The 56,613-nt window shown below is 63.4% G+C and carries 52 protein-coding genes and 1 pseudogene (1 of these 53 only partly in view); 36 read left to right on the top strand and 17 right to left on the bottom strand.

All coding sequences use genetic code 11. The annotated features are described in order from the left end of the window. Positions 1–1,878, bottom strand: the 5' portion of a protein-coding gene (gene alaS, locus F7R19_RS21970) for an alanine--tRNA ligase (protein ID WP_150982007.1). The gene continues 747 nt to the left of window position 1, outside the view; the window shows 1,878 of its 2,625 coding nt (coding positions 1–1,878); the start codon lies at positions 1,876–1,878; its stop codon lies beyond the left edge, outside the window. A gap of 305 nt (positions 1,879–2,183) precedes the next feature. On the opposite strand from alaS, the gene F7R19_RS21965 reads away from it, so the two are divergent. The 3 genes from F7R19_RS21965 (at position 2,184) to F7R19_RS21955 (ending at position 5,033) form a co-directional block, all read left to right on the top strand. After that, positions 2,184–3,404, top strand: a complete 1,221-nt coding sequence (locus F7R19_RS21965; RefSeq protein WP_061956845.1) for a CaiB/BaiF CoA transferase family protein — start codon at positions 2,184–2,186, stop codon at positions 3,402–3,404. 97 nt (positions 3,405–3,501) lie between these two features. Continuing rightward, positions 3,502–3,957 (top strand): DUF2214 family protein, encoded by a 456-nt coding sequence (locus F7R19_RS21960; RefSeq protein ID WP_061956844.1) that lies wholly within the window; start codon positions 3,502–3,504, stop codon positions 3,955–3,957. A 74-nt stretch (positions 3,958–4,031) separates the two neighbouring features. Next, the gene (locus F7R19_RS21955; RefSeq protein ID WP_150982016.1) at positions 4,032–5,033 is read left to right on the top strand and encodes a tripartite tricarboxylate transporter substrate binding protein; all 1,002 of its coding nucleotides are present in this window, start codon (positions 4,032–4,034) and stop codon (positions 5,031–5,033) included. Here F7R19_RS21955 and F7R19_RS21950 read toward each other — a convergent pair. Beyond that, positions 5,005–6,813: a potassium/proton antiporter gene (locus F7R19_RS21950; protein ID WP_061956843.1), complete on the bottom strand. Its 1,809-nt coding sequence runs from the start codon at positions 6,811–6,813 to the stop codon at positions 5,005–5,007. The two genes, F7R19_RS21955 and F7R19_RS21950, sit on opposite strands and share 29 nt — an antisense overlap. Positions 6,814–7,222: 409 nt before the next feature. On the opposite strand from F7R19_RS21950, the gene F7R19_RS21945 reads away from it, so the two are divergent. After that, positions 7,223–7,684: a tripartite tricarboxylate transporter TctB family protein gene (locus tag F7R19_RS21945; protein ID WP_061956842.1), complete on the top strand. Its 462-nt coding sequence runs from the start codon at positions 7,223–7,225 to the stop codon at positions 7,682–7,684. Between the two features lie 13 nt (positions 7,685–7,697). Continuing rightward, complete coding sequence (locus tag F7R19_RS21940; protein ID WP_061956841.1) at positions 7,698–9,200, top strand: tripartite tricarboxylate transporter permease; 1,503 nt, start codon at positions 7,698–7,700, stop codon at positions 9,198–9,200. 76 nt (positions 9,201–9,276) lie between these two features. On the opposite strand, the gene F7R19_RS21935 is transcribed toward F7R19_RS21940, so the two are convergent. Then, complete coding sequence (locus F7R19_RS21935) at positions 9,277–10,161, bottom strand: LysR substrate-binding domain-containing protein (RefSeq protein ID WP_061956840.1); 885 nt, start codon at positions 10,159–10,161, stop codon at positions 9,277–9,279. Positions 10,162–10,309: 148 nt separating this feature from the next. Here F7R19_RS21935 and F7R19_RS21930 point away from each other — a divergent pair, with 148 nt between their 5' ends. Together F7R19_RS21930 and ggt are read left to right on the top strand one after the other, a co-directional pair. Beyond that, positions 10,310–11,287, top strand: coding sequence for a Bug family tripartite tricarboxylate transporter substrate binding protein (locus F7R19_RS21930; RefSeq protein WP_061956839.1), 978 nt, complete (start codon positions 10,310–10,312; stop codon positions 11,285–11,287). Positions 11,288–11,421: 134 nt separating this feature from the next. Continuing rightward, entirely contained in the window at positions 11,422–13,047 is a 1,626-nt protein-coding gene (ggt, locus tag F7R19_RS21925) for a gamma-glutamyltransferase (protein ID WP_061956838.1), read from the top strand. A gap of 114 nt (positions 13,048–13,161) precedes the next feature. Here the strand turns inward: ggt and gltS are convergent, their stop codons facing one another. Then, the gene (gene gltS, locus F7R19_RS21920) at positions 13,162–14,358 is read right to left on the bottom strand and encodes a sodium/glutamate symporter (protein WP_061956837.1); all 1,197 of its coding nucleotides are present in this window, start codon (positions 14,356–14,358) and stop codon (positions 13,162–13,164) included. A 172-nt stretch (positions 14,359–14,530) separates the two neighbouring features. Here gltS and F7R19_RS21915 point away from each other — a divergent pair, with 172 nt between their 5' ends. Then, positions 14,531–15,391 (top strand): PhzF family phenazine biosynthesis protein, encoded by an 861-nt coding sequence (locus F7R19_RS21915; protein ID WP_150982006.1) that lies wholly within the window; start codon positions 14,531–14,533, stop codon positions 15,389–15,391. 79 nt (positions 15,392–15,470) lie between these two features. Next, a complete protein-coding gene (locus F7R19_RS21910) occupies positions 15,471–16,088 on the top strand; it encodes a pyridoxamine 5'-phosphate oxidase family protein (RefSeq protein WP_150982005.1) in 618 nt (205 codons plus the stop codon). 6 nt (positions 16,089–16,094) lie between these two features. Here F7R19_RS21910 and F7R19_RS21905 read toward each other — a convergent pair whose 3' ends face one another. Beyond that, positions 16,095–17,564 carry a CoA transferase gene (locus F7R19_RS21905; protein WP_150982004.1) on the bottom strand — a complete coding sequence of 490 codons (1,470 nt, stop codon included), beginning with the start codon at positions 17,562–17,564 and terminating at the stop codon, positions 16,095–16,097. Between the two features lie 312 nt (positions 17,565–17,876). On the opposite strand from F7R19_RS21905, the gene F7R19_RS21900 reads away from it, so the two are divergent. From F7R19_RS21900 to F7R19_RS21870, 7 genes are all read left to right on the top strand, one after another. After that, a complete protein-coding gene (locus F7R19_RS21900; RefSeq protein WP_150982003.1) occupies positions 17,877–19,625 on the top strand; it encodes a glutamine--tRNA ligase/YqeY domain fusion protein in 1,749 nt (582 codons plus the stop codon). Between the two features lies 1 nt (position 19,626). Beyond that, a complete protein-coding gene (locus tag F7R19_RS21895; protein ID WP_150982002.1) occupies positions 19,627–19,857 on the top strand; it encodes an RNA-binding S4 domain-containing protein in 231 nt (76 codons plus the stop codon). Between the two features lie 73 nt (positions 19,858–19,930). After that, on the top strand, positions 19,931–20,317 hold the full coding sequence (locus F7R19_RS21890) for an MAPEG family protein (RefSeq protein WP_061956832.1): 387 nt from the start codon (positions 19,931–19,933) through the stop codon (positions 20,315–20,317). Positions 20,318–20,322: 5 nt separating this feature from the next. After that, complete coding sequence (locus F7R19_RS21885; RefSeq protein ID WP_061956831.1) at positions 20,323–20,934, top strand: YceI family protein; 612 nt, start codon at positions 20,323–20,325, stop codon at positions 20,932–20,934. 155 nt (positions 20,935–21,089) lie between these two features. Beyond that, a complete protein-coding gene (locus tag F7R19_RS21880; RefSeq protein WP_061956830.1) occupies positions 21,090–21,398 on the top strand; it encodes a hypothetical protein in 309 nt (102 codons plus the stop codon). Positions 21,399–21,523: 125 nt separating this feature from the next. Next, positions 21,524–22,072 carry a YaeQ family protein gene (locus F7R19_RS21875; protein ID WP_150982001.1) on the top strand — a complete coding sequence of 183 codons (549 nt, stop codon included), beginning with the start codon at positions 21,524–21,526 and terminating at the stop codon, positions 22,070–22,072. Positions 22,073–22,138: 66 nt separating this feature from the next. Further along, complete coding sequence (locus F7R19_RS21870; RefSeq protein ID WP_061956828.1) at positions 22,139–22,486, top strand: FKBP-type peptidyl-prolyl cis-trans isomerase; 348 nt, start codon at positions 22,139–22,141, stop codon at positions 22,484–22,486. Positions 22,487–22,553: 67 nt separating this feature from the next. Here F7R19_RS21870 and F7R19_RS21865 read toward each other — a convergent pair whose 3' ends face one another. Further along, positions 22,554–22,874, bottom strand: a complete 321-nt coding sequence (locus tag F7R19_RS21865; protein WP_061956827.1) for a hypothetical protein — start codon at positions 22,872–22,874, stop codon at positions 22,554–22,556. A gap of 176 nt (positions 22,875–23,050) precedes the next feature. On the opposite strand from F7R19_RS21865, the gene F7R19_RS21860 reads away from it, so the two are divergent. Continuing rightward, positions 23,051–23,848, top strand: coding sequence for a gamma-glutamylcyclotransferase (locus tag F7R19_RS21860; protein ID WP_061956826.1), 798 nt, complete (start codon positions 23,051–23,053; stop codon positions 23,846–23,848). Positions 23,849–23,869: 21 nt separating this feature from the next. Then, positions 23,870–24,676 (top strand): ankyrin repeat domain-containing protein, encoded by an 807-nt coding sequence (locus F7R19_RS21855; RefSeq protein ID WP_084003976.1) that lies wholly within the window; start codon positions 23,870–23,872, stop codon positions 24,674–24,676. A 180-nt stretch (positions 24,677–24,856) separates the two neighbouring features. On the opposite strand, the gene F7R19_RS21850 is transcribed toward F7R19_RS21855, so the two are convergent. After that, positions 24,857–26,566 (bottom strand): long-chain fatty acid--CoA ligase, encoded by a 1,710-nt coding sequence (locus F7R19_RS21850; protein WP_150982000.1) that lies wholly within the window; start codon positions 26,564–26,566, stop codon positions 24,857–24,859. Positions 26,567–26,786: 220 nt separating this feature from the next. Here F7R19_RS21850 and trxA point away from each other — a divergent pair, with 220 nt between their 5' ends. After that, a complete protein-coding gene (gene trxA / locus F7R19_RS21845; protein WP_150981999.1) occupies positions 26,787–27,626 on the top strand; it encodes a thioredoxin in 840 nt (279 codons plus the stop codon). A 62-nt stretch (positions 27,627–27,688) separates the two neighbouring features. On the opposite strand, the gene F7R19_RS21840 is transcribed toward trxA, so the two are convergent. Continuing rightward, positions 27,689–28,162, bottom strand: a complete 474-nt coding sequence (locus tag F7R19_RS21840) for a bacteriohemerythrin (protein ID WP_150981998.1) — start codon at positions 28,160–28,162, stop codon at positions 27,689–27,691. Between the two features lie 155 nt (positions 28,163–28,317). On the opposite strand from F7R19_RS21840, the gene F7R19_RS21835 reads away from it, so the two are divergent. Further along, complete coding sequence (locus F7R19_RS21835; protein ID WP_150981997.1) at positions 28,318–28,896, top strand: AAA family ATPase; 579 nt, start codon at positions 28,318–28,320, stop codon at positions 28,894–28,896. A 2-nt stretch (positions 28,897–28,898) separates the two neighbouring features. Here the strand turns inward: F7R19_RS21835 and tcdA are convergent, their stop codons facing one another. Then, positions 28,899–29,750 (bottom strand): tRNA cyclic N6-threonylcarbamoyladenosine(37) synthase TcdA, encoded by an 852-nt coding sequence (tcdA, locus tag F7R19_RS21830; RefSeq protein WP_223505815.1) that lies wholly within the window; start codon positions 29,748–29,750, stop codon positions 28,899–28,901. Positions 29,751–29,931: 181 nt separating this feature from the next. Between tcdA and F7R19_RS21825 the strand changes: the two genes are divergently transcribed. The 6 genes from F7R19_RS21825 to F7R19_RS21800 all read left to right on the top strand — a co-directional run bounded on the left by F7R19_RS21825 (position 29,932) and on the right by F7R19_RS21800 (position 37,983). Further along, on the top strand, positions 29,932–32,244 hold the full coding sequence (locus F7R19_RS21825) for an AsmA family protein (protein WP_150981996.1): 2,313 nt from the start codon (positions 29,932–29,934) through the stop codon (positions 32,242–32,244). A 392-nt stretch (positions 32,245–32,636) separates the two neighbouring features. Beyond that, the gene (locus F7R19_RS21820; RefSeq protein WP_061956820.1) at positions 32,637–33,848 is read left to right on the top strand and encodes an MFS transporter; all 1,212 of its coding nucleotides are present in this window, start codon (positions 32,637–32,639) and stop codon (positions 33,846–33,848) included. A gap of 115 nt (positions 33,849–33,963) precedes the next feature. Continuing rightward, positions 33,964–34,602, top strand: a complete 639-nt coding sequence (gene pdxH / locus F7R19_RS21815; RefSeq protein ID WP_150981995.1) for a pyridoxamine 5'-phosphate oxidase — start codon at positions 33,964–33,966, stop codon at positions 34,600–34,602. Positions 34,603–34,862: 260 nt separating this feature from the next. Then, positions 34,863–36,104, top strand: a complete 1,242-nt coding sequence (locus F7R19_RS21810; RefSeq protein WP_150981994.1) for an SAM-dependent methyltransferase — start codon at positions 34,863–34,865, stop codon at positions 36,102–36,104. A 17-nt stretch (positions 36,105–36,121) separates the two neighbouring features. Beyond that, positions 36,122–37,240, top strand: a complete 1,119-nt coding sequence (locus F7R19_RS21805; RefSeq protein WP_150981993.1) for a DUF72 domain-containing protein — start codon at positions 36,122–36,124, stop codon at positions 37,238–37,240. Between the two features lie 182 nt (positions 37,241–37,422). Next, positions 37,423–37,983, top strand: a complete 561-nt coding sequence (locus F7R19_RS21800) for a flavin reductase family protein (protein ID WP_061956816.1) — start codon at positions 37,423–37,425, stop codon at positions 37,981–37,983. A gap of 21 nt (positions 37,984–38,004) precedes the next feature. Here F7R19_RS21800 and F7R19_RS21795 read toward each other — a convergent pair whose 3' ends face one another. Next, entirely contained in the window at positions 38,005–38,487 is a 483-nt protein-coding gene (locus F7R19_RS21795; RefSeq protein ID WP_061956815.1) for an Lrp/AsnC family transcriptional regulator, read from the bottom strand. Between the two features lie 147 nt (positions 38,488–38,634). On the opposite strand from F7R19_RS21795, the gene kynB reads away from it, so the two are divergent. Genes kynB through kynA form a run of 3 tightly spaced genes read left to right on the top strand, consistent with a single transcriptional unit; the run spans position 38,635 to position 41,482 of the window. After that, positions 38,635–39,285 (top strand): arylformamidase, encoded by a 651-nt coding sequence (gene kynB, locus F7R19_RS21790; RefSeq protein WP_282959942.1) that lies wholly within the window; start codon positions 38,635–38,637, stop codon positions 39,283–39,285. A gap of 55 nt (positions 39,286–39,340) precedes the next feature. Beyond that, positions 39,341–40,597: a kynureninase gene (gene kynU / locus F7R19_RS21785; RefSeq protein ID WP_150981992.1), complete on the top strand. Its 1,257-nt coding sequence runs from the start codon at positions 39,341–39,343 to the stop codon at positions 40,595–40,597. A 12-nt stretch (positions 40,598–40,609) separates the two neighbouring features. After that, positions 40,610–41,482 (top strand): tryptophan 2,3-dioxygenase, encoded by an 873-nt coding sequence (gene kynA, locus F7R19_RS21780; RefSeq protein WP_150981991.1) that lies wholly within the window; start codon positions 40,610–40,612, stop codon positions 41,480–41,482. Between the two features lie 57 nt (positions 41,483–41,539). Here kynA and F7R19_RS21775 read toward each other — a convergent pair whose 3' ends face one another. Next, on the bottom strand, positions 41,540–42,361 hold the full coding sequence (locus F7R19_RS21775; protein WP_211922775.1) for an IclR family transcriptional regulator: 822 nt from the start codon (positions 42,359–42,361) through the stop codon (positions 41,540–41,542). Between the two features lie 196 nt (positions 42,362–42,557). Between F7R19_RS21775 and F7R19_RS21770 the strand changes: the two genes are divergently transcribed. Next, a complete protein-coding gene (locus F7R19_RS21770; RefSeq protein ID WP_061956810.1) occupies positions 42,558–43,751 on the top strand; it encodes an acyl-CoA dehydrogenase in 1,194 nt (397 codons plus the stop codon). A 160-nt stretch (positions 43,752–43,911) separates the two neighbouring features. Here the strand turns inward: F7R19_RS21770 and F7R19_RS21765 are convergent, their stop codons facing one another. Together F7R19_RS21765 and F7R19_RS21760 are read right to left on the bottom strand one after the other, a co-directional pair. Then, entirely contained in the window at positions 43,912–44,550 is a 639-nt protein-coding gene (locus F7R19_RS21765) for a peroxiredoxin (RefSeq protein WP_061956809.1), read from the bottom strand. 26 nt (positions 44,551–44,576) lie between these two features. Further along, positions 44,577–44,891, bottom strand: coding sequence for a hypothetical protein (locus tag F7R19_RS21760; RefSeq protein ID WP_150981990.1), 315 nt, complete (start codon positions 44,889–44,891; stop codon positions 44,577–44,579). Here F7R19_RS21760 and F7R19_RS21755 point away from each other — a divergent pair. The 3 genes from F7R19_RS21755 (at position 44,836) to F7R19_RS21745 (ending at position 46,182) form a co-directional block, all read left to right on the top strand. Next, on the top strand, positions 44,836–45,153 hold the full coding sequence (locus tag F7R19_RS21755) for a DUF883 family protein (protein ID WP_317851307.1): 318 nt from the start codon (positions 44,836–44,838) through the stop codon (positions 45,151–45,153). The genes F7R19_RS21760 and F7R19_RS21755 overlap by 56 nt on opposite strands. A gap of 148 nt (positions 45,154–45,301) precedes the next feature. Beyond that, positions 45,302–45,679 (top strand): phage holin family protein, encoded by a 378-nt coding sequence (locus F7R19_RS21750; RefSeq protein ID WP_061956808.1) that lies wholly within the window; start codon positions 45,302–45,304, stop codon positions 45,677–45,679. Further along, entirely contained in the window at positions 45,676–46,182 is a 507-nt protein-coding gene (locus tag F7R19_RS21745) for a DUF3318 domain-containing protein (protein WP_150981989.1), read from the top strand. The genes F7R19_RS21750 and F7R19_RS21745 overlap by 4 nt, the downstream gene beginning before the upstream one ends. Here F7R19_RS21745 and F7R19_RS21740 read toward each other — a convergent pair whose 3' ends face one another. After that, positions 46,183–48,207, bottom strand: coding sequence for a diguanylate cyclase domain-containing protein (locus tag F7R19_RS21740; protein WP_150981988.1), 2,025 nt, complete (start codon positions 48,205–48,207; stop codon positions 46,183–46,185). 37 nt (positions 48,208–48,244) lie between these two features. Between F7R19_RS21740 and F7R19_RS21735 the strand changes: the two genes are divergently transcribed. The 3 genes and pseudogenes from F7R19_RS21735 to F7R19_RS21725 all read left to right on the top strand — a co-directional run. Next, a complete protein-coding gene (locus F7R19_RS21735; protein WP_150981987.1) occupies positions 48,245–48,472 on the top strand; it encodes a hypothetical protein in 228 nt (75 codons plus the stop codon). Positions 48,473–50,269: 1,797 nt separating this feature from the next. After that, positions 50,270–52,528: a DotA/TraY family protein gene (locus F7R19_RS21730; protein WP_150981986.1), complete on the top strand. Its 2,259-nt coding sequence runs from the start codon at positions 50,270–50,272 to the stop codon at positions 52,526–52,528. 320 nt (positions 52,529–52,848) lie between these two features. Then, positions 52,849–53,184, top strand: a pseudogene (locus F7R19_RS21725) (helix-turn-helix domain-containing protein); the annotation flags it as partial. A 143-nt stretch (positions 53,185–53,327) separates the two neighbouring features. Here F7R19_RS21725 and F7R19_RS21720 read toward each other — a convergent pair. From F7R19_RS21720 to F7R19_RS21710, 3 genes are read right to left on the bottom strand one after another with little or no spacing between them, the layout of a single operon-like run. Next, a complete protein-coding gene (locus F7R19_RS21720) occupies positions 53,328–53,666 on the bottom strand; it encodes a hypothetical protein (RefSeq protein WP_150981985.1) in 339 nt (112 codons plus the stop codon). An 8-nt stretch (positions 53,667–53,674) separates the two neighbouring features. Then, positions 53,675–55,525, bottom strand: a complete 1,851-nt coding sequence (locus tag F7R19_RS21715) for a relaxase/mobilization nuclease domain-containing protein (protein ID WP_170292630.1) — start codon at positions 55,523–55,525, stop codon at positions 53,675–53,677. Further along, positions 55,522–55,863, bottom strand: a complete 342-nt coding sequence (locus tag F7R19_RS21710) for a plasmid mobilization protein (RefSeq protein ID WP_150981983.1) — start codon at positions 55,861–55,863, stop codon at positions 55,522–55,524. Before F7R19_RS21710 ends, F7R19_RS21715 begins: the two co-directional genes overlap by 4 nt. Between the last annotated feature and the right edge of the window lie 750 nt (positions 55,864–56,613).

Raw genomic sequence — 56,613 nt, 5'->3', positions numbered from 1 at the left:
GGTCGGCTCGTTGCGCAGGATCTCCGCATTGACGATTTCCTCGATCTGGCGGATCTGCGCGTCGGTCAGCGGTGCGCTGTGCGAGAAGTCGAAGCGCGTCTTGTCCGGATCGACCAGCGAGCCCTTCTGCTGCACGTGGCTGCCCAGCACTTCGCGCAATGCCTTGTGCATCAGGTGGGTGGCCGAGTGGTTGCGCACGGTGCGCGCGCGGCGCACGGCGTCAACCTGCGCCGCCACGGTGTCACCTACCTTGAGCACGCCGTTGGCCAGCGTGCCCTGGTGGCCGAACACGTCGGCCTGGATCTTGGTGGTATCGGCCACCGTGAACACGGCGGGGCCCGCCACCAGCGTGCCCTGATCGCCAACCTGACCGCCGGACTCGGCGTAGAACGGCGTGTTGTCGAGCACGACCACGCCGGTCTGGCCCGGCTGCATCGATTCCACCGCGGCGCCATCGACATACAGCGCGGTCACGCGCACGCCTTCCATGCTCAGCGCGTCGTAGCCGTGGAACACGGTCTTGTCGCCCGTGTATTCCAGGCCCGCGGCCATCTTGAACTTGCCGGCGGCGCGCGCCTGTTCGCGCTGGCGCGTCATCGCGGCGTCGAACGCCGCCTCGTCCACGGTGATTTCCTGCTCGCGCGCCACGTCCTGCGTCAGATCGAGCGGGAAGCCGAACGTGTCGTGCAGCTTGAACGCCAGTTCGCCATCGAGCACCTTGTTGCCCTTGGCCTTCAGGTCGGCCACGGCGGCGTCCAGGATCGACATGCCGTTTTCGATCGTTTCGAAGAAGCGTTCTTCCTCGGCCTTCAGCACCTCCACCACGCGGCCTTGGGCTTCGGCCAGTTCCGGATAGGCCTGGCCCATCTGTTCCACCAGATCAGCCACCAGCTTGTGGAAGAACGGCGTCTTCTGGCCAAGCTTGTAGCCATGGCGGATGGCACGGCGCACGATGCGGCGCAGCACATAGCCACGGCCCTCGTTGCCCGGAATCACGCCGTCGACGATCAGGAACGAGCACGCGCGGATATGGTCGGCGATGACCTTGAGCGAATTCTGGGTCAGGTCGGTAATGTGCGTCTCACGACCGGCGGCCTTGATCAGCGCCTGGAACAGGTCGATCTCGTAGTTGCTGTGCACGTGCTGCAGCACGGCGGCAATGCGCTCCAGACCCATGCCGGTATCCACGCACGGCTTGGGCAGGCGCGTCATGTTGCCCTGCTCGTCGCGATTGAACTGCATGAACACGAGGTTCCACACTTCGATGTAGCGGTCGCCGTCTTCCTCGGGCGATCCCGGCGGGCCGCCCCACACCTCGGGGCCGTGGTCGAAGAAAATTTCCGAGCACGGGCCGCACGGGCCGGTGTCCGCCATCTGCCAGAAGTTGTCCGAGGCGTAGCGCGCGCCCTTGTTGTCGCCGATGCGCACGATGCGCTCCGCGGGCACGCCCACTTCCTTGGCCCAGATGTCGTAGGCCTCGTCGTCTTCGGCGTAGACCGTCACCCACAGCTTGTCGGCGGGCAGCTGGTAGACCTTGGTCAGCAGTTCCCACGCGTAGTGGATCGCGTCGCGCTTGAAGTAATCGCCGAACGAGAAATTGCCCAGCATTTCAAAGAACGTGTGGTGGCGTGCCGTGTACCCCACATTCTCCAGATCGTTATGCTTGCCGCCGGCGCGGACCGAGCGCTGCGAAGACGTGGCGCGCGAGTACGGGCGCTTGTCGGTGCCCAGGAACACGTCCTTGAACTGCACCATGCCCGAATTGGTGAACAGCAGCGTCGGGTCGTTCGCCGGCACCAGGCTGGACGAGCGGACCACGGTATGGCCCTTCGACTCGAAGAACTGCAGGAACTTGCTGCGAATGTCGGAGACTTTCATGTTGTATCGGGCGCTTCCCGCGTCGTGGCAGGGCGCAGTCAGTCAGGTTGGATTTGCAAACCGTTGATTATACGGGTCAAGCCCTGTCACGGGGCAGTGGCTCGCCGCCTTGCTGTTGTATGGCTTGCCGCCCGGCGACGGGCGGGCGGGCCGATATGCCTCAATACGCCCCGACCCGCCAGCGATGGTCGCGCGCTGTCCGGTTATCGCCCACGGAACGGCCGGCCGCGCCCCGCGCGCGTGCATCGCCCGCCATGGCCGGTGATAGAGTGCTGGCTCCTCAGACCTTGCAGCCGTTGATCGCCATGGGAGCTTTAAGCCATCTTCGCGTCCTTGACCTGACCCGCGTTCTCGCCGGGCCATGGTGCGCCCAGAATCTTGCCGATTTCGGCGCCGACGTGATCAAGATCGAGCGCCCCGGCGCTGGCGACGACACGCGCATCTGGGGCCCGCCGTGGCTCAAGACGCCGGACGGCCGCGACACCGCCGAAGCCGCCTACTATCTGGCCGCAAACCGCAACAAGCGCTCGGTGACGTGCGACATCAGCACGCCCGAAGGCCAGCAGCTGGTGCGCGAGCTGGCCGCGCAGAGCGATGTCGTGCTGGAGAACTACAAGGTCGGCCAATTGAAGAAATACGGCCTAGATTACGACTCGCTCAAGGCCGTCAAGCCGGACCTGATCTATTGCTCCGTCACCGGCTTCGGCCAGACCGGCCCGTACGCACAGCGGCCGGGTTACGACTTCATCGTGCAGGGCATGGGCGGATTCATGAGCCTGACCGGCGAGCGCGACGATCTGCCCGGCGGCGGTCCGCAGAAGGCTGGCGTGGCGATTTCCGACCTGATGACCGGCCAGTACGCGACGATCGCCGTGCTGGCCGCGCTGGCCCATCGCGAGCGCACCGGCGAGGGCCAGTACATCGACATGGCGCTGCTCGACGTGCAGGTGGCGATGCTGGCCAACATGAATACGAACTACCTGGCCAGCGGCGTGGCGCCCAAGCGCTGGGGCAATGCTCACCCGAACATCGTGCCTTATCAGACGTTCCAGGCCGCCGATGGCTGGATCATCGTCGCGGTGGGCAACGACGGGCAGTTCCGCAAGTTCGTGACCGCCGGAGGCCGCCCCGAGCTGGCCGACGACGCGCGTTTCGCCACCAATCCGCAGCGCGTGGCGCACCGCGACGTGCTGGTGCCGATCCTGGCCGAGATGGTGGCGCCGCGCACGCGCGAGCAATGGATTCTCGATCTGGAGCGCGCCGGCGTGCCGTGCGGCCCGATCAACACGCTCGACGAGGTGTTCGAGAACGAGCAGGTGGTGTCGCGCGGCCTGCGCGTCGATCTGCCGCACCCGACGGCGGGCACGGTCAAGCTGGTGGGCAGCCCGATGCGGATGAGCGTGACGCCGCCCGAAGCGCTGCGCCATCCGCCGTTGCTGGGCGAGCACACCGATGTGGTGCTGGGCGAGACACTCGGCTACAGTGCCGAACACATCGCCGCCCTGCGCACCAAGGGTGTGGTCTGAATCCACGCAAGGCGCTCCGCGCGCCGCGCCGCCTGGTGAACCGGGCCGGCGCACAGGGCCGGTGATCATGGACGTTTCCCCCAACTGAGGAGAATTCATGCTGACCGATGCCCTGCTCGCGTTCCTGCACTTCACGGCCATCTTCGTGCTGGTCACGCTGATGACCGCCGAAGCGGTGGTTCTGCGCCCGGACATGACGCCGGCCACGGTACGCCGGCTGTCGCGCTATGACCTGTTCTATTTCCTCTCGGCGATGATCGTGCTGGCCACCGGCCTGCTGCGGCTGTTCTATGGGGCCAAGGGCGTGGATTTCCTGATCCACAATCCCTGGTTCCACGCCAAGATGACGGTGTTCGTATTGATTGCGCTGTGCTCGCTGCCGCCCACGCTCGCCATCGCCAAGTGGCGCAAGCAGGCAAACAAGCTGCCGGAATTCGTGCCCACGCCCGCCGAGATCAAGAAGGCGCGCCGCTGGGTCATGATAGAAGCCCATTTGTTTATCCTGCTGCCGCTATGCGCCGTGATGATGGCGCGCGGCATCGGCATGCGCTGATACCCGCGTCACAGAAAAGCCGGCGCGCAATGTACGCACCGGCTGACCGATTCCCGACCTTTTCCACGTTCGACATGTTCAAGACCCTGCTCACGGCCGCCATCACAGCCACCATGGCCTTCGCCGCGCCGGCGCACGCCGCCGCTCCCGCCAACTGGCCAGCCAAACCGATCCGCTTCGTGGTGCCATATCCGGCCGGCGGCCCGCTGGACACCGTGGCGCGCGCCATCGGCGAGAAGCTGCGCGACAGCCTGGGCCAGCCCGTGGTGGTCGAAAACAAGCCGGGCGCCGGCGGCAACCTGGGCGCCGACTACGTCGCCAAGCAACCGGCCGACGGCTACACGCTGGTGATGGGCGCGGTGGCTACGCACGCGATCAACCCGACGCTGTTTGCGAAGATGCCCTATGACCCGGTCAAGGACTTCGCGCCGATCACGCTGGTCGCCGACGTGCCGAACGTGCTCGTCATGCATCCGGGCAAGGCCGCGGAACTGCATATCAACAATGTGCGCGATCTGGTCGAATATGCGCGCAAGCATCCGGGCAAGCTCGACTATGCGTCCGGCGGCAACGGCAGCGCCGGGCACCTGTCCGGCGAGCTGTTCAAGAGCATGGCCCATATCAGCATGGTCCACATTCCGTACAACGGTGCGTCGCCGGCGCAGTTGTCGGTGCTTTCCGGCCAGACCGACCTGATTTTCGACAACCTCGCTTCCGCGTCGGCCAATATCAAGGCCGGCAAGCTCAAGGCCTTTGCCGTGACCACGGCCAGCCGCGCGCCCTCGTTCCCGGAGCTGCCGACGATTGCCGAAGCCGGCAAGGGTCTGGGCCTGGAAGGATTCGATATCTCGACATGGTTCGGCGTGCTGGCCCCGGCCGGCACGCCGCGCGAGATCGTCGACCGGCTCAATCACGACATCGTTGCGATTCTGAAGACCGACGACATGAAGCAGCGCCTGGCCCGCATCGGCGCGCAACCGGCGCCCACCACGCCCGAGCAGTTCGGGGCGCTGATCCAGCGCGAACTGAAGAAATACGGCCAGGTGGTCAAGGTTTCCGGCGCCAAGGTCGACTGACCGAGCCGCGCATCTTGCCGCGCATGCGCCAGAGCCGGTCCTTGCCGTCCCTGGCGTCCTCGGCCGCATTGCGCGGCAGCAGCAAGCCCACCTGTATCACGCGCGGCCCTTCCATGCGCGTCACGGTGAGCCGCAACCCGGCAAGTTCCAGTGCGTCGCCTTCCACGGGCGGCGACGAAAACACCGCCAGCATCGCCTCTTCTAGCGTGCGCGACTGCTCTTCCGGCGTCAGTTCCCGCGTGCCGTAAAGCGCCGCCACGTCCGCCAGCCTCGCCTGTCCGTCGAGCAGGAAATCATGCGAAGCCTGGTCCCAAGACGCCGGTCTGGCCGCCACCAGAAACAGCCGCGACAGCAACGGCACCGAGCCGGCCGGGGCCAGCACCGAGACGATATCGCCGGCGCGCAGCACCGCCTGCTCCAGCGGCACCAGCGATCCAGAGCGCGCCAGGGTCATCAATCGGCTGCGCGGCGGCAATTCCAGCTGATCGGCGCGCAAGTCTTCCATCGACGATCCGGCAGCCACCTGAAACTGCATCAATTCCAATCCCGGCGAGCGCGTGCCGCGCAGGCGTTCACGCGACAACGGCTCGTCGTACGGCGGCCGCAGTACACGCGCCAGACGCGCCGCCAGCGCCACCGTGGTGCCCTGGCATAGCAGGCTGGCCAGCACCACCGCAAACGCGACGCGAAACAGCAGCCCGGAATCCTCCATGCCCTGCAGCAGCGGAAACAGCGACAGCACGATCGGCACCGCGCCGCGCAATCCCATCCAGGCCACGAAGCCTTTCTCGCGTGCGCTGAAGCGAAACGGCAGCAATGAAGCGAACACCGCCACGGGACGTGCCACGCACATCAGGAACAGCGCCACCGCCAGCGAAGGCAGGGCGACATCCCAGATGCGATGAGGTGTCACCAGCAGGCCAAGCAGCAGGAACATGGCCGACTGTGCCAGCCACGCCATGCCGTCCATGGCGCGCATCACGTCTTCGCTGACGGCCCGATCGCGATTGCCGACCATCATGCCGGCCAGATAGACCGCCAGGAAGCCGCTGCCGCCCAGCGTCTGCACGATCGCCCACACCATGCATCCGCCCGCGCAGATGAGGATCGCCTGCAGCCCTTCGGCCACGTTCACGCGCTCCATGACGTTGGCCATGCAGTACCCCAGCGCCACGCCCAGCACGCCGCCGACGCCGAACTGCACCACCAGGCGCATCGCCAGCGCGGCAAGGGTCAGCCCTGCGGGCGCCGTGATCCACTGGATCAGGGTAAGCGTCAGGAAAATGGCCATCGGATCGTTGATGCCCGATTCGATTTCCAGCACGCTGGCGACGCGCTCCTTGAGCCGGATGCCGCTGCCGTTGAGCAGCGAGAACACGGCCGCGGCGTCGGTGGAGCCGACGATCGCGCCCAGCAGCAGCCCCAGCTTCCAGTCGATGCCGAGCATCCAGGTGGCAAACAGCCCGACCAGGACGGCCGTGAGCGCCACGCCGACCGTGGCCAGCGACAGCGAGGGCCGCAGTGCCACGCGAAATGTGGCGAAACGCGTGCGCAGGCCGCCATCGAGCAGGATCACCGCCAGCGCGATATTGCCCACCAGAAAGCTGAGCCAGGTGTTGGAGAAGCGGATCCCGCCCGGGCCGTCCACGCCGGCGGCCATGCCCACGCCCAGGAATACCAGCAGGAACGGCACGCCGAAGCGCGCCGAAAACACGCCCAGCAGAATGCCAAGCGTCATCACCACGGCGCCGATCAGGATGGCATGGTCGATGGTCTCCAAGCGGGCTCCTCCGAGGTCTCTTGCGCCGGCGCATTCGTGTGCACCAATCGGCGTCGATCCCATCGATCATAGGCGACCCGCCCGCCCCAGTCTGTCAGCCGCCGTCCGGCCGACGCGCGCCGCGACCCGCGTTCCCATGCGCGTTTTCCCTGCCATTTTCCTTGCATCGTCAACGGCTTACCGATTGCTTTCAGACGTCTGCCTAGGGACATACCCTGAAGTTGCCAGTTTATGCAGACATATGAAAGGTAGCTGAAAGGATGCGCTTTTAACTTCCACCCTGCCCGCGACGGGGAGTGCCGCGGGGACGGGGGCGCTGTCGGTTTTTGCAGCCGTTTCCGCCCCGGGGTAGGCCGGTTTGACCGGTCCGTCGCGACGATTTCAAGCTGCTTTATCGAGGAGAATCATTTTGCGCATACGTAGCCAAAAGGACTTTGCCTCCGGCCTGATGTTCATTCTGGTCGGACTGGGCTTTTCCTTTGTCGCCCGTGGCTATTCCATGGGGACAGCCGCCAAGATGGGACCGGGATACTTCCCGTTCTGGCTCGGCATCGTGCTCGCCCTGCTGGGCGCGCTGGTCCTGTGGGGTTCGCTGTCCTCCAAGGCCGAAGAAGACCATCTGGCCCGCTGGGACCTGAAGATCCTGCTGTGGATCCTGGGTTCGGTGGTGCTGTTCGGCCTGCTGCTCAAACCGCTGGGCATGGTCCTGTCGGTCGCGGTACTGGTGCTGGTTTCCTCGATGGCCAGTCATGAATTCAGCTGGAAAGGCGCCGTCCTCAACGCAATCGTCCTGGTGCTGATCAGCCTGGGTGCGTTCGTGTACGGCATCAACCTGCAGATGCCGGTTTGGCCGGCTTTCCTGGTAAGTTAAGGAGCCCGCCCCCATGGAATTGTTAGCCAACCTCGGACTGGGCTTCTCGACCGCCCTGTCGTTTCAGAACATCGCCTACGCGTTTCTGGGCTGCGTGCTGGGCACGCTGATCGGCGTGCTGCCGGGCCTTGGGCCCCTAGCCACGATCGCGATGCTGTTGCCCGTGACGTACACGCTGCCGCCGGTGGCCGCGCTGATCATGCTGGCCGGTATCTACTACGGCGCACAGTACGGTGGTTCCACAACCGCCATTCTGGTGAATCTGCCCGGCGAATCGTCGTCGGTCGTGACCACCATCGACGGCTACCAGATGGCGCGTCGCGGCCGTGCGGGCGTGGCGCTGGCCACTGCCGGCATCGGCTCGTTCTTCGCCGGCTGCGTGGCCACGCTGATCCTGGCCGCTTTTGCCGCGCCGCTGTCGGAATTGGCGTTCAAGTTCGGCCCCGCCGAGTACTTCTCGCTGATGGTGCTGGGCCTGATCGGCGCCGTGGTGCTGGCGTCGGGCTCGCTCGTCAAAGCAATCTCGATGATCGTGCTGGGCCTGTTGCTGGGTCTGGTGGGCACCGATGTGAACTCGGGCGCCGCGCGCTTTTCGTTCGACGTGCCGGAGCTGACCGATGGACTGAACTTCGTGTCGGTGGCGATGGGTGTGTTCGGCTTCGCGGAAATCATTGCGAACCTGGAGCAGAAGGAAAATCGCGAGACCTTCACCGATCACGTAACCAACCTGTTCCCGACCAAGGAAGATTTCAAGCGCATGATTCCGGCGGTGCTGCGCGGCACGATGCTCGGTTCGGCGCTGGGTATCCTGCCGGGCGGCGGTGCTTCGCTGGCATCGTTCGCCGCCTACTCGCTCGAGAAGAAGACCTCGCGGTACCCGGAGGAATTCGGCAAGGGCGCGATTGAAGGCGTGGCAGGTCCGGAATCGGCCAACAACGCCGCGGCGCAGACCTCGTTCATCCCGCTGCTGACGCTGGGCATTCCGCCTAACGCCGTGATGGCGCTGATGGTCGGTGCGATGACGATCCACAACATCCAGCCGGGCCCGCAGGTGATGAGCAGCAATCCTGCGCTGTTCTGGGGCCTGATCGCCTCGATGTGGCTGGGCAACCTGATCCTGATCGTGCTGAACCTGCCGATGATCGGTATCTGGGTGAAGCTGCTGAAGGTGCCCTACCGCTACCTGTACCCGGCAATTCTGACGTTCTGCTGCATCGGCGTGTACTCGGTTCAGAACACCACGTTCGACGTGTTCCAGACCGCGGCTTTTGGCGTGATCGGCTACCTGTTCATCAAGCTGAAGTGCGAACCGGCGCCGCTGCTGCTGGGCTTCGTGCTCGGACCGATGATGGAAGAAAACTTCCGCCGCTCGCTGCTGCTGTCGCGTGGTGACTTCAGCGTGTTCGTGACGCGTCCGCTGTCGCTGGGCCTGCTGATCGCCGCCGCGATTCTGGTGGCAATCGTGGCGATGCCGTCGATCAAGGCGAAGCGCGAAGAAGCATTCCAGGAAGAGTAAGTCCTTCCTGCCACAGTATTGAAGTACGGAAGTACCGAAGTACTGAGGGCGTCCCCAACGGGGCGCCCTTTTTTATTCAGGCGCCGAACAGGCTCGCGCACGCCGCGCGGATCGCCTCGGTGACGTGCACGCGGCCATGATCGCGCCGCTCCAGCATGCCGATGCTGCGCACCAGCGGTTCACCGCCCGCACGCAGCGGCAGTATCCGCAACGCCTTGTCTTCGCGCCAGCGCGCGCGCTTGAGCAACGGCACCACGGTCACCCCAACTTCCTGCCGCACCAGTTCCACCAGCGCCTCGATCGAATTCAACTCGAGGAACTCGTTGGTACGCAAATGCGCGCGCCGCAACGCGCGCTCCACCAGCGCGCCAGTGCGCTGGCTGCGATCGAACCGAAGAAACGGATTGGCGGCCAGAGCCTGGCGCGCGTCGTCGCCACTGCTGCCGCGCGCGGCGATCGCCACCAGCGGTTCGTCGTAGAGCGGCGTCCAATGCAGCGTGCCGGCCAGGCGCGCCGATCCTTCGACAACGAATGCGGCGTCGAGCTCGCCACTTTCCACCATCGCCGCCAGCTCGAACGACTTGGCGCCGATCAGCCGCACATCGAGCGCCGGATAGGTGCGCTTCAACTGCGCGACCACATGCGACAGTCCACCCATCACCGAAACCACGGCGCCAATCGCGACCGCGCCCGCCATGGCCTGCGAGTCGGCCAACGGCAGGCGCATCTCCTCGTAGAGCGCCAGCAGCCGCCGCGCCTGCGGCAGCAACGCGCGGCCGTCTGCGTTCAGCACCGCCACGCGGCCGCTGCGGTCGAATAGCTCGCGCCGCAGTTCTTCCTCAAGGGACCGCATCTGCAGACTGACCGCCGCCTGGGTCAACGCCACCTCGCCGGCGGCCGCCACAAAAGAGCCCTGTTCGGCCACGGCGACGAAAGTTCTTAAAAAGCGGATAGTGCTCATGCTGCAAGGAACCTTTCACGGACGATTCACAATATTTTCTTGTGAATCAAGCAAGGAATATTAACTTTCATTGTGATCGCGGGCGCGGAATAATTTGACTTTCCTGCCGCAGTTCCACGTCGTACCCATCCGTACCGGAGAAGAACAGATGCAACACTGGCTACGCCTTCTGGGCATTGGCCTTGCCACGAGCCTCACGCTGGCTGCCGCGCCGTCGCTGGCCGACACGTATCCAAGCAAGCCGATCCGATTGATCGTGCCGTTTCCGGCCAGCGGCGCGACCGATTTGCTGGCGCGCGCCATCGCGCAAAAGGTAGGTGCCGGGCTGGGTCAGCAGATCGTGGTAGACAACCGCCCCGGCGCGGGCGGCGCCATTGGCTCGGACATGGCGGCCAAGGCGGCGCCTGACGGCTACACGATCCTGATTGCCACCACCAGCACGCACTCGATCGGTCCGTACATCAACACGCATCTGCCGTACAACACCGAAACCGATTTCACGCCGATCGGCCAGGTGGCCACCGCCACCAACGTGCTGGTGGTGCCCAACCAGTTGCCGGTCAAGAATGTCCGGGAACTGATCGACTACGCCAAGAAGCACCCGGGCGAGCTGAACTATGCATCGAGCGGCAATGGCACCGTGGTCCACCTGACCGCCGAAGCATTCAAGGCGCAGGCCGGCATCTTCATCACGCACATCCCATATCGCGGCACCGCGCTGGCCGTGCCCGACCTGATCTCTAACAAGGTTCAGGTACTGTTCGACAGCATCGTGTCCGGCATGCCACACGTGAAGGACGGCAAACTCAAGGCGCTGGCGGTGACCAGCCTGAAGCGCTCGCCCCTGGCGCCTGAGCTGCCTACCGCGAGCGAATCTGGGCTGCCCGGTTTTGAATCCGATACGTGGTTTGGCATCTATGGCCCCAAGGGCTTGCCGCCCGAGATCGTCAACCGGCTCAACGCCGAGTTCAACAAGGCGATCCAGTCGCAGGACGTAAAGGACCGCCTGGCCAAGCTGGGCGCCGAACCCGTCGGCGGCACGCCGGCGCAGTTTGCCGCGATGGTAAAAAAGGACAGCGCACGCTGGGGCAAGCTGATCAAGGATCGCAAGATCCAGGTGGACTGAGCCTTCCAACCCTTGCGCCGGGGTGACAGGGGCTGGATCCGGCGGCGCGACACGATTGGGTCGGCCGCTCCAGCCCGTCACAGCAAAACCGACGAAGACGAGAACTGAACGCGCTTCGAACAACGAGACAGACCATGCAGAACTTCAACTGGACCAACCCCTACCCTTCGGTGCGCATTCCGCTGTTTGCGCGCAACGTGGTGTCGACTTCGCACCCGCTGGCCGCCCAGGCCGGACTGCGTATGCTGCTCAAGGGCGGCAACGCGGTGGACGCCGCGATTGCCGCCGCCGCTGCCATCACCCTGGTCGAACCGGTGTCGTGCGGCCTGGGCAGCGATGCGTTTGCGATTCTCTGGGACGGCAAGGAATTGCATGGTCTGAATTCGTCGGGCGTGGCGCCGCAGGCCTGGAACACCGATTACTTCAAGAACAAGTACGGCGTGGACGGCAACGGGCTGGCCAATCGGCCGACGCGCGGCTGGGATTCCGTCACGGTGCCCGGCGTGATCGCCGGATGGGCTGCGCTGCATGAACGCTTCGGCAAGCTGCCGTTCGAAGACCTGATGGAACCGGCGATCGAGATCGCCGAGCGCGGCTACGCCGTGCCGCCGGTGGTGGCGCACAAGTGGGCCGCCGCCGTGCCCGACCTGAAAAGCCAGCCGGGCTTCGCCGACACGTTCATGCCGAACGGCCGCGCGCCGCACGTCGGCGAGAAATTCATATTCAAGACCGCAGCCGACACCTTACGCAAGATCGGCGCGACCAAGGGCCGGGCCTATTACGAAGGCGAAATTGCCGAGAAAATCGCTGCGTTCAGCAAGGAATGCGGCGGCGCGATGACGCTGGACGACCTGCGCAACTATCGTCCGGATTGGGTCAAGCCGATCAGCAAGTCGTATCGCGGGCACGAGGTGCATGAAATCCCGCCGAACGGCCAGGGCATCGCAGCGCTGATGGCGCTGGGCATCCTCGATCAGTTCGACGTCGGCGCCCTGCCGGTGGATTCGGTCGATTCGCAACATCTGCAGATCGAGGCGATGAAGCTGGCGTTTGCCGACCTGTATCGTTATGTGGCCGATCCGCGCAGCATGGAGGTCACGCCCGAGCAGATGCTGGACGACGCGTATCTGAAATCGCGCGCGAAGCTCATCGACATGCAGCGCGCCACGCATTTCAACTTCGGCATGCCGCGCACCGGCGGCACCATCTACCTCACTGCCGCGGACGAGAGCGGCATGATGATCTCGTTCATCCAGTCGAACTACATGGGATTTGGCTCGGGCGTCGTGGTGCCGGGCACCGGCATCAGCCTGCAGAACCGCGGCGTCGGGTTCTCGATGGATCCGAAGTCGGCAAACGTGGTGGAAGGCGGCAAGCGGCCGTTCCACACGATCATCCCGGCGTTCCTGACCAAGGATGGCAAGCCGCAGATGAGCTTTGGCGTGATGGGCGGCGATATGCAGCCGCAAGGGCACTTGCAGACCGTCGTGCGCATGCTCGACTACAACCAGCAGCCGCAGGCCGCCTGCTGCGCCCCGCGCTGGAAGGTCAACCGCGATTTCACGTTGGACGTTGAAGGGACGATGGATCCGGCTACCGTGGCTGGCCTGAAGGATCGCGGCCACCAGCTCAAGTCGGTAAATGACCCGTATATGGATTTCGGCTCCGGGCAGTTTATCTGGCGTCTGTCGGAGGATGGCGAGCACGGCTACGTGGCCGCCAGCGACAGCCGCCGCGACGGCCAGGCCGTCGGCTTCTGATGAAGGCGGCACAAGGGGACTTGTGCGCGCGCATCTTGTAGTACCGCAGTAGGCAGTGGAAGTCCTGCGAGGCGCCATGGGGAAACCCGTGGCGCCTTTTTTATGTTGGCACGATCAGAAAATCGGCAACGCCAGGAAGAGCTTGATGACGATCGCGTTCACGATGTCGATGAAGAAGGCGCCGACCATCGGAACGATCAGGAACGCCAGGTGGGACGGCCCAAAGCGGTCCGTGATGGCTTGCATGTTGGCAATGGCAGTCGGCGTGGCGCCGAGCCCAAACCCGCAGTGGCCAGCCGCAAGCACGGCGGCGTCGTAGTTGCGGCCCATCGCACGGAAAGTCACCAGTACCGCATAGGCGGCCATGGCTGCAGTCTGCACCGCCAGGATCAGCAACATCGGCAGCGCCAGCGAAGCCAGTTCCCACAAGCGCAGGCTCATCAACGCCATCGCCAGGAACATCGACAGGCTGACGTTACCCAGCACCGAAAGCGCCCGATCGAAAATCGTGTACCAGCCGAGTGCGGCCAGCCCGTTGCGCAGCAGCACGCCAACGAACAGCACCCATACGAAGGTCGGCAGTTCCAGCGCAGTGCCCTTGAACGCGCCGGTCAACGCCTGGCCTGCGGTCAGACAGACCAGAATCAGCGCCAGCGTCTCGATCAGCGCGGTGGCGGTGATCAGGCGCACGGCCTGAGGCTGCTCGAAGTTCAGCGGATCGTCATCCACCATCGCGGCGCCCGGCTTGGCCACCTTACGCAACAGATAGCGCGCCACCGGCCCGCCGATCAGGCCACCCAGGACAAGACCGAAGGTCGCGCAGGCCACGCCCATCTCCGTGGCATATGACATGCCGAACTTCGTCATGAACGTATTGCCCCAGGCGGCGCTGGTGCCGTGACCGCCCGACAGGGAAATCGAACCGGCAAGCAGCCCGGTGGCGGGATGCATGCCCAGCAGGCTTGCGAGACCGACACCGATTCCGTTCTGTATGACCAGCAGCCCGGCGACAACCAGCAGGAATTTGCCGATCGACTTGCCGCCCAGCTTCAGGCTGGAAAGGTTGGCGCTCAGGCCCAGCGTCGCAAAGAATGCGAGCATCAGCGGCGTCTGCGTTCCGGTATCGAACTTGATCTGCACGTCCAGCGTGTACCGGGCGATCGCCAGACATGCCGCCACGACCAGTCCGCCTGCAACGGGCTCTGGAATGTTGAAGGCCCGTAATGGTGGTGTGATCTTTATGAGCTTGCGCCCGATCAGCAGCACGAGCGATGCCGCGACAAGGGTTTCGTACGTATTGAGTTCCAGCATGGCAGGCATCCAAAAAACTCCATTTTTGGCACTCGCCCGCGCATCGCCAATCGCTGTTCAGCGAAACCCCTTCAATTGCAACTGTTCCGTCCCATATGCCCACAACTGTGCATGGCCGAGGCTCTGACAGCGCCATAAACTGACCGTTTCCCAACGGCAACCGGTCACCTCTATGTCCAGCTATGCATACCGCATCGTCAATGTTTTTGCCGAATCTACCTTTGGCGGCAACCCACTCTGCGTATTCGAGGACGCGCGCGGCATGGACGATGTCACCATGCAGGCGCTGGCACTGCAATTCAACCTATCGGAAACCACGTTCGTCTTTCCGTCCGATAAGGCGACCGCAGCGGTGCGCATTTTTACGCCCGGATACGAAATGCGTTTCGCCGGTCATCCCACGCTGGGCACCGCGCATGTCGTGCGCGATCTGCATCGCACCGGCGACACGTTGTCGCTCGAATTCAAGGCCGGCGTGGTTCCGGTGACCGCGCAAGGAGACCGATGGACGCTGACCGCGCCGCAACAGGGTGCCCCGCGCACCGCGCCGGCGGGCCTGCCCGATGCCGAGATGGCATCGTTGCTGGGATTGCATCCCGATGACCTTGCCGCATCGCCGATGTGGGTCGATACCGGTGCGGACCAGCTGCTCGTACAGGTAAAAACGACCGACGCCGTGCGGCGCGCGCAACCGGACAGCAGCCGCCTCGACCACTGGCCGCGAAGCAGTCTGGGGCGCAAGACGGCCTACGTGTTCGCGTTCGACGCCAGCTCCCCGGGCAAGGTCCTGGCCAGGTATTTCTTTACCAAGCAGGGTGGCGGCGTGGCCGAGGACCCGGGCACTGGCTCGGCTTGCGCCAACCTTGGCGGATGGTTGCTCGCAACCGGTCACGCCCTGCCAGCGCACTTCGAGGTGGACCAAGGCGAGTTTGTCGATCGCCGCTGCAGGCTCGATCTGGACGTCAGCACGGAAGGCGCGATTCGCGTTGGCGGCCGCGTCATAGAATTGGGACGCGGCACCGTCACTATTTGATCCGACACTGGCCGGGAGCGCCGCAACCCTCCCGGCAGGCGTTGTTCGGCTAGGTACTCTTCCAACATTCCAAACCATCATGCCCCCCCACGACATTGCCACCGTAGCCGATCTGGAAGCCCTTTATGCCAAGCCTGCGGGCGCCTCGGTCGCCAAGGAACTCGACTATCTGCATCCGCACTATCGCGCATTCGTTGAGGCATCGCCGTTCTGCCTGCTATCCACAATGAACGACAAAGGCGGCGATTGCTCCCCGCGAGGCGATGCTCCGGGATTCGTGCAGATACTCGACGAGCGCACGCTGCTCTTGCCTGACCGACGCGGCAATAACCGAATCGACAGCCTGCGCAACATCATTGCGGACGCGCGCGTAGGTCTGCTGTTCCTGATCCCGGGCGTCAACGAAACCCTGCGCGTCAGCGGCACGGCGACGGTGTCGACGGACCCGGACCTGATCGCACGGTGCGTGGTTCAGGGCAAGGCGCCGACCACGGTGCTGGTGATCCGCATCCGCTCGGTGTTTTTTCAGTGTGCCCGCGCACTGCTGCGCTCGCACCTGTGGTCACCCGACGCGCAGATTCCGCGCGAGGCGCTGCCCAGCACTGGCACGATTGTGGCCACTTTGAGCCAGAACGCGATCGACGGCGAAACCTATGATCGCGAACTGCCCGAGCGGCTGCGCAACGGCCTGTACTAACCGCGCTTAGCGCGGCAGCCACTCCGGCGCGTGAGTGCCCAGCGGCACCGACGGTAATGCCCAATGCGCCGGCGTCTCCGACAACTTCGCGGCATGCCGCACGACCGTGAGCTCTCCAAATCCCGATTCCTGCACCTCGAGCAGATCGGAAATTTCGTCGATGTGCTGATCGGGCACGCTCGTCCCGCCGGGCACCCGTCCGAGGCTGCGCAACCACTGCCCAACCTGGGCCAGCGACACGCGCACATGCCAGCTGCCACCTTCGGTTGCGCGGCGATGCAGCGCGACCATCGCCCCAAACGCCAGCAGGTAGCCAGCGGCGTGGTCCAGAACCTGCGCCGGGAATGGTCGCGGTTCGGCGCTGCCGGCAGCCGCCGCTTCGTCGGCATTGAAACCGGTTGCCGTCTGCACCAGTGAATCGAATCCCCGCTTGGCAGACCAGGGGCCGACGTGCCCATAGGCGGAAAGCGATACGTAGACGATGCCCGGTCGTGCCCGCGCGGCCGCCTCGGGGCCGGCGCCCAGCTGTGCCAGACCGTCCGGCCGGTATCCCTGAACCACCACATCAGCACCGTGCAGCAATTTGTGGAAGGCGCGCTTGTCGTCCTGATCGCGCAGATCGAGCTGGCACGACCGCTTGCCGCGGCCCGTATCGACGACCAGCGGGGCGATGGCGGGAAGATGTGCGGCCGTCACCAGCAATACGTCCGCTCCATGCGCGGCCAGCGTACGCCCGGCGACAGGTCCGGCAATGATGCGCGTGAGGTCCAGCACGCGGATGCCGCTTAGCGGGCGGGCGTCGACGTTGATTTCGGCATGGGCGGGCAAGGCCGGCAACGGGATGGGCGGTGCGTCGCCGATCTTTTCAATGATCACCGGGGGCAGCCCGCGCAGCGCCTGCGCCTGGGGGTGCGCCTGCCATTCGTCGAACGTGCGCATTGCCGCCACCACCAGACCGGCATCGGAGGCGGTTGCCTCGAAGTCTTCGGCCTTCCAGCGGGCCAGAGCGGTGCGCAGCGCGTCCCTGTCGTAGGCGCATTGCAGGATGCGCAGGATGCCGTCTCGATGGTGGGGGAAATTGGTATGCAAGCGAACCCAGCGACCGTCGCCGCACGGATACAGGCCGGCGATCTTGTCCCAGAGCTCGGGCGCCGCCCCGCCGTTCACGCGCAGATAGCGCTCGCTGCGGAATTCGGCCATGGCATGCCGCATGTCCACATCGACGGACTGCCAGCGGCCGGTGCGCTGCGCCCAGAGCGCCGTGGCGGCCAGCGCCGACGCGCCGATGGCGACCTGCGCCGCCGTGCCGATCGCAAAGCTTGAGGGCAGGATCGCATCCTCTCCGGTGAGCCCAATGTGGCGCAAGGCCTCGGCCGGCATTGCGGCGTCCCGCCAGAGCGCCGCGAGGGCTTCCGCCGGCGGCACACGACCCGAGCCGTCAGCGGCGGATGGAGCGGAGGAAGTAGCGGTATTCATGGCATTTGTTCCTGCGGCGCGGCGCCGGGCCACATGCGACGATGACGTCGCATGGCTTCCTGCGCGGCAACAATGAAATCAAGGACCGATCGACAAGACACGCCGCGGCCATGCGACTACACTGCGGTGGATTCTGCACCACTTCCGATCGTTGTGTAGTGAGACGATTCGCAAAATGCCTGGCGACTCTCCGTGTTGCCCCGCAGGCACGGTAAAATCGCCCCATTCCCAAGAAACATGAGGAGCGCGTCCGGTCCGCGAGTGGCCGGCGCCTTCCGCGAAGCCATAGAGCCGCAACGCCGCGGCGCCACCATGAGTCAAGACAACAAGCCCAACAACCCGCCCGTCGCCTCGAACTTCCTGCGCAGCATCATCGACCACGACCTGGCGTCCGGCACCTACGCCGGCCGGGCCGACGCGCAGGGCAGCCCGCTGCCGCCCGTCATCACGCGCTTCCCGCCGGAACCCAACGGCTATCTGCACATTGGTCACGCCAAGAGCATCTGCGTGAACTTCGGTCTGGCGCGCGATTACGCCGGCCGCTGCCATCTGCGCTTCGACGACACGAATCCTGTCAAGGAAGACACTGAATACGTCGATTCGATCATCGACGCCGTGCACTGGCTCGGTTTCTCCTGGGACAACGCCCAGGCCGGCGGCGCGCCGCACCTCTACTACGCCAGCGACTACTTCGACCGCCTCTACCAGTTTGCAGAGACGCTGATCGAGCGCGGCGCGGCGTACGTGGACAGCCAGAGCGCCGAACAGATCGCCGCCACGCGTGGCAACTTCTCGGAACCGGGCAAACCGTCGCCGTTCCGCGACCGCGCGGTGGAAGAAAACCTGAAGTTGTTCCGCGAAATGCGCGACGGCAAGTACGGTGACGGCGAGCACGTGCTGCGCGCGAAGATCGACATGTCGGCGCCCAATATCGTGATGCGCGATCCGGTGCTCTATCGCATCCGCCATGCGCATCACCATCGTACCGGCGACAAATGGTGCATCTACCCGATGTACGACTTCACGCATTGCATTTCGGACGCGATCGAGAACATCACGCATTCGCTGTGCACGCTTGAATTCGAAAACAACCGGCCGCTCTACGACTGGGTTCTCGAACATCTGCGCGATGCCGGCGTATTCGCCAACCCGCTGCCGCACCAGTACGAATTCGCACGCCTGAACCTCACGTACGCGATCACCAGCAAGCGCAAGCTCAAGCAGCTGGTGGACGAGCAGCGTGTCGCTGGCTGGGACGATCCACGCATGCCGACGATCGTCGGCATCCGCCGCCGCGGCTACACGCCCGAATCGATCCAGCTGTTCTGCGATCGCGTGGGCGTATCGAAGGCCGATAGCTGGATCGACATGAGCACGCTCGAAGGCGCGGTGCGCGACGATCTCGATGCGCGCGCGCCGCGCAGCGTTGGCGTGCTGGATCCGCTCAAGCTGATTCTCGACAACTACCCGGAAGGCCAGAGCGAGGAATGCTCGGCGCCTGTGCATCCGAAGCAGCCGGAAATGGGCCGCCGCGTGTTTCCGCTGTCGCGCGAGCTGTGGATCGAGCGTGAGGATTTCAACGAAAACCCGCCCAAGGGCTACTTCCGTCTGTTCCCTGGCAACAAGGTGCGACTGCGCTACGGCTATGTGATCGAGTGCACCGGCGTGGACAAGGACGCCGACGGCAATGTCATCGCCGTGCATGCGAACTACCTGCCGGACACCAAGAGCGGTACGCCGGGCGCGGACAGCGTGAAGGTGAAGGGCAACATCCACTGGGTGAGCGCGCCGCACGCCTACGAAGCCGAGGTGCGCCTCTACGACCGTCTGTTCAGTGACCCGCATCCGGACGCCGGCGGCAAGAACTTCCTGGACGCGCTGAATCCGGATTCGATGAAGGTGGTCACCGCATATCTTGAGCCCGGCTTGCGCGATGCCAAGCCGGACGACCGTTACCAGTTCGAGCGTCACGGCTACTTTGTGGCCGATCGTGTCGATTCGAAGCCGGGCAAGCCCGTCTTCAACCGCACGGTCGGGCTCAAGGACAGCTGGGGCAAGTGAGATGACGCAGAACACGACATTTGCGCTCGACGGCGAGTTCATCGCCCTGAACGACCTGCTCAAGCTCGCCGGGGTCTGCGAAAGCGGCGGCGCTGGCAAGGCACTGGTCGCCGCCGGGGAGGTCGCCGTGGATGGCGCGGTCGAATCCCGCAAGACCGCCAAGATCCGCGCCGGCCAGGTGGTGACGGTCGGCGGCCCGGGCGGCGTTCGCATCAAAGTCGTGGCCCCATAGCATCGCGTCGCGGTCCCATTGCACCAGGCGGCGGTGAAGGTTCACCGCCGCGACTTCCACGCAAGGAGCTTGCATGCCCATCGCTTTTTGGTGTGTATTGCTGGCGGGCCTGATGCCCATACTGACTGTCGGGATTGCCAAGGCCGGCAGTCGCGGCGGCTTTGACAACCACGATCCTCGCGCGTGGCTGGAACGACAGAGCGGTCGTGCGCGCCGCGCCGACATGGCGCATCGCAACCATTTCGAAGCATTCCCGTTCTTCGCAGCCGCGGTACTGACGGCCACGCATCTGGCGGCGCCACAGGCCCGCATCGACGAGTTGGCGATGCTCTTCATCGTCGTGCGCGTGCTCTATACGGCCTGCTATCTGACGGACCGCGCCACGCTTCGCACGTTGTGCTGGACGGTAGGCTATCTCACTGTGATCGGCATCTTCCTGTTACCGGTGTTCGTCCACTGACCGCCATGACCACTGGCAGGCGTTTCCCGCTTATATGCAACCCGGCGGCATGCCTTCTGGCAGGTCTGGTCGTGTCGACGCCCGCGCCTGCCATCGCCGCGCCGGTCGAATACACGGTCGACAAGACCCACACTTCCGTCTATTTCGGCGCGAGCCATTTCGACCGGACCACGGTGCGGGGCCGCTTTGGCAAGATCGATGGGCGGATCGTTTTCGATCCCGTGGGCAGCGTCGGCGCTGTCGATTTCACCGTCGATGCGGACTCGGTCGACACAGGTAACCGGAGCCTCGACGGCGTGCTGCGCTCCGGGCAGTTTCTCGATGCGCAGAATTTTCCCGTCGCGCGCCTGCAAGCCAACCGCTTTGTGACCGACGCAGGCAAGATCGTGGCGATCGAAGGGACGCTTACATTGCATGGCGTCTCCCAGCCGATCCGGCTGGAAGTCGATCGCTTCAGTTGCGGGCAGACCGAGCTGTTTGGCGTGAAGCGCGATGTCTGCGGCGGCGATTTCCGCGCCACGATCTCCCGCAGTGCGTTTGGGCTGACGCGATTTCTGCCCGAAGTCGGCGATGTCGTCACATTAACGATCTCCGTCGAGGCGTCGCCTGCCGGCTAATGCCGCCTAGCGTGGGATCGGCGGGAAAACACGCGATACGATGACGACTCCGCATCACCTTTATCGGCAATTTCTTCAGTAAAATCAGCGCTTTGCCTTCCCTGCCCCCTGCCGCCCCGCCCCCATCCGCGTGCCGGCCTGACGCGATCCCTGAAATGAGCCTGATTTCCCTGAACGACGTGGTTTCCGCGTCGCTCGCTGCCGCCGGTGCGTGCCTGGCCTGCAGCATTCCTACCGATTTTCTCCGCCGTTTTCCGCTGTGGGCCTATAAAACCTACGGGCGTAACGCCCTGCTGCTGCCACTGCTGGCGATGATGGTGGGATCCTTGCTCGCACGCGTCGCCATCAACGGCCAGCTCGATAGCAACGGCGGCGTGGCGCTGGTTGCCGCTGCGGCGTTCCTGATGCTGCTGCTTGCCTCGGCACTGCTTCGTTTCTGGATCAGCGACTACCGGAAGTCCTGAGCGGCCGACGGCTGCGCGTTGGCGCACCCAGCGACGGCGTTTTTCCATCGCGCGGACCCACGGATCACGTATGATGCGGCCTTTCGCGTGCCGCAGCTCTGACGGTGCGCCGCTTTTCCGAACCCATGGCGCTCAAATCCACGATCTTCAAGGCCGACCTGTCCGTCTCGGATATGGATCGGCCCTACTATGGCAGTCACACACTTACCATCGCCAAGCATCCGTCCGAAAACGATGCGCGCATGATGGTGCGGCTGCTCGCCTTTGCGTGCGAGGCCACCGAATCGCTGACGTTCACGCGCGGTCTTGACGAACCCGACGAGCCGGACCTGTGGGACAAGGCGCTGACAGGCGACATCCTCCATTGGATCGACCTTGGCCAGCCTGACGAAGCCCGCCTGAAGCGCGCCGCCGCCCGCGCAGATCGCGTCACCATCTATACCTATCAGAGCGCCAGCGCGCGAGAGTGGTGGAAATCGATCTCGGGCAAGGCCGGCAAGCTTCGCAATGTGACCGTCTACAATGTGCCCTCCGAAGCCGTGGACGCGCTGGCAGCCATGGCGCAGCGTGCCATGCGACTGTCGGTGACCATCCAGGACGGCGACATCTGGGTCAGCGACGACGATCACAACGTGCAACTGACGCGCGAAGTGCTCCAGCGCGCCGACGACTGATTTCCGACCGGCTGGACGCGGACCTGCAGGGTCTCGTTCAGCGCCACACATAAAAGGAAGAAAGCGATGCAAACCACTCCCTCCGGCCTGCAATTCGAAGACACCGTTGTCGGTTCCGGCGACGAAGCCACCGCAGGCAAGCACGTGACCGTGCATTACACGGGCTGGCTGTACGAAAACGGCCAGGCTGGCCGCAAGTTCGATTCGAGCAAGGACCGCAACGACCCGTTCGTGTTCCCGCTGGGCGCCGGCCATGTGATTCGTGGCTGGGACGAGGGCGTGCAAGGCATGAAAGTGGGCGGCACGCGCCGCCTGGTGATTCCGGCCGATCTCGGCTATGGCGCACGCGGCGCCGGTGGCGTCATTCCGCCGAACGCGACGCTGCTGTTCGAAGTGGAATTGCTGTCGATCTGAGCTGCGGCCCGGATCCAAAAAAAAACGGACGCCTCGGCGTCCGTTTTCTTTTGGGGCGCGGCCGCGCTCAGAAGCCGATCGAGGCGTTGCCCACGTCGACGCGGACCTTGTCACGGTCCAGCAGCCGCCCGGCATGCCGGGCAAACGCCTGCGCCCATTCCGGCTGGCTAGCAAAGCGGTTTTCTCCCGAAAACTTCGCCACATTAAGAATCTTGTCGATCACAAGCACCTTGCCTACCGGGCTTGACGCCTGGCAGTCCAGCTCGGCGTACTCGCGGTCGAACCAGCGCCACGCGGCATCTTCGGTGACGGCGGCCAGCTCGCTGTCCTCGACCGTGAAATCAAATTCCTTGCCGCTGCCAAATACCACCGTCAGGGTACGGGCCATGCCGTTTCTCCGAAGTTCTATGCGAGTAGGGGCCCTATTGTAGAGACTTGGCGCGGGATCGGGCCAGACAGCCTGCATTGCCACGATAGTTCGACCGTTGCCTGGTACACACACCTTGCAAGCAAACTGTGGTTAGCTTGCCACGCGTCAAGGCGCTTTGGATTATTCTTTCACGCATGGCCATCACCAGACAGGACCTCGAAGCAGATCGGTTGCGCACTACGCTGTGCAGCTCGCCGGTCGCGTCTTCGCTTCTGCCCGAGGCCGATGTGGAGCGCTCGCTTTGCGAGACGCTGGCCCAGCGGCCGCACGCGCCCGATATGAATGGCGACGTCTGGCTCTTTGGCTATGGATCGCTGATCTGGAATCCGATGGTGGTCCATACCGACAGCCGCCTGGCGACCGTGCATGGCTACCACCGCGGTTTCTACCTGTATTCAAAGATCAATCGTGGCACTTGGGACAACCCGGGACTGGTGCTCGGGCTCGATCGCGGCGGTTGCTGCACGGGCATGGTGTTCCGGATTCCGAGCCATGTGGTGGAGCAGGAGTTCCGCGTGCTGTGGCGCCGCGAAATGATGACGGGCGCCTATCATCCGCGATGGCTGCGCGTGCGCTTGGACCAGTCGCCCGATGCGCGGGAGCAGCGCGCCCTCGCGTTCGTGATGAATCGCGAACATGCCGGTTATGCCGGCCGCCTGCCCGACTCACATGTCGTCGCCTGCCTGCGCCACGCCTGCGGCCTGTATGGCCCCGCCCGCGAATACTTGCACCAGACGCTGCTGGGCCTGGCCACGCACGGTGTGGACGATCCCTATCTGGCGCGCCTATGGCAGCAACTGCAGGCGTGCGATGCTGCCGAGGCCGCCGCGGCACCCTGTACGGCAGGGACTCCGCCAGCCACCTCCGCATCCGCCGCCCAACAGGCGGACGATGCCGTGGCCGCCACCATCCATCCGCACGAAACAGTCTGATCGCCGCGCACGCAGACCATCATGTCTCGCTCCCAAACCCGCCCCCGCCGCCAGGCACTTGCCGAAATGTTCGGGTTGCTGGGATTGCTGATGGGAGGCGGTCTACTGGCCGGCCAGGGTGGCCAGACGCTGGCGCGCTCAATGAGCGGCATGCGCGATGCACCGGCTCCCACGACGTCCCCGGGCACGCCGCACCAAAGCACGCCAGTGCCGACACGCGGCGAAGGCATGGCCGCACTCGATCGCAACCTGATCACTGCCGCCGGCATCGGCGATCTGGAACTGGTCAACCGGTTGCTCAAGGCGGGGGCGTCGACGCGCGCCGTCGACGAGCGTGGCCGTTGCGCGCTGCTGGCGGCGGTCTACAACCGTCGCGGCGATGTGGCGCGCGCGCTGGTGATGGCCGGCGCCGACGTCAACCAGAAGGATGGCGAAGCGAACAGCGCATTCCTGCTGGCCGCGGCCACCAACCAGATCGACATCGTGCGGCTGTCGCTGTCGCACGGTGCGGACCTGCGCAGCACCGATCGCTACGACGGGACCGCGCTGATTGCTGCAAGCCAGCACGGCAACGTCGAAGTGGTAAAGCTGCTGCTGCAGGCCGGTGTTCCGGTCGATCGCGTCAACCAGCTGGGATGGACGGCGCTGCTGGAAGCCATCATCCTGGGCGATGGCAGCTCGCGCTACGAAGAAATCGTGCAACTGTTGCTGGACGCCGGCGCCGACGCCAACCTCCCGGACCGGGAAGGCGTGACGCCATCGAGCCATGCGCGCGAGCGCGGTTACAAGACGATGGTGAAAATGCTGATGCGCGCGCGCGGGCACTAAAGGCGCATCGCGCGCCGGCCGAATGGCATTGGCGATGGACCGGCGCAGATGTGGCACCGATCCGCAATCAAACCGACGCAAATACTGCGTCAGCCCAGGAGTGAGCGACGCCCCCTCGGCAAAACAGCGCGTCAACAGCGCGGCGGCGCGGACTCTGCCGCGCCACCTTGCCAAACCCGCTCAGGCCGCGGCCTGCCCGGTCTGGCGCGCGTTCTCGGTTTCCTGCAATTGGCGCCACATCACCTTGCCCGTACCGGACTTCGGCAATGCATCGACAAACTCGACCACGCGCGGATACTTGTACGCGGCCATGTTTTCCTTGGCCCATTCGATGATGTCTTCGGCCGAGGTCTTGCCTTTCGCGTCGGCGCGCAGTACCACGACCGCCTTCACCGTCTCGCCGCGATAGGCGTCGCGCGTGCCGATGATGCACGCCTCCTGCACGGCCGGATGCTTGTACAGCAAGTTCTCCACCTCCGCCGGCCAGACCTTGAAGCCCGAGGCATTGATCATGCGCTTCAGGCGGTCCGTGATGAAGTAGTACCCATCCTCGTCCATCCGGCCCAGATCGCCGGTGCGGAAGTACGTCTGGCCTTCAAATTCGATAAAGGCGTCGCGCGTGGCATCGGGCTTGCCCCAGTAGCCCTTGAACACCTGCGGCCCGCGCACGATGATCTCGCCCACTTCGTTGACCGGCAATTCCTTGAGCGTCACGGGATCCACCACGCGCGCATCGGTATTGAACGTCGGCACGCCCAGGCACTGCAGCTTGGCGCGTTCGGCCGGATTGCTGTGCGTCGGCGCCATCGTTTCGGACAGCCCATAGCCTTCCAGATAGCTCAGGCCGAATTGCGTCTTGAGGCGCTCGGCCACCGCCTGCGGCATGGCCGCCCCGCCGCCGCCGATGTAGCGCAGGCTGCTGACATCGAACGACGCGAGATTCGGACTGCCCAGAAAATCGATGACCATGGTCGGGATATTGGTCCAGTGCGTCACCTGATAGCGCGAAATCAGGCGACCGGCCACTTCGCGATCCCAGCGCGGCAGCATCACCACCGTGGCGCCGGTGTAGATCGGGCCGTTCATGCCGTATTGCATGCCGGTCACGTGGAACAGCGGCAGCACCGACAGGATCACCGATTCGGCGCCGCTGCCCGACCATGTCGAGCCGCCGATGATGTTGTGCATCACCGAGCGGTGCGTGTGGATACAGCCCTTCGGGAAGCCGGTGGTGCCCGACGTGTACGGCATGACCGCCATGTCGTCGGGGCCGGCCGTGTGCGGTCCGGGCTGCAGGCCCGCGTCGATCGCCTCGGCCCACGGCGTGGCAGTCGGCGGCAGTGGATGCTGCGCGGTCAACCATGCCGGCGGCGCATCCTCGGGAAATTCGTAGGTCGACGGCAGCGCGTCGGCGTATTGCGTGACCAGCAGGTGTTGCAGCCGCTGATCGGCCGGAATTTCCGCGTCGGCCTGCATCACGCCGCCCGCCAGGTCCGCCGTACAGATGGCCACGCGCGCCTGGGCGTCGGTGACGTAGTGCTTGAATTCCTCGGCGCGATTCATCGGATTGACCGGCACCACCACGGCATCGGCGCGCAGGATCGCGTAGTAGCTGACGATGAACTGCGGGCAGTTCTGCATGTACAGCAACACGCGATCGCCCTTCTTGACGCCCGCCTTGTGCTGGAGCCAGCCTGCCAGCGCCGTGGCCTGATCGTGCAGTGCGCGGAATGTGATGGCATTGCCGAAATAGCGGATTGCCGGCTTTTCTGCATAGCGGTGCGCGGAGACTTCGAGGTTGTACCAGAGCGAGGTCTCGGGCAGCACGATTTCGGTCGGAACGCGCTTGGGCCAGAACTGGAAATGCGGGCGCACGGGCTTGGTGGTCATGGTGTCTCCTGCGGACGGTCGTCGAGGACCGGTTTCTGGAATCGCGTGGAAGGCAAGGTCGGTCTTGCGTCTCGGTCAAGCAATATAACTGAACGACCGTTCTATTTTCAATGGTGGGTTTTCCCGGCCATAACGCTCGCAAGGTTGCTTTCTGCGGCTTCGCCCTCACAATAGGCAAATCCGGCCACGCTACCGTGGCTGAAATTCCGAGGTGCAGAACATGAGCGACGTCACGCTGCAGAACTTTGAAGCCGAGGTGATCAACAGCCCGGTCCCGGTGCTGGTGGATTTCTGGGCGCCGTGGTGCGGTCCCTGCCGGACGCTGGGCCCGATGCTGGAAAAGCTCGAGGCCGAATACCAGGGCAAATGGAAGCTGGTGAAGGTAAATGTCGACGAGAACCAGCAGCTGGCCGCGCATTTCGGCGTGCGCAGCATTCCGCATGTGGTGGCCATTTCCGAGGGCCAGGCGGTCAACCAGTTTGTCGGCGTGTTGCCGGAATCGCAGTTGCGCGAGTTTCTCGATACGCTGGCGCCCGATTCGGGCCAGCTATCGCTGCACGAAGCGCAGGAACTGGCAGCCTCAGGCGACCGCGAAGGCGCACGCGCGGCCTTTCAGGCGGCGCTGACCCAATCCCCGGAAGACGATCTCGCGCGCCTTGCCTATATCGGGTTCCTGCTGGACGGCGATGCCATCGACGAAGCCGAGGCCGAGTTCGGGCGCCTGTCGGCGCGTGCGCCGCAGGAAGACGCCTATGCCGCGCTGCGCACCCGCCTGGATGCAATGAAAGGACTGGATGCGCTGCCCGATGGCGCCGATCTGAAGGCGCAGGTGGAGGCCAATCCGGGCGATCTGGCCGCACGGCTCGATCTGGCGAAGGTGCTGATTGCGCGTCGCGAGTATGAATCCGCACTGGCGCAACTAATGGAAATCGTGCGCCGCGACCGCAGCTTCGAGGACGATATCGGCCGCAAGACGATGCTGTCGGTATTCGAAATGATGAGCGCAACGCCGGAGGCGGTGTCGAAGTGGCGCCGGCAGTTGAGCACGGCGCTGAACTGAGCCCGGGCACGCGTCCGCCGGCGGAGCAGGCGGACGCGTGCCACTGCGGCGCGCCGCACCCGTTACGCCGCGGGCGCCTCGATCAGCGTGAATCCATTGGCGCGCATATGTTCGACCATCATCGCGTCCATCGACTTGACGTGATTGTCGAACCAGCCCGACAGCTCGCCCGCCAGCCGACGGCCCAGCGACAGCCCGCCCTTGCCTGGTCCTTCCGGATCGGCCTGCTCTTCCGTCATCTTGTCGCGGATGGCCTGTACCACGGACAGCACGCCCTTGTGCTCGTTGGCATGGCAGAACCGCGGCCCGAACTGCATCGCTTCCATCCACGCCTCTTCCTGCTCGAAGTGATGGCGCGTGTGTTCGATCCACGCATCGAACGCAGCGGGAAAGCCAGCGTCGTCGGCCTGCACCGCGGCATCGAGCAATTGCAGGAATTCCGCGTGGGTGGCGTCGGTAACGGGCTCGCCGAGGCGCAGTGCGTCAGGCAGGCCTTCCGAGGAAAGCCCTTCGTAAGGATTCGGGGTGGCGGACATGAAACTGGATTTTTTTCTTTGAGACAAACGGCAAGGATACCGATTTAATAGCCGCCCAATCTGATTTCCAGCAAATGTCGCGAATCGCTCCGTAGTAGGACTATCCTGTCGGATCCCACGCGTTTCATCCGCCCCATCGGCCAAGGAAACCCCTGATGCCTCGACTGATCTTCTTCTGCGGCCACGCCGGCACCGGCAAAACCACGCTTGCACACCGGCTGATCGGACCGTTGATGCAGACCACGGGCGAGCCGTTCTGCCTGCTCGACAAGGACACGCTCTACGGGCGCTATAGCGCCGCCGCGATGCGGGCCATCACCGGCGACCCCAACGATCGCGACAGCCCGGCCTATCTGGAAAACCTGCGCGATCCCGAATACGAAGGACTGCTGGACACGGCGCGCGAAAACCTGTCGCTCGGCATCAGCGCGATCGTGATCGGCCCGCTCTCGCGGGAAATCCGTGCACATCAGTTGATCGATCCGCACTGGCTGCAGATGCCGGGGGGCACGCAGACGCGCATCGTGTGGGTGCACCTGCCGGAAGACGAGGCGCACGCCCGCATCATCCAGCGCGGCAATCCCAATGACGCATACAAGCTGGCGCACTGGGACGCATACCGGACACGACGTTTTTCGCCAGATCCCGCCGAGTATCCGGAGCTGATCTACTTCGACAACCTCGCCCCGGACGATGCGGACATCGGCGGCCTGCTGCGCGCGCTGGCCGCCTAGGCTCAGCCAGCTGCAAGGGCGCCGATCACAGCCGACGCCGCCACGAAGCCGAACACGGCGGTGACCGCCACCGACGATCCAAAGCCCGCGCAGGCGAGTCCCTGGGGACCCTGACGCGGCGCGGGCGGGTTTTCGTCGATCTCGCACGCCTGCTGCTCCGGCTCTGGATAACGCAGCGGCTCATCGGAATACACGGCCTGGATGCCGAATTTCTTTTTCGGGTCGCGCGGGAATCCCCACTGCCGGCGCAGGTTACCGCGCACCTTGGCGAGCAGCGGATCCTGGATCGTGCGGGCCAGGTCCTCGATGCGCACGCGCGTGGGATCGAGCTGCCCGCCTGCGCCGCCGCACGTGATTACGCGCACGCCCTCGCGGCGCGCCCAGCCCAGGATCGCGGTCTTGACCTTCACGGCGTCGATGGCGTCGATTACAAAATCGAAGCCCGCCAGCAGCTCGCCCACATTGTCTTCGGTGACAAAATCGTCCACCGGCGTAACGCGACAACGCGGATTGATTGCCACGATCCGCTCGGCCATGGCTTCGACCTTGGCACGTCCATAGGCATCGCCCAGCGCATGGATCTGCCGATTGGTGTTGGAGGCGGCGATGTGGTCGAGGTCGATCAGCGTGATGTGGCCGACCGCGTTGCGGGCCAGCGCCTCGGCAGCCCAGCTTCCGACACCGCCGATGCCGATCACGCAGACATTGGCGGCTTCCAGGCGCGCCAGGCCGGCGGCACCGTACAGGCGTGCGACACCGCCGAAGCGTCGATGGTAGTCGTCGTCGGCGGGGCTTTCATGGCTCAACGGTGCGGGCAGATCCGACTCTGCCAGGGGGCGGGAAACGATCGTCATGGTGGAATTTGTCACGCTGCCAGCATTTTATGCCAGCGCGGCAAAAGTCCTCGCGCCAAAATAGGCTTCCCGGCGACCGGATTGTCAGCCGGAGGCCGACAACGGCACGTGTCAGGCTTCCCTACAATACCGATGCAGTGGTTGAAACGCCGCATGGCCGCCCACAGGAGCCCATTCCCTTATGCCCGCCTCGCGCCGCCAAAAGATCGTCTTCTGGAGCGTGTTCACGCCGTTGGCGCTGATCGCCATTCTGGTGATCGTCATCCTGACGTTCGACTGGAATCGTGTGAAGCCCTGGCTCAACGACAAGGTCTCGCAGGCCATCGGCCGTCCCTTCGCCATCAACGGTGACCTGATGGTGACCTGGAAGCGCGCGCAGGGCGAAACCGGTTGGCGCACGCTGGTGCCGTGGCCGCGGCTGTCCGCCAAGGACATCACGATCGGCAACCCGGACTGGGCCAAGGCGCCCAATATGGGCACCATTCGCGAACTGATCTTCGTTCTGCGTCCGGTGCCGCTGCTGGTCCATGAAATCAATCTGCCGACGATCGTGGTCGACAGTCCCGCCGTCTGGCTGGAACGGCTGGCGGACAAGCGCAACAACTGGACCTTCGATACCGGACCGAAAACGGGCAAGTCGAACTGGCGCCTCGACATTGGCGAGGTGGTGCTCCAGCGCGGCAACCTGGCACTGGCCGACGCCGCAGAAAAGATCGATCTTCAGGCGACCCTCGATACCGTCGGCGACCAGGCGCTCTACGACAAGGCGCGCGATGGCGCGCTGGTGCCGCCTACCGACGCATCCGCCGTCTCCGCATCGGCCAGCTCGGCCGGCGCTTCGGCAGCAGGGGCGTCGGATGCGAAAAACAATGATGGCAACGACAGCCGCTACGGCATTCGCTGGAAAGCCGTCGGACACTACAACCAGGCCACCATCAACGCCACGGGCAAGGCCGGCACTGTGCTGAGCCTGCGCGACGTGAACACGCCGTATCCGGTACAGGCCGACGTGCGCGTGGGCGCCACGCGCGCGGTGGTCGAAGGCACGCTGACGAATCCGGCACATCTGGGCGCATTGGACGTCCATCTGCAATTGTCGGGCGACAACATGGCGTCGCTCTACCACCTGACCGGCATCGTGCTGCCCTCCACCCCGCCGTACACCACGCGCGGCCGGCTGGTCGCCACGCTCAAGAAAGGCGCATCCACCTATACCTATCGCGATTTCACCGGCAAGGTGGGCGGCAGCGATCTCGGCGGGACGCTGACGTTCACCCAGCGCGCGCCGCGCCCGTTGCTGTCGGGCGAACTCGTGTCCAAGCAACTGCTGTTTGCCGATCTTGCCCCGCTGATTGGCGCAGATGCCAAGCCGGGCCAGGCGGCCAAGGAAAGCCCGGTCAAGCAGCCTGCCAACAAGGTGTTGCCAGTGGCGCCGTTCCGCACCGATCGATGGGATGAAATCGATGCCGACGTGAAGTTCACGGGCGAGCGCATCGTGCGCAGCGAGGAACTGCCGATTACCAATCTGACCACGCATCTGAAGCTGACAGACGGCGTGCTGTTGCTCGATCCGCTGAACTTCGGCGTGGCGGGCGGCAACCTGGTTTCGACGATCCGCCTGGACGGCAAGCGCGAGCCAATGGGCGCAATGGTGGACGCGACCGCGCGCCATCTGAAGATCAAACAACTCTTTCCGAAAGTGGAAAGCAGCCGCGCCAGCGTCGGTGAAATCAACGGCAGCGCCAAACTGTCCGCCACGGGCAATTCGGTCGCGGCGCTGCTGGGATCGTCCAACGGCGAGGCCAAGCTGATGGTCGAAAACGGCACTGTCAGCAAATTCATTCTCGAAGCCATCGGGCTGAATGTGGGCAGCGTCGTGATTTCGAAACTGTTTGGCGACAAACCCGTGCAGATCAACTGCGGCGTCAGCACTTTCGGATTCAAGGACGGTGTGGCGCGCGCGCAGACATTCGTGCTCGATACGCAGGACGCGATCATCAATACCGAAGGCGCGGTCGATCTCAAGGACGAGCGGCTTGCGCTGACGATTCATCCCGATTCGAAGGGACTGCGGATCATCTCTCTACGCTCGCCGCTCTATGTGGGGGGCACCTTCAAGAACCCGTCGGTCAGCCCCAACATTGCGATTCTGGCGCTGCGGGCCGGCGGCGCGCTGGCCTTGGCGCTGACGGCGCCACCGGCGCTGGTGTTGCCGCTGCTCGACATCTCCGGGGGCGGCGAAGATGGCCAGTGCGCCCGACTGCTGGCGGAGCTGAAGAAGCGCCCCACCGCACCGCCGCCGGGCAAGACCTATCAAGGCCCGTCGGACAAGGCGGGCCAGCAGGCGGGTCCGGCAATTCCCGAATCGCCGACCAAATCCGACGCCGCGCGCGGCGAGTCGGCGCCGCCGCCCACCAAGCCGCGCATCCCCGCCCCGGCCGGCCCGAGTCCGTTGCGCCCCGGCAACGACGCACAGTTGTACCAGGGCGGCTGAGCGGGCCGCCCGTCGCCAGCGCCTCCCAAATCGCGCGCTTTCCACGCGTTCCTTGCTTTTCCGCGCTGCTTGGCGCTTCAGCCGCAGTTTCCGTGCGATGTCTCCGCGCAACAAATCCGCAACCGTGTCGCCACAAATGTGTTGCGGATTTGCACACCTGCATCACCGATGTTGTGCATGGCCACCCGGCGGTCGCATAATCGAACGGTCGTTGATTAAGCAATTAATTAATGAACAACGACACGCAACGCCGCCGTTGCCGGGTTCCAGTCCGGTAATGGTGTCTTGTAAGGTGCGGCTTCGGCCGCACTGATTTTCTTTTTCGCGCGTCTTATCGCCCGGATCGGAGACCTTGCCGGCGGCGCGAACCACCTCCTTGCCCCCGCGCCCCCATGACGTTGCCTCACGCCGCCGTCCCTCCGATCAGTTGGCTGATCGCGCTGACGGTGTGCAATCACGTGGCATTCAACGCCAGCCGCGTCGTCGTTTCCCTATTTGCCATTTCTCAGAAGGCGTCCACGGTCACGCTGGGCATCCTGATGTCGTTGTACGCGCTGCTGCCGATGTTCCTGGCGATTCCCGCCGGCAAGCGGATCGACGAGATTGGCCCGCGCCTGCCCATGACGGCCGGATCGCTGATGGTGGTGGCCGGCACGCTGCTGCCTGCGGTGTGGCACGACATCGCCTCCCTTTACGGCGCCTGCGCGCTGATCGGCGTCGGATTCATGCTCGTGCAGGTGGCCATGCAGTTGCTGATCGGACAGGTGTCGACCAACGAAACCCGGCTGCGCAACTACACGTGGCACGCGCTCGGCCTGTCGATCTCCGGTACGTTGGGGCCGGTGGCGATGGGCTACACGATCGAACACGCGGGCTACCGCATGGCGTTCTGCCTGCTGGTGGTGGTAGCACTGGTCGGCCAGGCCGGCCTGCAATACGTGCGGCCGCGCCTGCCCGCGGTTGGCGGCAACGCAGGACGCATCGCGATCGAAGACGGCTCGCGCCGCTCGACGCTGGACCTGTTGCAGTATCCCGAACTGCGCGCGGTATTCGTCGCCAGCGCGGTGCTGTCCGCCGCATGGGATCTTCACGCGTTCCTCATCCCGATCCAGGGCACGCGCATCGGACTGACGCCGTCGATGATCGGCTGGGTGCTGGGCGCCTTCTCGCTCGCTACACTGGCCATCCGCGTGGCGATGCCGATGGTTTCGCGCCATTTCTCGGAATGGAAGATCATCCGGCTGGCGCTGCTGGTGGGCGCCGCAGCCTATCTGCTCTACCCGTTCGTATCGCATTTCTGGCTGATGTGCGGCCTCGCGTTCGTGCTGGGGCTGGCGCTGGGCAGTGCGCAACCGAACGTGATGAACATCCTCCACACGGTTTCGCCGTCGGGCCGCGCCGGTGAGGCGCTGGGCCTGCGTTCGGCCGTGCTCAACACCAGCCAGGTTGTGTGGCCGCTCACGTTCGGCGTGGTGGGCACGGCGCTGGGGATGCTGCCGATTTTCCTGTCGATGGCCGGCGCGATGGGCGTCGCCAATTACTATTCGCGCACGCAGACGCGCAAGGTGACTGCCAAGGCCGAAGCGCCGAGGCTCGCCGACTAGTAAAACAACGATTTTGCCTTGCCGCAGCGCAAATGCGGCATGCAGCGCATTCGCTATACTCGAAATACCCTCGCCCGCGTGATGTCCATGCGGGCCAGACACTTCGACACGCGACATGACCCAACTCGCTGACCTGCGCCGCAACTACATGCTGAGCGCACTTTCCGAATCCGACGTAGCCGCCGATCCGATCCGCCAGTTTCAGGCGTGGTTCGACGAGGCCCTTCAGGCCAAGCTGCCCGAGCCCAACGCGATGACGCTGGCCACGGTCGACGCCAATGGCCAGCCATCCGCCCGCATCGTGCTGCTCAAGGCCATGGACGTCAACGGTTTCACTTTCTTCACCAATTACGAAAGCCGCAAGGGTCTGGACCTCGAGGCCAATCCGCGCGCCGCGCTGCTGTTCCACTGGGTGCAGCTCGAACGCCAGGTGCGCGTGGAAGGCGTGGTGGAGAAAGTCGACGTCGCCGAGAGCGACGCCTATTACGCATCGCGCCCGCTCGGATCGCGCCTGGGCGCATGGGCGTCGGAGCAGAGCCGCGAAGTTGCCAGCCGCGATGTGCTGGAGGCCCGTGAGGCCGACTTCCGCAACAAGTTTGGCGAGAATCCGCCGCGCCCTCCGCACTGGGGCGGGTATCGGATCCGGCCCACGTGGATCGAATTCTGGCAGGGGCGTCCGTCGCGCCTGCACGACCGCATCGCGTACCGTCAAGAGGCCGACGGGAGCTGGAAGATCGTACGGCTGTCGCCCTGACAGCGCGCGCGGCGGCCGTTAGGCGCAAGGCCCAACGACTGTTTGCGCAATGTCTGCCCGAGGCGACAGGTATCCCGCAGGCAGGGACCCGCACTGCACAATCTCGCGATTTGGCGTAAAGTTTATGAGCCGCCGCACTGGCGATGCACCGGTGCGGCCCCCCATTGCCAGCGCTGCGTTCGCTTTCATGCGCAGTTGGCGCAGCCGACCGTGGGGCATTTCGTTCGAGAGGGATAACCAACCAATCGGGAGAAAGCCGCATGTTTTTCAAGCAAGCACTCGACAAGCAGCTCGATAGCTGGATTTCGGACGTGCGCGAGCACGCCAACCTGCCGGTCAAGCTCCGCCTCTGGAACGGCAGCGAATACCAGTTGGGCCATTTCGACAAGCCGGACGTTACGCTGACGGTGCGCGAGGCGTCCGCCCTGCCCCTGCTGCTGGTGCCCAGCCTGGACAATCTCGGGGAAGCCTACGTCCAGGAAAAGATCGACCTCGACGGCCGCCTGGCCGACATCATCAAGGTGGGCTACGGATTTTCCGCCGCGGCCGCGCGCAGCGCCGGCGGAGCGCTGGCGAAAGTGGCGCAGCGCTTCACCCACACCAAGGCCGAAGACAAGGCATCGATCCAGTATCACTACGACGTGTCGAATGACTTCTACAAGCTGTGGCTCGATCCGCGCATGGTGTATTCCTGCGCGTACTTCGAGGAAGGCAACGAAGACCTCGCGACTGCGCAGCTCAAGAAGATCGATCACATTCTGACCAAAATCCGTGTGCAGCCCGGGCATACGCTGCTCGATATCGGCTGCGGCTGGGGCGCGCTGGTTATTCGCGCGGCGCAAAAATTCGGCGCGAAATGCGTGGGCATCACGCTTTCCCAAAACCAGTTCGACATGGCCACCGAACGCGTCAAGGCCGCAGGCTTGCAGGATCGCATCGAGATCCGCCTGCAGGACTATCGCGACGTACAGGGGCAATTCGATCGCATCACCAGCGTCGGCATGTTCGAACACGTCGGCAAGGAAAACCTACCCGGCTATTTCGCGCGGATCCGCGACCTGCTCAAGGACGATGGCGTCGCCATGAATCATGGCATCACGGCCACCGACCCCAACAGCGGCGAAGTGCCGATGGACGGCTCCGGTTTCATGGATCGCTATGTGTTCCCGCAGGGCGAACTGCCGCATATCAGCATGGTGCTGAACACGATGCAGCAAGGCGGCCTGGAAGCGTTCGACGTCGAAATGCTGCGGCGGCACTACGCGCAGACCTTGCGCCATTGGGCCGATAATTTCGAGACCAATGCGGAAACCATTCGCGCGATGGTCGGTGAGAAGAAATACCGCATCTGGCGCGTGTATCTGGCCGGTTGCGGCCATGCCTTCACCACGGGACAGATGTCGTTGCATCAGGTGGTATGCCAGAAGGCCGGGCGTAGCGCCGAGACGTTCCCGATTTCGCGGCGTTATATTTACGCTTCCCCGATTGGAAAAGCGGTTTGAAATTTGAAGTTTGACGTTTGACTGAAAATCTCGATCTCTTCGGCGATCCCGGCGACACGCCGGTATCGCCGGACATATCCCCCGCACTCGCGACGGCAAAGGAATCCGGAAAGAAAAAGCCCGTTGGCAAGACCGTCCAGCCCTGGACGGCCGACGCCGCGCTGCGCGCGCTCGGCGATCTACTGCCGGACAACCTGTATTTCGGCACCTCGTCGTGGTCGTATCCCGGCTGGCATGGGCTGGTCTACGAGGGCCAGTACACCGAAAGCCTGCTGTCGCGCAAAGGCTTGCAGGCTTGCGCGCAGCATCCGCTGATCCGCGCGGCCGGTATCGATCGCGGCTTCTATGGCCCGATACCGCTTAACGACTACATGAGCTATGCGGCGCAGGTGCCCGAAGGGTTCCGCTTTCTGGTCAAGGCGCCGGCCAGCGTCTGCGATGCATGGCTGCGCAGTGCGGACGGCGCGGGCCGATTGCCCAATGCGGCGTTTCTGGATGCGGAAATCGCCATCCGCGATTTCATTGTCCCCGCGACCAGCGGATTGGGGCAGCGTTGCGGGCCACTGCTGTTCCAGCTGTCGCCGTTGCAAAGCGTGGCCGACGACGGACCGGCCTTCCTCGCCCGCCTCGATGCGTTTCTGGCCGCGTTGCCGCCGCTCGATCGCGCACTCACGCCGCACGCGTGCTATGCCGTGGAAATCCGCGATCCCGCATTGCTGACGCCACGCTATATCCGCTTGCTGCGCGAACGCGGGGTGCGTTTTTGCCTGGCCGCGCGCGACCGCCTCCCGCCGGTGCCGCGGCAGGCGCAAGCCCAGGCGTTGATGGACGACGGCGCGCCGGGGCCGCTGGTGTTGCGGTGGATGCTGCGCGAAGGCCGTTCCTATGCGATGGCCGAAAAAGCGTACGCGCCATTCGACAAACTGGTCGACGAGGACGCGCCAACCCGCGACGCGATTGCCGATGTCGTGGTCCGGACGCTGCGCACAGGCCAGTCTGCCTACGTGATCGTCAGCAACAATGCCGAAGGCTGCGCGCCGCTCAGTATCGCCCGGCTGGCGACGGCCATCGTCGAAAGGCTCGACGCTTCGCCGGCGATGCAGGACGGTGCAGCCAAAATGACCCTACCGGCATAAAAGCACGTCGCAGGGCTTTGTCCCCAGTCCGCTACAATCGCGGAAATTGCTTCCGGCGCGCTTCGTGCAAGTTTTGTACGGCGGGCCACCGAAAACCCCGGCCACGCGGATTAGCTTGTGCGTGTTGAATGCGCGCCGGCTACCCCGATATGAAGATCATGGATTTGTGTGGAGCCCGAGACATGGGCATGCCCGAGGCCGACGCCCCCGTGACGGGTCGCAAGGCCGCCGCCCCCGATTTCGACAGCCAGCATTTCAAGCGCGCGTTGTCGCAGTTTGCCACCGGCGTCACGGTGATCACGACGCGCGCGGCGGGACATCCGCATGCGCACGGCGCGCCGTTTGTCGGCATTACGGCCAGCTCGTTCAACTCGGTATCGCTGGACCCGCCTCTGGTGTTGTGGAGCATGGCGACGCGCGCCAACAGCTTGCCGATGTTCCGCGATGGGTCGCATTACATCATCAATGTGCTGGCGGCGTCCCAACTGGACCTGTGCCAGCGCTTTGCCTCCCTCAAGGGCGACCGCTTTGCCGGCGTCGACTACCGTCTGTCCGAAACCGGCCTGCCCATCCTGTCCAACGCGCTGGCCTGGTTCGAATGCCACAATCGCAGCCGTTATGACGAGGGCGATCACATCATTTTCGTCGGCGAAGTGGAACGCTGCGGCATTCTCGATGCCGGCGGCCAACCCCTGGTGTTCCAGGGCGCACAATTTTCGACGCTCGGCCCGCTCGGCTGCTGATTCCAAACAGCGGCCCGCGCTTTAGGATGCCCCGTCATCCTTGACGATTGCCAGCGGCGACCCACCCGTCTTGATCCGCTGTAACACGATGTTGGAACGGATATCCATCACGCCAGGCGTCCGGTAGAGCCGATTCACGATGAAGTCCGAGTAGTGCTTCAGGTTGCGCGCCTGCACGCGCAGGATGTAGTTGCTGTCGCCGGTAATCACATAGGCGGTCAGCACTTCCGGCCAGGTCTGCACCACGGCGTTAAACGTGTCGTGCCAGCCTTCCACATCGTGCCGCATCGACACCTGCACGATCGCCTCGATCTCCAATCCGAGCTTTTCTGCATCGAACCACGCGCGATAGCCGCCGATCACGCCACTTTCTTCGAGTAACCGCACACGGCGCAAGCATGCCGACGGCGACAGCGCGACGCGATCGGCCAGGTCCTGATTGCTGATGCGTCCGTTCTCCTGCAGGGCAGTCAGTATCCGTAAATCGATCGGATCGAGCGTCATTTCGAATAATCCACGGTTTTTGGTTCTTATCGCACAATTCTATGCGAAATTCGCACCCAAACTCGAGCGATTTCGCAAGCCTCTTCTCGCAGGTTTTGACTATGATTCCGGCACGCCCCGCGTCATCAGAAACGCCTCCGAGACACCATGACCCACGCCCCCATTAATTCCCGCCGCATGTGGGACATCACGCCGCCGGTTTCCGACGCCACGCCGGTCTGGCCTGGCGACACGCCGTTTCGCCATGAGCCCGCCTGGCAGCTCGACGATCAATGCCCGGTCAACGTGGGCCGTATCACGATGTCGCCACACACGGGCGCGCACGCGGACGCGCCGCTGCATTACTGCGCCAACGGCGCGCCGATCGGCGACGTCCCACTCGATGCGTATATCGGAGCATGCCGCGTGATCCATTGCATCGGTGCGGCGCCGCGCGTGGCGCCGCACCACATCGAACACGCATTGCAGGACGTCCCGGCTCGCGTGCTGCTGCGCACCTACGCCCGCGCGCCACTTGGCGCGTGGGACAGCGCGTTCTGCGCCGTCGCGCCCGAGACCATCGCCTTGCTGGCCAGCCGTGGCGTGAAGCTGATCGGCATCGACACGCCATCGCTCGATCCGGAAACCTCGAAAACGATGGACGCCCATCACGCGGTGCGCGATCACCAGCTTGCGATTCTGGAAGGCATCGTGCTGGACGACGTCCCCGCTGGCGACTACGAACTGATTGCCCTGCCGCTGCGCCTGGCCACGCTGGACGCGAGCCCGGTGCGCGCGATCCTGCGCGAACTGCCGTGAACGCATTCGCATCCCCAACCACCCGCATCTCGATTGACGGACCGATTCGACAAGCATGACCAACCTGACACGTGAACGCTGCCAGGCGCTGGACCGGGACGACCCGCTCCGCGCGCTGCGCGACCAATTTGCCCTGCCCGAAGGCGTGATCTATCTCGATGGCAACTCGCTCGGGGCGCGCCCGCGCGCGGCCGCCGCGCGCGCCGCCGAAGTGGTGAACGCCGAGTGGGGCGACGGGCTGATCCGCAGCTGGAACACGGCCGGCTGGTTCGATCTGCCGCAGCGCCTGGGCAACCAACTGGCGCCGCTGATTGGCGCGGGGCACGACGAAGTGGTGGTCACCGACACCACGTCGATCAATCTATTCAAGGTATTGGCCGCCGCACTGCGCGTGCAGCAACAACGCGATCCGGCGCGCCGCGTCATCGTCTCCGAAGCGAGCAATTTCCCGACCGATCTTTATATCGCCCAGGGTCTCGCCGATCTGCTGCAACGCGGCTACGAAGTGCGGCTGGTCAACAGTCCGGAGGAAATCGACGCGGCCGTGGGCGCGGATACGGCCGTGCTGATGCTCACGCACGTCAACTACAAGACCGGCGAAATGCTGGACATGGCCGCCCTGACCGCGCTTGCCCACGCACGCGGCGCGCTGACCGTATGGGATCTGGCCCATTCGGCCGGAGCGGTGCCCGTCGCGCTGGGCGCGGCACAGGCCGATTACGCAATCGGCTGCACGTACAAGTATCTCAACGGCGGCCCAGGTTCTCCGGCATTCGTCTGGGTATCGCCAGCGCTGCGCGACCAGTTCTGGCAGCCGCTGTCGGGCTGGTGGGGCCACGGCGCGCCATTCGCGATGTCGCCGCAGTACGCGCCGGCCAAGGGCATCGCGCGCTTCCTCTGCGGCACGCAGCCGGTGACGTCGCTGGCGATGGTGGAATGCGGCCTCGACATCTTTGCGCAGACCAGCATGGCCGCGCTGCGCACCAAATCGCTCAAGCTGACGGACCTGTTCATCGAACTGGTGGAGGCGCGTTGCGCACAGCACCCGCTTACGCTGGTGACGCCGCGCGACCACGCTCGGCGCGGCAGTCAGGTCAGCTTTGCCCATCCCGACGGCTATGCACTGGTGGCGGCGTTGATCGAGCGCGGCGTGATCGGCGACTATCGCGAGCCCGGTATCGCCCGGTTTGGCTTCACGCCGCTCTACACCAGCTTCACGGAAGTATGGGATGCGGTGGAGATCGTGCGCGACGTGCTGGACAGCGGCGCCTATCGCGACCAGCGCTTCAGCGTGCGCACGGCGGTAACCTGAGCGGAGCGCGACATGAGCGAATTCAAGGGATGCCCGATGGGGCACGGCACCGGCGACGCAAACGCGGACGGCTGGCACGGCGCGCAAATGGATTTCGCGCGTGACATGAGTTACGGCGACTACCTGGGACTCGACCAGATCCTGAACGCCCAGCATCCGCTTTCGCCGGACCACAACGAGATGCTGTTCATCGTCCAGCATCAGACCACCGAGTTGTGGATGAAGCTGATGTTGCACGAACTGCGCGCAGCGCGCGAAGGCGTGAAGACCGATCAGTTGCCCGCCGCCTTCAAGATGCTGGCGCGCGTGTCGCGGATCATGGACCAGCTGGTTCAGGCCTGGAACGTGCTGGCCACCATGACGCCGCCAGAGTATTCGGCGATGCGTCCGTATCTGGGCGCGTCGTCGGGCTTCCAGTCGTATCAGTATCGGGAAATCGAATTCATTCTTGGCAACAAGAACGCCGCCATGCTGCGCCCGCACGCACATCGCGCCGAGCATCTGCAACTGGTGGAAACGGCGCTGAAAACGCCATCGATGTATGACGAGGCGATCCGGCTGATGGCGCGCCGCGGCTTCCGCATCGACGCCGAAGTCGTGGAACGCGACTGGACGCAGCCGACGCAGTACAACGCATCGGTCGAGGCGGCGTGGCTGGAGGTCTACCGCAACCCCTCCGCGCACTGGGACTTGTACGAGCTGGGCGAGAAATTTGTCGATCTGGAAGACGCCTTCCGGCAATGGCGCTTCCGCCATGTGACTACCGTCGAGCGCGTGATCGGGTTCAAGCGCGGCACCGGAGGCACCGAGGGCGTCAGCTATCTGCGCAGGATGCTGGACGTGGTGCTGTTCCCGGAATTGTGGAAGTTGCGCACCGATCTTTGAGAACCTGGACCGGGCGGGCCTGAGCCAGTCCCGCCCGGCCGACGCCCGGCTCGCGCCTCAGCGCGCGCCCGGATCGGACAGCCGCGCGCCAAGCGCCCGTAGCGCCGGGGCGAGCTTGTCGTGGAACGTCTGCTCGCTGACCGCGCCATAGGATGCGCTGCAACTGAGCATGTGCAGGTCCTTCTCGCCCACCGGCCGGAACGCCACCGCGCAGGCATGAATGGCCGGATGCCAGTCGCGGAACGACGCCGCGTAGCCGTCGCGCTCGGCCTGCGCCACGGCTGCGAGCATCGCCGTTTCCTGCTGTCTCCACTGCTCCGGAAATGCCTGCGCGAACTCCGCCAGGACACGCTCACGCCGGGCCTGCGGCAGCGCTGCCAAATACGCGCGCCCCATCGAACTGGAAACGAGCGACAAGCGCGATCCCACGCCAAGTCCGAGCATGACGCCCGCGTCGTTCCGGATCGACTCCATGTAGATGACTTCGAGGCGCTCGCGCTTGCCGAGCGACACCGACACGCCATGCGTTTGCGCAAACGCCAGCATGTGGGGACGCGCCAGCGCCACCACGTCGGACGCCGCCAGATACGAAAACCCCAACGCCAGCACGCCGGCATCGAGTGCGTATTTGCCGAGGCTGTCGTCATAGCGCAGATAACCGAGCTGCACCAGCGTGCCGGCCAGGCGGCTCACCGTGGCTTTCGGAAAACCGGTTCGCCGGACAAAATCCTGGTTCCCCAGCATGGCCTCGCCGGTGCGGAAGCAGCGCAGCAACTCCAGCCCGCGCGCCAGCGCCGTGACGAAATTGGGATCGCTTTCACGTTCGCGCGGGGGCGCCAACTCGACACTGGCGGCGGCGGAAGCGGAAGGTGTGTCCAAGGGACGGCTCCTGATGGGTGGTCGATTGTCGAACGCAAATCGTCTGGACGCCGAAATCCCCAGTTGCGGCGGAAATCGGTTCGGCTATACTAGCCCATCGGAACAAAGTTCCGCAATGCGGAACCAAGATTTTTTGATCGACCAGACCAATTGAAGGCTCGCCGCCTTCATCGCGCCACCAAAGAAGGAGACCTCCATGGCCGCCAACGCCGAATTTCACTGGGCCGACCCGCTGCTGCTGGACCAGCAACTGACCGACGACGAGCGCATGATCCGTGACGCCGCCGCCGCCTATTGCCAGGACAAGCTGATGCCGCGCGTGCTGCAGTCGTTCCGCAATGAAAAGACCGACGTGGAGATCTTCCGCGAAATGGGCGAGCTGGGCCTGCTGGGCCCGACGATTCCCGAGCAATACGGCGGCCCGGGTCTGAACTACGTCAGCTACGGCCTGATCGCCCGTGAAGTGGAGCGTGTCGATTCGGGCTACCGGTCGATGATGAGCGTGCAGTCGTCGCTGGTGATGGTGCCGATCTTCGAATTCGGCAGCGAAGCGCAAAAGCAGAAATACCTGCCCAAGCTGGCCACCGGCGAATGGATCGGCTGCTTCGGCCTGACCGAGCCCAACCACGGCTCGGACCCCGGATCGATGGTCACGCGCGCCAAGAAGGTCGACGGCGGCTACGAACTGAGCGGCGCCAAGATGTGGATCACGAACTCGCCGATCGCCGATGTGTTCGTGGTGTGGGCGAAGCTGATGGGTGACGATGGCAAGGAAGCGATCCGCGGCTTCATCCTGGAAAAGGGCTGGAAGGGCCTGAGCGCGCCGGCCATCCACGGCAAGGTGGGCCTGCGCACGTCGATCACCGGCGAAATCGTGCTCGATCAGGTTTTTGTGCCCGAAGAGAACATCATGCCCGGCGTCAGCGGCCTGAAGGGCCCGTTCACCTGCCTGAATTCGGCCCGCTACGGCATCGCCTGGGGTGCGCTGGGTGCGGCGGAATTCTGCTGGCATACGGCACGCCAGTACACGCTGGACCGCAAGCAGTTTGGCCGCCCGCTGGCCGCCACGCAGTTGGTGCAGAAGAAGCTGGCCGACATGCAAACCGAGATCACGCTGGGACTGCAAGGCTGCCTGCGCCTGGGGCGCATGAAGGACGAAGGCACCGCCGCGGTGGAAATCACCTCGATCATGAAGCGCAATTCGTGCGGCAAGTCGCTCGATATCGCCCGCGTGGCGCGCGACATGCTGGGCGGCAACGGCATCTCGGATGAATTCGGCGTGATCCGCCACGTGGTCAACCTCGAAGTGGTCAACACCTACGAGGGCACGCACGACATCCACGCGCTGATCCTGGGCCGCGCCCAGACTGGCCTGCAAGCGTTCTTCTGATCGGCAGCGAGTCACCTCGCGCATCAGAAAAAAGCCCGGCTCGTCGGCCGGGCTCAAGCACACTACCAAGGAGACGACGGACACGACCCCGTCGTTTTGAAACACCGTTAAAGCCGTACTCGGCCGGGCCCGGAGCGCAAGCACCGCGCCCGGTTTTTTCTTACTTGTTCGGTTGCGGCGTCAAGCGCAGGTACGGACGCACCGCCTTGTAGCCCTTCGGGAATTTCTGGCGAATGACCTCTTCGTCCTTGAGCGACGGCACGATGACCACGTCGTCGCCGTCCTGCCAGTTGCCCGGCGTGGCCACGCTGTGGTTGTCGGTCAGCTGGAGCGAATCGATGACGCGCAGCACTTCATTGAAATTTCTACCGGTACTTGCCGGGTAGGTAATGATCAGCCTTACCTTCTTCTTCGGGTCGATCACGAACAGCGAGCGCACGGTCAGCGTCTCGTTGGCGTTCGGATGGATCATGTCGTAGAGCTCGGAAACCTTGCGGTCGGCATCGGCCAGGATCGGGAAGTTGACCGAGGTGGATTGCGTCTCGTTGATGTCCTGGATCCAGCCCTTGTGCGACTCCACGCTGTCTACAGACAGGGCAATCGCCTTGACATTGCGCTTGCCGAATTCTTCCTTGAGCTTGGCGGTCAGGCCGAGTTCGGTCGTGCACACCGGGGTGTAGTCGGCCGGGTGCGAGAACAGGACACCCCAGTTGTTGCCGAGCCATTCGTGGAACCGGATGCGGCCCTCGCTCGATTCTTGCTCGAAGTCCGGGGCGATATCGCCGAGACGCAGTGCCATGAGAGAAATCTCCGAGAAACTGAAAATTAAGGAAGGTAATAAAAGGTAAGCTGGCGAACCAGCTTAGTCGGATTGCCATCCAACCCAAACGAATATAAAGTCACGACAAAATCACTCGAAGTCATAAAGGCTGCGAGTCTGGCATCAGGAAGGGTTCGCAAGCGCCCACCATGCATTGCCTGCCATGTCGATGGCTTTGTATCGGCAAGCTTGAAACGATGGCCGGCCGCCACATATGCTAAGTGGAAGACAAGAAACGCCACAAGCGAGTGCGCGCAAGGCAAAATGTCACCAATTGAACCAACCGCCCGCAAACAGGAGAAACTGATGAGCGATGTCAAGACCGTTCTGTCCGATGCCGAAGAACTGCTTAAGCAAGCGGCCTCGACCACCGGCGAGAAAGCCGCCGAACTGCGCGAGCGTGGCATGGGCCTGCTGAAGCAGGCCAAGGAAAAGGCCCAGGATCTGCAGGATGCCGTCGTCACCAAGAGCAAGGCCGCCGCGCGTGCCACCGACGACTACGTGCACGATCACCCTTGGCGCGCCGTGGGCGTGGCCGCCGGTGTGGGCCTGCTGATCGGCCTGTTGTTGAACCGCAAGTAAGTCGTCGCACTGCGTGTTCGGCGCCGGCTGCGCATCTGCGCCGGCGCTTGCAGTCTCAAGACGGACCGGGCGCGGCCCCATCTGCCGCTCCGGTCCATCCGTAGCAGATGCCGCCCATGCCGGCGCATCGATTTTTCGCCGGAGCCGCATGAGCGAATCCCATTCCCCCAAGTTCCTGGACTCTCTCCGCAACCTCACCGGTTCTGTGGTGTCGATGCTGCAGACACGTCTGGAGCTAGCCAGCGTCGAGTTGGCCGAGGAACGTGCGCGGCTGATGAAGGTGGCGCTGCTGGCCTGTTTCGGCCTCGTGTTCTTCAGCATGGCGCTGATGACATTCACGTTGCTGATCGCCATCCTGTTCTGGGAAACCTATCGCTGGCAGGCCATCGGGGCGATCGTCGTGTTCTACGTGATCTGCGCCGCGATCTGCCTGCTGGTGGCCCGCAACAAGGTCCGCAACGCTCCGCCGCTGTTCGAAGCCACGCTTGCGGAGCTCGACAAAGACCGGGAGATGCTGCGCCAATGACCACGCCAGAAGACGAATCGATCGACAATCGCCCACGTCGCGACCATCCGCGCCCGGTCCGGTTCACGCGCGAGGTGCGCCTGCCCCTGGCCGTGCGCAAGGAATTGCTGATCACGCGCGCGGCGCTGGAGCGATACGACGCCGTGCAGGCACTGCATCAGGTCAAAGGCGGCGCGCGGCGCATGACCAATATCGGCGCGTGGTTGCCTCGCATGACGCGGCCGTCAGGCTGGCTCAAGCTGTTTGGCGTGACCCGCGACTACCCCATGCTGAGCACGGCGATCACGCTGGCCCTGCCCTTGCTGCGCCGCACGGCGATCGGGCGCGTTGCCTGGAAGGTGTCGAAGCTGGGCATGCTGGCCGGCGCCGGCTACTGGGCCTACAAGACCTGGCATGCCACGCAGCGGCCCGCCCCGGCGCCAGGCGTGGTGGTCGTCAAACCGGTGAATACCGGCTTCCGCGATCCACTGGTGCCATCGCCGCCGTCGCCCCAACAGCCCTGATCAGCCAAGACGCACGCGGTTGCGGCCGTCGCGCTTGGCGCGATAGCACGCGCGGTCGGCCGCATCCAGCGCATCCTCGAATTTCGCGGTGCGCTCGTCGATCCGCACCAGCCCAATGCTGACGCCGATTGCGAACGCGTGATCCCGGCACGTGTAGCGATAATTCGCAATCGCGTGGCGCAACGCTTCCGCCACGCGTTCGCCGTCACCCGTCGGGCAATGTTCGAGCAATACGGCAAATTCGTCGCCGCCCAGGCGGGCCAGCGTATCGCTGCGCCGTAGCTGCTGGCGCATGATCTCGGCAATCTGGCAGAGCAATTCGTCGCCGGCCGCATGTCCACAGGTGTCGTTGACGGGCTTGAACTGGTCCAGATCCAGATACATCAACGTGTGGATGCAGCCATCGACCTTGGCCCGGCCAAGCGCCGCGCCAAGCCTGCGCTCGAACTCCGCGCGATTGACCAGGCCGGTCAGCGCATCATGGCTGGCCTCGTACGCCAGCTGCGCCGCGTGTGCACGCTCGAGCGTCACATCGTGCAGGACCACCACGACTCCGATTGCCTGGCCGGCCTTGTCGCGAATCAGCGCGACCGACGGTTTCACCGCCACCCGATCCGCAACGGCATCGCCCTGCCCTTCGGGCCGCCCGCGTGACAGCAGCATCGACACCTGACTGGGCCAGGTGCCCGCCAGCGCGCGCGGCACCAGATCGCTCACCGCCTCTCGCGTGACTTCGTCATGAAGACGGCAAACCTGCTGCAGGAAACATCCTGCGGCCTCCGCTTGCGCCCATCCTGTCATGGCTTCGGCAACGGGATTGAGCGACTGGATCCTGCCCCACACGTCCGTGGTGATCACGGCATCGCCGATCGCATGCAAGGTCACCTGCGCGCGCTCCTTTTCGGCGAACAACTGCGCCTCGAATCGCTTGCGATCGGAAATGTCGCTCAGCGAGCCCGCCATGCGAACGGCCTTGCCGACCACGCTGCGCACCATCTGGCCGCGCGCCCTCACCCACAGGTATCCGCCGGATTTCTTGCGCAAGCGCATTTCGATATCGTATGGCGCGCCCTTGCGCACATGGCCCTCGAGTCGCCGCTCGAACTCGGACACGTCGGACGGATGCATCAGCGCCAGCAGCGTCTCGCGCGCGTGCGGCAGTTCGTTGGCGCCGAAGCCGAGCATCTCCGCGCAACGCGGCGAAAAGTACAGCTCACCACTGTGAGGATGCCAGTCCCACAGGCCATCGGTGCTGCCGGCTACCGCCAGTTGCAGTCGTTCCTCGCTAACCAGCAAAGCATGACGCAACTGTCGCTCCTTGCGCGTCACGCGCCTGGACAACCACGTTGCACACGCCAGTAGCAGCAGCGCCAGCCCGACCGCGCACCACGTCAGCAGACCGCGCACGCGGCGCGACGCCCGGCCAAGCGCATCGGAAAAAGCCGCTTCCATCGGCGTGAGCAGCGCGTCGATATCGACGACGTCGCGCCGCAGCGGCGCCACACATGCGGCGTCGCAATTGCGTTCGCCAATGCGTTCGCGCAGACGTTTGCCGGCCGCTTCCAGACGGGCGATCTCCACATCAGCAGCGGCCCAGACCGAGATCGCCTCGTCGATTTCGGACACATTCCGGAAATGACGATAAAGGCGAATCATGCCTGGGATGTCGTCGCGATGATTGCCGCCGATCCGCAACCCCTGCATGGCACGGGCGCGATCGTAGTCGGTCTTTTCAAGTTCCAGGCGCGCCACATGATCGCCGAGCGGCACGGCGATGGCGGAAAGATAGGCCTGGTAGTCGGCATCGAGCCGGCTTTCGGAATACCGCAGCAGATGCAGCACCGCCGCTTTCTGTCCCTTGCTCCAGAGACTTTCGCCGGCGACGAATCCGCGCGCTGCGGACAACACATCGACACTGACGATACAGAACAATGCCAAGGCCAACACCACCGGAACGAACGGCCAGACAACGCGCAACACGTGCTCATTGGCCGGCAGGCTTTTCCCACCACCAGCTCGCTGCATATGAGACTTCCCGCGCCGGTCTTGGCCGACACTGTCGATGATTGCGGCGCGGCCTCGCGCGGGCCACGGCTGGTGGCATTTTCAGCCACGCGTCGCATTACGTCTCTACCTCAGACTGGTTAATCAGCCGGCAGGCGGCGAGCGCCGCGATTCGGTTTCCGATGCCCGCGCAATGGAGCGCGGCGCATCGATCGTGGCGCTCGCGGATCGTCGTACCCGCGACTTGCGCGCAAGTCCGAAGCCCGAAAACAAAAAAGGCCCGTGACTTTCGCCACAGGCCTTTTCCGAAATACTGGTGGGTCGTGCGTGACTCGAACACGCGACCAACGGATTAAAAGTCAAACCAAGCACCTATCACGTTACCCCAGATCACTTGGTATTTCAAGGAATTCCGTCGCTCTGTATCACTGCTGATTTCGCAGGATCACCGTCACGCTCCGGCAGAATTCCGGCAGAGCCGAGAACTGGGTCATCCCCCTAAGCAGGGCCAATCGCCAGATACGCCTTAGAAGGAGCGTACCCCTTCCTCTTGCCTCGCGATCGTGGTCTTTTGAACTCACTTGGCACGCTGAGTGGCCCAGATGGCCACCCTTCCATCCAAAGATTGGCGTCCCGGACAATCAAAATGTTCGCCTTTCGGCCAACTAGCCCAGCCACCCTCTCCTCCAATCTCTGGATAGCCGATGCCTGGGGGGAGCGAGCCTTCTTGGGATTTGCGACGCTATAGCTATACGTGGTACCGGTAGGCAAATTCAACGCCTCGTCCAACTGTGGGAAGCTGAACCCAGTCTTCCTTATCGCCTCTTGCACCAACCGGGCCGCGACCCGGCTCAGCGCTGGCTTGAGGATGCGGCCGCTGTTGGGTTCGTTGTTCACGCTGCTCCTTGCCAAAAACTGCCCTTCGACTGGTGTTGCCGGAAATCTTACATTCCTCAGCATACTAACCGCAAGGGAATGGGGATCATCAGTGATCGCCATCCATCACGACATGGGAAAAATCGACAACGACTTCCGAGCGACATTTGGCCGTATGGCTGCCGAGGCGGTCATCACTCGCGCAGAGCTTGCAGCTCTTCTAGCGACGACCGAGGGAGCGGTAACGCAAATGGCCTACAAGGGCGAGCTACCCCAAACAGCATTCCCAGCCAAGCGGCGCGCCGTCTGGTTTGTCGCAGATATCAGGCGGTGGCTTGCCGAAATGGCAGCGCGCCGAGGAACCGAGAGGGTTGAAGGCGAGGCATCGATTCGGCGAACTGGGAGGCCTCGCCTTCCTATTGGACAGCCGGGCCACACCGAGACCGGAGGCCTCTAATGGCTCTCCACAACCGCCCAATTGCTTGTGAGCTTGCAAGGCGACCCAGCACCTCCGCAGTACTAACGATCAGCAAACAATACGTGAAGTGCGTTGTGATCGCTTGGGCCGCTTTTTGCTCGCTCGCGTTGCCCAGCACAAGCGTTCTGGCCCAAAGCGGCAGCCGCAGCACGGATGTTAAGCAGGAGATTTTCCCTTGGCAGTCTCCGCAAGCCCAATCCGCGGCGATGCAAGACTGCCAGAGCAGTGCAGCCAACTTCGCTACTCATGGACAGTGCGGACAGGGGGACCTTGCCTGCGTGGTGAGGTTACAGAACGAGCTGAAGAACACTGTCGAAAAGAACTGCGTCAGGGCGATCGAAGAGCTTCGCCCTAAGCCACAACCTTACTCTCTCCCATAAGCGGACAAGGGTGCAAGCCACTGAAGAGGTCCGAATTGAGAAGGCCATTAGAAGCGATCAAATCATTCCTGGTGTCACAGGCGTTCGATCATGCAACGCATCGAGCTGGTGCCTATTTGCTCCTGTTAAGCAATCTGGTCTTGCCCCTAGGGTTGCACAGGCTCTGGATGCGGCTACCGGGTTGCTGGTGGTTCCCACTAACCTTTGTACTTGGCGCAGTTGGCGCGTGGAACCATTTGGGGAGCAACCACGCTGCCGCGTGGAAGGTGCTGGCTCTGCCGTTCCCCCTGCTGCTTGCTATGGACTTCTGGGCGCTAGCAACTACGCCAGTGCCCCGCAGGATCAAAAAATGATCAGGCGCATACTCACTATCGCGCTGGCGCTCGGGCTGTCTGTCGGGGTTGCCTATGCGGACTCGGCAACCGGCATGTCGCTTAACCGGTTCACGCCGCCAGCCGGCGACACCTCCGTCGATTTTTTGCGAGAGGTATTTGGGAACATCATCGGGCTGATCTCATCGGGCGGGAACGTCAGCGGCGGACAGAACGATGACGTTCTGGGCGCGATGATGAAGATCTTCAACGCCGCCGTCCTCTTCTTGGGCATGCTGTTCATCGCTTACACGACGATCAAGGGCACGATCGACTCAGCGCACGACGGAGAGGTGCTTGGGAGGAACATGAAATCCCCCTACGTGGTGTTGCGCACCGTCGCCGGCACCGCCCTCCTGCTGCCTCTCGGCTCGGGCTATTCGCTGATCCAAATCGGCATACTCTGGCTCGCGCTGCAGGGGGTTGGTGTAGCGGATGCCATTTGGAAGGCCGCGATCGAGCAAATCAACCGGGACAACATGATCTCCCGCCCGATGATCCCGGACTCTCGTCCTCTGGCCGCCAACATCCTCAAATTCGAAGTCTGCGCGGCCGCGATGAACAAGCAGTTCCAGGACGCGGGCCGCGGCACCAGAGTTCAGCCGGTGCCGTCCACGCAGGTCATGATGAATACCGGCAAGCTGCTCAACTACGGTGTGTTTGACGCCATATCTGCCGTTGGTGCCTACGCGAACATCAAGAACCTGTCGAACGCCAAGTACACGGTAAGCAACTACCAGTGGAAAGCCAACGATAATAGCTACGTCAACCCGACGGTTTGCGGTGGAATCTCCTGGAAGCAGTCGTGGGAGGCGTCCGAAGGCAACAGCAATACAAAGGTAATCAAAGCGCCGATCATGGCTGCACACGCTCAGGCTGTGCAGCGCATGATCCAGGAGCTGCAACCGACGGCCAATCAGATCGTGGCCGGTCAAAAGCCCACTCCCGGCGCTATCGATACGGCGGCAAACAACTACGAGAACGCGCTGCGTGACGCGGCGAAGAGCGCCGTATTGCAAACGAACGACCGGGCACGCAGCGACTTCCTGCAGGCCGCCAAGGATGGGGGCTGGATCTTCGCCGGCACCTGGTACAACCACATCGTCAAGATGAACGACGTGATGCAGTCCACGCTGAACGGACTACCCATGTCTGAACCCATCGATATCACGGACAAGGAAACGCAGGAGGTCCTGCAGACCTACCAGGATGCAATGGCCACCGCCAACGAATACACGAAGAATCGGGTAGAGGGCATTCGCCAGGTCTACTACAACGAGACCAACGTGCGCCCTCCCCAGCAAGGGGAAGGCGCGTGGGAGTATGTGAGGAAGCTGATGTCCGCCCCATTCATGGGCGCGATCAATCAGATGACGCAGGAAATCGCCGGCTCGAACCTGAATCACATGAGCCAAATGAAGTCGTTCGGAGATTCGATTGTCGGCGCTGGCGAAGCGCTGCTGGTCGCCATGGCCAGTGCCACGGGCGTCGCGAACTCTTGGGCAGCACAAGGCACGACAAAGATCGGCTTCGATGCCGGTGCAGTATTGCAGTTCCTGTCGGGCCTGATGACCACGGTCGTTATCGCCTTGTTCTTTTTTGGAGCGGTGCTTGCGACGTATGTCCCCATGATTCCCTTCATCACTTGGATGAGCTCGGTCGTGAACTGGTTTGTGCTGGCGCTCGAGTCGGTGATCGCCGGCCCGCTGTTCGCCGTCGCTCACGTTCACCCGGACGGTGACGACGCCGTCGGAAAGGCCGGGCACGGCTACATGATGATTCTCTCGCTCGTGATGAGACCCGCCCTGATGCTGTTTGGCCTGATCGGCGGCATGCTTCTGACCCAACCCATCGTGGGCCTGATCAATCTGGCGTACATGACCGTCGTCGCCGGCGTGCAGGCCGATTCCATGACCGGCATCGTGTCGTTTTTCGCGTACGTCACCATCTACGTGATCATCATGACCACTGTGGTCCACCTCGTTTTTTCTCTTATCCACTGGATTCCGGACAATATTCTCCGCTGGCTTGGCGCGCACGCAGGGGGCCTCGCCTCAGCCGAGAAGGCCGGCGATCAGGGCCACGACATCCTGGTCGGTGGCGTGAGGGAGGTCAAGCACGGGGCCGCCGGCGGTCTCGGGGGTGCCCAGCAGCAGCGGCCTCGCCATGATCACGAGGCAGGCGGCGAGTTTAGGCCAAGTCCGTCACCGTCGAATAAAGACCTACTTGGCGGCTGACCATCACATGCAAGCTGGATCGTGGCAAGAGTGACAAAGGCATCGCGAGCACGGGTGGAAGGGCGGCAAACTTCGGCCGTTCGGTCGTGAATATACCAATCAGCGGACGCTGGGGCTTGTCTGTGGCGAGACCCCACGGGCCCAGTTGTCAGGCTCAACAAAAAATAATCCGTCCACCAGGCCATACCCCAGCGAACATAACCGGTCTTACCAAGACACCAACGAAATGAGGCACGCTGAACCTTAGGCCGTTGTCATCTGTGGATTCAACCGGTCGATGCAACACACTAGATGCTGCATGAGCAGTGGAGGTGTTGCAAATGAAACAGAGGCGCCGGATCTACTACACCGAGACTCAGAAGGCACTAATGTGGGAGCGGTGGCGGAAAGGTGACACGCTTCACCAGATCGCCCGGCTATTTGATCGGTACCATTCATCTGTGCAAAGGATTCTGGCGGAGTCCGGCGGAATCCAGCCAGCATCCCGACACCGCTCCAGGCTAGCCCTGACGCTTGCCGAACGAGAAGAGATATCTCGTTCCGTCGTGGCTGGGCAGTCGATCCGCTCGATTGCATTCCGGCTCGGACGCGCCCCATCTACTAGCGGTCCGTCCTCACAGGCTGTAAGCCGGAGCGGGAAATTGGCTACTGCAAGAATGACGGTTTTGATTTCCGGGGTGGCCAGCCAAGAGGCCCGGGAAATTGACATGCGATGAGCGCACGCAACGTCTGCTCTCGAGCGAGGCCTACCAGAAGATGCTGCATACCGACGAGCACCAGATCGCGAGCGAGTGCGCCTCTAGGCCTTTCTCAATGCCCTTGATTTTTCGTCGTAGACATAGCCGCGCTCAGCATAGGCCCTGGTTCGCGACTCTTCTAGCAGTGCGGTCGCCACTGCCTCGCGCAGCAAAGGGTGGTCTGGGGCCAATTCCGCCAACGCGCTTCTGAGTGCACGAACGTAGTTAGCACTAACTTTCCGTTCAACGTGCTCGGTAAGTTCCGCATTTAAGGCGGCGGACAGCCGGCTTTGCAGCTTTTGAGAGTGGGCTTCCCACTCAGCAACAGCTGCACGTCCTTCTCGAACCGCTGCATTTCGAGCCGCCATGCCAGCGGACAAACCATTCGAGTAGTTGCTCATTTCTCTCTCTATCTCAACCGGTTCCCGGGAAGCTCCGCTTCGGGGCTCTCAGGAAACTTCGGCTCTGACGTTGACCAGTGAGCGCAACCATCGGCTACGCGACGACCAACGTTGCCTGTCTTCACTGGGTCCGTGTCCCGCTTGCGCGCCAGCCCAGTAGCTACGGCTGCCGCGTGCGGTTTCGCTTCGATTTCGCCATCAATAGCATCTTGTAGCTCAATCGGCATTCGCCCCGCCTGGATCTCGCGTAGCCAGAATGCCAAATCTTCAATTTCCATCGCGAGCTTCAATCTGCCGGCCGTAGCACTAGAGATTACACGGTGACAGTGCGCGAGATAGGCCGCCCAGTCAAGGGCATTATCCGATCTGGCCTGCGCAACTGTGCCACCACGAAGCTGCGCCAAAAGCCCCGTTGGCAGAGCTTCCCGCAATGCAGCTCGACTGGTTGAGGCCTGCAGCTTCGCCTGTCGATACTGCTCATCTGCATGCAGCTCTGCGAATTCATACTGGTCAGGTCGAATAGTGTCTTCCCCGATCTCGGGCGCTGGGATCTCGCCATAGATCGCCCAATGCTTTGCCAGGTTGGCTTCAGTCTCCGCTTTGAGGATCAGAATCTGGCGAATCAACGGATCGACCTCCTTAGATGCAATCCGGACGGCCCCGTCGCAGCGGTGTTCGGCGAGCGCGCACATATCATCCCTCGACGGCTCATAGCCGACCACTCTGATACCCAGGAGCCGACCTTGAATCCACGTGCGCCGTCGAAAGTCGATCGAACCCGCCGCCTCAACTTCGACCCAACCCTTCTCACGTACAAGCTGCAGCGCGGCCTTTATGGCAGTATCCGGCGCCCGTCCAAATCGTATCCGATCACCGAGGTCCCGAAACGCCGCGGTCTGGCTCCTTTTCCAAGCGTAGGTACCATCGTCAAGACGGATGAACAGTAGGTCAATCGTGCGGTTCCGGCGCATGGGTCGCTCACCCGCCGCCACCTTCACCGCCCGCAAGCTCGCTTCTCCCCCAGGTTCTACTTTTGTAGACGCCCTCACCGCGGCGGCAGCCATTTCCTGAATCAACGGCATGTGCCGGGCGGAATCATAGCCGGTCTTTGTGGCTAGCTTCGCCCACCGATACTTCGCGCCGAGATCCGATGCCTTCATGAGTTCCCCATCCAGCCGGAAGGAGAACCCACTCATTCTGCCGGTGCTGGCCACGTTTGGCAGCAATTCCAAACCTTCTGATTGGCAGGCCTTCACAAAGGCCTCGAAGCTGCGGGCCTGCATGGCCTTGTTCAGAATGGCCTGCATCCGTTCTTTAACGGATACTTGACCCTTCCGCTTCTTTCTCGCAGCCTCTCCCCTAGTCTTCTTCGGATGTTCCGGCTCGTTATCTAGGCCGGGCGTCAGCCGCAGTCCAAACTCGCGCTCGATGGCCTGTGTTGACTCTATCGCGACTTTCACATCATTGCGACCGTGCCACAAGGTGGCATCGAGTCCGATCCGGCTGACGACCAAGTGAACATGGTCGTAGTCGGTATCGTCGTGCTGCACGGCCACCCACATATGATTGTCGGTGTCGATCCCCATGAGCTGTAGGTGACGCGCGCAGACTCGCTCCCAAGCAGTGCCATCAAGTCGCTCCCCCTTTGGTAATGCTAACGAACAGTGCCAGACGGGACTTTTCACGTTAGGCCGGAGACGGCGGCAAATGGCGAACTCGGCCGCCAAGTCGCGGGGGGCCATGCCTGCCATATTGCCGCCGACGATTGAGGCCCGGTCGTGCTTTCCCTTTTCGCCACCCCCAAAGACATAGGCTAGCAAGCCCCGAAATCCATTGCCTCGACCAACTTTAGCTTTCACGGCAGTTTCTCGCCCAGAACCTGTAATGCCAGCGACCTAGTAACAGCCGCCAGCCGCCGGACGATGCTTTCATCCACACTGGTAGCGGTGCCTGCATTCAGGTGGTGAGCGACCTGGTTCAAGTTACTGCCAACTCGCGCCAGTTCAAGATATGCCTCCCGATTAACTGCTGGAATCTCTGGCCTTGCCGGCACAACAGCCCCGAGAGCTGCCTGGCGAATAAAGGTCGCCGTCGGTAGGCCAGCCTCCGCCGCGCGCTTCTCGACGAGCGCGCGCTCGCCCGTGTTTAGCCGAATAGCCAGTACATTTCGCAAACCGCCTTCTGCAACATCAGTCATTGCATCGCCCGTCAGTTCTCCAGATACCCAAGGTGGGGAAGCGAAGCGTCCCACCCAGCCCCGCAGGGCGAGGTAACTCCGAATGGAGCGTGCTAGCACGCGTAATACGGAGTTATACCTCGCTGCTCACCAAACTATGTTGGCAATATAGGATTGGACAGAAAAATAAGACAAGGTGGGTCACATTGACCCCATTTGTTACCGAGACTGCGGCCATTTGAGTCACTGTGACTCTATACGGCGGCACAAATGGATCTACCGCGTCAATGTGACGCACAATTGCACAACAAATAGGCAATATAGGGTCACATTGACGCAGCAAACGCCGGCACCTGGGTCACATTGACCTCGATTTTCATCGGCGAACGCAGATGTATTTCTGGATCACCTGGCAGGAAAATCTGGTTATATTTTCTGATGTGTTGTTTTTATTCAACACCACATCTGAGACCCATCTCGCTGCACTATGCATCTGGAAAGCGTGCGACCTGCGATAGTGATCGAATTTCTTTCTTTCGCTAAACCTTTGTTTTCTTTGGGTCCATGAGCTCAACGTCAACGCGACATCCCTTGGCTTGCATGACGCCTCCATAGTTCGCTAATTAACATCTGCGCTAATTGACCTAGGGAAGTGCTGATCAATGAGGCTTGCACTTGATGTCGTACAGGCCAATGACTGCTGTGTTCGCAATGCGAGAGAGATAGGCCAATTCAAGCCAGGTTTGTCTCGCGTTCCGCGCCTTTCCTGGC

It is taken from the genome of Cupriavidus pauculus, assembly GCF_008801835.1.
Taxonomy (GTDB): domain Bacteria; phylum Pseudomonadota; class Gammaproteobacteria; order Burkholderiales; family Burkholderiaceae; genus Cupriavidus; species Cupriavidus pauculus.
Note: the sequence above shows the minus strand (reverse complement) of the source record. Positions and strands in the feature narration are given on the sequence as shown.

What these genes read in the sequence shown, in the direction of transcription:
- F7R19_RS21965 (WP_061956845.1), top strand. Translation starts at nt 2,184, where the DNA reads ATGGGAGCTTTAAGCCATCTTCGCGTCCTTGACCTGACCCGCGTTCTC.
- F7R19_RS21960 (WP_061956844.1), top strand. Translation starts at nt 3,502, where the DNA reads ATGCTGACCGATGCCCTGCTCGCGTTCCTGCACTTCACGGCCATCTTC.
- F7R19_RS21955 (WP_150982016.1), top strand. Translation starts at nt 4,032, where the DNA reads ATGTTCAAGACCCTGCTCACGGCCGCCATCACAGCCACCATGGCCTTC.
- F7R19_RS21940 (WP_061956841.1), top strand. Translation starts at nt 7,698, where the DNA reads ATGGAATTGTTAGCCAACCTCGGACTGGGCTTCTCGACCGCCCTGTCG.
- F7R19_RS21935 (WP_061956840.1), bottom strand. Translation starts at nt 10,161, where the DNA reads ATGAGCACTATCCGCTTTTTAAGAACTTTCGTCGCCGTGGCCGAACAG.
- F7R19_RS21930 (WP_061956839.1), top strand. Translation starts at nt 10,310, where the DNA reads ATGCAACACTGGCTACGCCTTCTGGGCATTGGCCTTGCCACGAGCCTC.
- ggt (WP_061956838.1), top strand. Translation starts at nt 11,422, where the DNA reads ATGCAGAACTTCAACTGGACCAACCCCTACCCTTCGGTGCGCATTCCG.
- gltS (WP_061956837.1), bottom strand. Translation starts at nt 14,358, where the DNA reads ATGCTGGAACTCAATACGTACGAAACCCTTGTCGCGGCATCGCTCGTG.
- F7R19_RS21915 (WP_150982006.1), top strand. Translation starts at nt 14,531, where the DNA reads ATGTCCAGCTATGCATACCGCATCGTCAATGTTTTTGCCGAATCTACC.
- F7R19_RS21910 (WP_150982005.1), top strand. Translation starts at nt 15,471, where the DNA reads ATGCCCCCCCACGACATTGCCACCGTAGCCGATCTGGAAGCCCTTTAT.
- F7R19_RS21905 (WP_150982004.1), bottom strand. Translation starts at nt 17,564, where the DNA reads ATGAATACCGCTACTTCCTCCGCTCCATCCGCCGCTGACGGCTCGGGT.
- F7R19_RS21900 (WP_150982003.1), top strand. Translation starts at nt 17,877, where the DNA reads ATGAGTCAAGACAACAAGCCCAACAACCCGCCCGTCGCCTCGAACTTC.
- F7R19_RS21895 (WP_150982002.1), top strand. Translation starts at nt 19,627, where the DNA reads ATGACGCAGAACACGACATTTGCGCTCGACGGCGAGTTCATCGCCCTG.
- F7R19_RS21890 (WP_061956832.1), top strand. Translation starts at nt 19,931, where the DNA reads ATGCCCATCGCTTTTTGGTGTGTATTGCTGGCGGGCCTGATGCCCATA.
- F7R19_RS21885 (WP_061956831.1), top strand. Translation starts at nt 20,323, where the DNA reads ATGACCACTGGCAGGCGTTTCCCGCTTATATGCAACCCGGCGGCATGC.
- F7R19_RS21880 (WP_061956830.1), top strand. Translation starts at nt 21,090, where the DNA reads ATGAGCCTGATTTCCCTGAACGACGTGGTTTCCGCGTCGCTCGCTGCC.
- F7R19_RS21875 (WP_150982001.1), top strand. Translation starts at nt 21,524, where the DNA reads ATGGCGCTCAAATCCACGATCTTCAAGGCCGACCTGTCCGTCTCGGAT.
- F7R19_RS21870 (WP_061956828.1), top strand. Translation starts at nt 22,139, where the DNA reads ATGCAAACCACTCCCTCCGGCCTGCAATTCGAAGACACCGTTGTCGGT.
- F7R19_RS21865 (WP_061956827.1), bottom strand. Translation starts at nt 22,874, where the DNA reads ATGGCCCGTACCCTGACGGTGGTATTTGGCAGCGGCAAGGAATTTGAT.
- F7R19_RS21860 (WP_061956826.1), top strand. Translation starts at nt 23,051, where the DNA reads ATGGCCATCACCAGACAGGACCTCGAAGCAGATCGGTTGCGCACTACG.
- F7R19_RS21855 (WP_084003976.1), top strand. Translation starts at nt 23,870, where the DNA reads ATGTCTCGCTCCCAAACCCGCCCCCGCCGCCAGGCACTTGCCGAAATG.
- F7R19_RS21850 (WP_150982000.1), bottom strand. Translation starts at nt 26,566, where the DNA reads ATGACCACCAAGCCCGTGCGCCCGCATTTCCAGTTCTGGCCCAAGCGC.
- trxA (WP_150981999.1), top strand. Translation starts at nt 26,787, where the DNA reads ATGAGCGACGTCACGCTGCAGAACTTTGAAGCCGAGGTGATCAACAGC.
- F7R19_RS21840 (WP_150981998.1), bottom strand. Translation starts at nt 28,162, where the DNA reads ATGTCCGCCACCCCGAATCCTTACGAAGGGCTTTCCTCGGAAGGCCTG.
- F7R19_RS21835 (WP_150981997.1), top strand. Translation starts at nt 28,318, where the DNA reads ATGCCTCGACTGATCTTCTTCTGCGGCCACGCCGGCACCGGCAAAACC.
- tcdA (WP_223505815.1), bottom strand. Translation starts at nt 29,750, where the DNA reads ATGACGATCGTTTCCCGCCCCCTGGCAGAGTCGGATCTGCCCGCACCG.
- F7R19_RS21825 (WP_150981996.1), top strand. Translation starts at nt 29,932, where the DNA reads ATGCCCGCCTCGCGCCGCCAAAAGATCGTCTTCTGGAGCGTGTTCACG.
- F7R19_RS21820 (WP_061956820.1), top strand. Translation starts at nt 32,637, where the DNA reads ATGACGTTGCCTCACGCCGCCGTCCCTCCGATCAGTTGGCTGATCGCG.
- pdxH (WP_150981995.1), top strand. Translation starts at nt 33,964, where the DNA reads ATGACCCAACTCGCTGACCTGCGCCGCAACTACATGCTGAGCGCACTT.
- F7R19_RS21810 (WP_150981994.1), top strand. Translation starts at nt 34,863, where the DNA reads ATGTTTTTCAAGCAAGCACTCGACAAGCAGCTCGATAGCTGGATTTCG.
- F7R19_RS21800 (WP_061956816.1), top strand. Translation starts at nt 37,423, where the DNA reads ATGGGCATGCCCGAGGCCGACGCCCCCGTGACGGGTCGCAAGGCCGCC.
- F7R19_RS21795 (WP_061956815.1), bottom strand. Translation starts at nt 38,487, where the DNA reads ATGACGCTCGATCCGATCGATTTACGGATACTGACTGCCCTGCAGGAG.
- kynB (WP_282959942.1), top strand. Translation starts at nt 38,635, where the DNA reads ATGACCCACGCCCCCATTAATTCCCGCCGCATGTGGGACATCACGCCG.
- kynU (WP_150981992.1), top strand. Translation starts at nt 39,341, where the DNA reads ATGACCAACCTGACACGTGAACGCTGCCAGGCGCTGGACCGGGACGAC.
- kynA (WP_150981991.1), top strand. Translation starts at nt 40,610, where the DNA reads ATGAGCGAATTCAAGGGATGCCCGATGGGGCACGGCACCGGCGACGCA.
- F7R19_RS21770 (WP_061956810.1), top strand. Translation starts at nt 42,558, where the DNA reads ATGGCCGCCAACGCCGAATTTCACTGGGCCGACCCGCTGCTGCTGGAC.
- F7R19_RS21765 (WP_061956809.1), bottom strand. Translation starts at nt 44,550, where the DNA reads ATGGCACTGCGTCTCGGCGATATCGCCCCGGACTTCGAGCAAGAATCG.
- F7R19_RS21755 (WP_317851307.1), top strand. Translation starts at nt 44,836, where the DNA reads ATGTCACCAATTGAACCAACCGCCCGCAAACAGGAGAAACTGATGAGC.
- F7R19_RS21750 (WP_061956808.1), top strand. Translation starts at nt 45,302, where the DNA reads ATGAGCGAATCCCATTCCCCCAAGTTCCTGGACTCTCTCCGCAACCTC.
- F7R19_RS21745 (WP_150981989.1), top strand. Translation starts at nt 45,676, where the DNA reads ATGACCACGCCAGAAGACGAATCGATCGACAATCGCCCACGTCGCGAC.
- F7R19_RS21740 (WP_150981988.1), bottom strand. Translation starts at nt 48,207, where the DNA reads ATGCAGCGAGCTGGTGGTGGGAAAAGCCTGCCGGCCAATGAGCACGTG.
- F7R19_RS21735 (WP_150981987.1), top strand. Translation starts at nt 48,245, where the DNA reads ATGATTGCGGCGCGGCCTCGCGCGGGCCACGGCTGGTGGCATTTTCAG.
- F7R19_RS21730 (WP_150981986.1), top strand. Translation starts at nt 50,270, where the DNA reads ATGATCAGGCGCATACTCACTATCGCGCTGGCGCTCGGGCTGTCTGTC.
- F7R19_RS21720 (WP_150981985.1), bottom strand. Translation starts at nt 53,666, where the DNA reads ATGAGCAACTACTCGAATGGTTTGTCCGCTGGCATGGCGGCTCGAAAT.
- F7R19_RS21710 (WP_150981983.1), bottom strand. Translation starts at nt 55,863, where the DNA reads ATGACTGATGTTGCAGAAGGCGGTTTGCGAAATGTACTGGCTATTCGG.